General features: G+C 67.3%; 51 protein-coding genes and 1 tRNA gene (1 of these 52 only partly in view). 26 read left to right on the forward strand and 26 right to left on the reverse strand.

Annotated elements, in window-relative coordinates:
- Nucleotides 1–5: 5 nt before the first annotated feature.
- From V7672_RS05795 to V7672_RS05815, 5 genes are all read left to right on the forward strand, one after another.
- Entirely contained in the window at nt 6–1,328 is a 1,323-nt protein-coding gene (locus V7672_RS05795; RefSeq protein WP_335623645.1) for a PepSY-associated TM helix domain-containing protein, read from the forward strand.
- 117 nt (nt 1,329–1,445) lie between these two features.
- Nucleotides 1,446–2,096, forward strand: a complete 651-nt coding sequence (locus V7672_RS05800; RefSeq protein ID WP_335623646.1) for a DnaA ATPase domain-containing protein — start codon at nt 1,446–1,448, stop codon at nt 2,094–2,096.
- 44 nt (nt 2,097–2,140) lie between these two features.
- Nucleotides 2,141–4,375 carry an RNA degradosome polyphosphate kinase gene (locus V7672_RS05805; RefSeq protein WP_335623647.1) on the forward strand — a complete coding sequence of 745 codons (2,235 nt, stop codon included), beginning with the start codon at nt 2,141–2,143 and terminating at the stop codon, nt 4,373–4,375.
- Nucleotides 4,368–5,867 carry a Ppx/GppA phosphatase family protein gene (locus V7672_RS05810; protein ID WP_335623648.1) on the forward strand — a complete coding sequence of 500 codons (1,500 nt, stop codon included), beginning with the start codon at nt 4,368–4,370 and terminating at the stop codon, nt 5,865–5,867. Before V7672_RS05805 ends, V7672_RS05810 begins: the two co-directional genes overlap by 8 nt.
- A gap of 38 nt (nt 5,868–5,905) precedes the next feature.
- Nucleotides 5,906–6,259 (forward strand): VOC family protein, encoded by a 354-nt coding sequence (locus tag V7672_RS05815; RefSeq protein WP_335623649.1) that lies wholly within the window; start codon nt 5,906–5,908, stop codon nt 6,257–6,259.
- Here V7672_RS05815 and rnd read toward each other — a convergent pair.
- Entirely contained in the window at nt 6,256–7,407 is a 1,152-nt protein-coding gene (rnd, locus tag V7672_RS05820; RefSeq protein ID WP_335623650.1) for a ribonuclease D, read from the reverse strand. The genes V7672_RS05815 and rnd overlap by 4 nt on opposite strands.
- Nucleotides 7,408–7,487: 80 nt before the next feature.
- On the opposite strand from rnd, the gene purM reads away from it, so the two are divergent.
- From purM to purN, 3 genes are read left to right on the forward strand one after another with little or no spacing between them, the layout of a single operon-like run.
- Nucleotides 7,488–8,528: a phosphoribosylformylglycinamidine cyclo-ligase gene (gene purM / locus V7672_RS05825; protein ID WP_335623651.1), complete on the forward strand. Its 1,041-nt coding sequence runs from the start codon at nt 7,488–7,490 to the stop codon at nt 8,526–8,528.
- 58 nt (nt 8,529–8,586) lie between these two features.
- The gene (locus V7672_RS05830; protein ID WP_335623652.1) at nt 8,587–9,972 is read left to right on the forward strand and encodes a M28 family peptidase; all 1,386 of its coding nucleotides are present in this window, start codon (nt 8,587–8,589) and stop codon (nt 9,970–9,972) included.
- Nucleotides 9,973–9,981: 9 nt separating this feature from the next.
- Nucleotides 9,982–10,557 (forward strand): phosphoribosylglycinamide formyltransferase, encoded by a 576-nt coding sequence (purN, locus tag V7672_RS05835; protein ID WP_335623653.1) that lies wholly within the window; start codon nt 9,982–9,984, stop codon nt 10,555–10,557.
- 708 nt (nt 10,558–11,265) lie between these two features.
- On the opposite strand, the gene ndk is transcribed toward purN, so the two are convergent.
- Nucleotides 11,266–11,685, reverse strand: a complete 420-nt coding sequence (gene ndk, locus V7672_RS05840; RefSeq protein WP_335623654.1) for a nucleoside-diphosphate kinase — start codon at nt 11,683–11,685, stop codon at nt 11,266–11,268.
- A 138-nt stretch (nt 11,686–11,823) separates the two neighbouring features.
- Here ndk and V7672_RS05845 point away from each other — a divergent pair, with 138 nt between their 5' ends.
- The 3 genes from V7672_RS05845 (at nt 11,824) to V7672_RS05855 (ending at nt 14,107) form a co-directional block, all read left to right on the forward strand.
- Complete coding sequence (locus tag V7672_RS05845; RefSeq protein WP_335623655.1) at nt 11,824–13,713, forward strand: ABC-F family ATP-binding cassette domain-containing protein; 1,890 nt, start codon at nt 11,824–11,826, stop codon at nt 13,711–13,713.
- The gene (locus V7672_RS05850) at nt 13,710–13,964 is read left to right on the forward strand and encodes a DUF2164 domain-containing protein (protein ID WP_335623656.1); all 255 of its coding nucleotides are present in this window, start codon (nt 13,710–13,712) and stop codon (nt 13,962–13,964) included. Before V7672_RS05845 ends, V7672_RS05850 begins: the two co-directional genes overlap by 4 nt.
- 58 nt (nt 13,965–14,022) lie before the next feature.
- Nucleotides 14,023–14,107 (forward strand) — tRNA-Leu (locus V7672_RS05855).
- Nucleotides 14,108–14,122: 15 nt separating this feature from the next.
- Here the strand turns inward: V7672_RS05855 and V7672_RS05860 are convergent.
- The 3 genes from V7672_RS05860 to tpiA all read right to left on the reverse strand — a co-directional run bounded on the left by V7672_RS05860 (nt 14,123) and on the right by tpiA (nt 17,143).
- Complete coding sequence (locus tag V7672_RS05860) at nt 14,123–15,775, reverse strand: CTP synthase (protein WP_335623657.1); 1,653 nt, start codon at nt 15,773–15,775, stop codon at nt 14,123–14,125.
- Between the two features lie 119 nt (nt 15,776–15,894).
- A complete protein-coding gene (secG, locus tag V7672_RS05865) occupies nt 15,895–16,302 on the reverse strand; it encodes a preprotein translocase subunit SecG (protein WP_335623658.1) in 408 nt (135 codons plus the stop codon).
- A gap of 91 nt (nt 16,303–16,393) precedes the next feature.
- Nucleotides 16,394–17,143: a triose-phosphate isomerase gene (gene tpiA, locus V7672_RS05870; protein ID WP_335623659.1), complete on the reverse strand. Its 750-nt coding sequence runs from the start codon at nt 17,141–17,143 to the stop codon at nt 16,394–16,396.
- Between the two features lie 120 nt (nt 17,144–17,263).
- Between tpiA and V7672_RS05875 the strand changes: the two genes are divergently transcribed.
- Complete coding sequence (locus V7672_RS05875) at nt 17,264–19,165, forward strand: peptidylprolyl isomerase (protein WP_335623660.1); 1,902 nt, start codon at nt 17,264–17,266, stop codon at nt 19,163–19,165.
- Nucleotides 19,162–20,673: an anthranilate synthase component I gene (trpE, locus tag V7672_RS05880; RefSeq protein WP_335623661.1), complete on the forward strand. Its 1,512-nt coding sequence runs from the start codon at nt 19,162–19,164 to the stop codon at nt 20,671–20,673. The genes V7672_RS05875 and trpE overlap by 4 nt, the downstream gene beginning before the upstream one ends.
- Here trpE and V7672_RS05885 read toward each other — a convergent pair.
- Complete coding sequence (locus tag V7672_RS05885; RefSeq protein WP_322258002.1) at nt 20,659–20,859, reverse strand: hypothetical protein; 201 nt, start codon at nt 20,857–20,859, stop codon at nt 20,659–20,661. The genes trpE and V7672_RS05885 overlap by 15 nt on opposite strands.
- Nucleotides 20,860–20,961: 102 nt before the next feature.
- Between V7672_RS05885 and V7672_RS05890 the strand changes: the two genes are divergently transcribed.
- The 5 genes from V7672_RS05890 (at nt 20,962) to lexA (ending at nt 24,582) form a co-directional block, all read left to right on the forward strand.
- Nucleotides 20,962–21,552 carry an anthranilate synthase component II gene (locus V7672_RS05890; protein ID WP_335623662.1) on the forward strand — a complete coding sequence of 197 codons (591 nt, stop codon included), beginning with the start codon at nt 20,962–20,964 and terminating at the stop codon, nt 21,550–21,552.
- Between the two features lies 1 nt (nt 21,553).
- Entirely contained in the window at nt 21,554–22,585 is a 1,032-nt protein-coding gene (gene trpD, locus V7672_RS05895) for an anthranilate phosphoribosyltransferase (RefSeq protein ID WP_335623663.1), read from the forward strand.
- Complete coding sequence (gene trpC / locus V7672_RS05900) at nt 22,582–23,370, forward strand: indole-3-glycerol phosphate synthase TrpC (protein ID WP_335623664.1); 789 nt, start codon at nt 22,582–22,584, stop codon at nt 23,368–23,370. Before trpD ends, trpC begins: the two co-directional genes overlap by 4 nt.
- Nucleotides 23,367–23,771: a hypothetical protein gene (locus V7672_RS05905; RefSeq protein WP_335623665.1), complete on the forward strand. Its 405-nt coding sequence runs from the start codon at nt 23,367–23,369 to the stop codon at nt 23,769–23,771. Before trpC ends, V7672_RS05905 begins: the two co-directional genes overlap by 4 nt.
- Nucleotides 23,772–23,883: 112 nt before the next feature.
- A complete protein-coding gene (gene lexA, locus V7672_RS05910) occupies nt 23,884–24,582 on the forward strand; it encodes a transcriptional repressor LexA (RefSeq protein WP_335623666.1) in 699 nt (232 codons plus the stop codon).
- Here the strand turns inward: lexA and V7672_RS05915 are convergent.
- Entirely contained in the window at nt 24,573–26,693 is a 2,121-nt protein-coding gene (locus tag V7672_RS05915) for a ComEC/Rec2 family competence protein (protein ID WP_335623667.1), read from the reverse strand. The genes lexA and V7672_RS05915 overlap by 10 nt on opposite strands.
- A gap of 80 nt (nt 26,694–26,773) precedes the next feature.
- On the opposite strand from V7672_RS05915, the gene gltX reads away from it, so the two are divergent.
- From gltX to V7672_RS05930, 3 genes are all read left to right on the forward strand, one after another.
- The gene (gltX, locus tag V7672_RS05920; RefSeq protein WP_442888996.1) at nt 26,774–28,168 is read left to right on the forward strand and encodes a glutamate--tRNA ligase; all 1,395 of its coding nucleotides are present in this window, start codon (nt 26,774–26,776) and stop codon (nt 28,166–28,168) included.
- Nucleotides 28,169–28,254: 86 nt separating this feature from the next.
- Nucleotides 28,255–29,556 (forward strand): citrate synthase, encoded by a 1,302-nt coding sequence (gene gltA / locus V7672_RS05925; protein WP_335623669.1) that lies wholly within the window; start codon nt 28,255–28,257, stop codon nt 29,554–29,556.
- 150 nt (nt 29,557–29,706) lie between these two features.
- Nucleotides 29,707–32,115, forward strand: coding sequence for a DUF305 domain-containing protein (locus V7672_RS05930; protein WP_335623670.1), 2,409 nt, complete (start codon nt 29,707–29,709; stop codon nt 32,113–32,115).
- Here V7672_RS05930 and V7672_RS05935 read toward each other — a convergent pair.
- The gene (locus tag V7672_RS05935; RefSeq protein WP_335623671.1) at nt 32,105–32,383 is read right to left on the reverse strand and encodes a hypothetical protein; all 279 of its coding nucleotides are present in this window, start codon (nt 32,381–32,383) and stop codon (nt 32,105–32,107) included. The genes V7672_RS05930 and V7672_RS05935 overlap by 11 nt on opposite strands.
- Nucleotides 32,384–32,486: 103 nt before the next feature.
- Here V7672_RS05935 and V7672_RS05940 point away from each other — a divergent pair, with 103 nt between their 5' ends.
- Nucleotides 32,487–33,581, forward strand: a complete 1,095-nt coding sequence (locus V7672_RS05940; protein WP_335623672.1) for a winged helix-turn-helix domain-containing protein — start codon at nt 32,487–32,489, stop codon at nt 33,579–33,581.
- Here V7672_RS05940 and lpxB read toward each other — a convergent pair.
- From lpxB to rpsB, 15 genes are all read right to left on the reverse strand, one after another.
- On the reverse strand, nt 33,578–34,747 hold the full coding sequence (lpxB, locus tag V7672_RS05945) for a lipid-A-disaccharide synthase (protein ID WP_335623673.1): 1,170 nt from the start codon (nt 34,745–34,747) through the stop codon (nt 33,578–33,580). The two genes, V7672_RS05940 and lpxB, sit on opposite strands and share 4 nt — an antisense overlap.
- Nucleotides 34,744–35,583, reverse strand: a complete 840-nt coding sequence (gene lpxI / locus V7672_RS05950; protein ID WP_335623674.1) for a UDP-2,3-diacylglucosamine diphosphatase — start codon at nt 35,581–35,583, stop codon at nt 34,744–34,746. Before lpxI ends, lpxB begins: the two co-directional genes overlap by 4 nt.
- 1 nt (nt 35,584) lies before the next feature.
- The gene (gene lpxA / locus V7672_RS05955) at nt 35,585–36,373 is read right to left on the reverse strand and encodes an acyl-ACP--UDP-N-acetylglucosamine O-acyltransferase (RefSeq protein WP_335623675.1); all 789 of its coding nucleotides are present in this window, start codon (nt 36,371–36,373) and stop codon (nt 35,585–35,587) included.
- Nucleotides 36,373–36,834 (reverse strand): 3-hydroxyacyl-ACP dehydratase FabZ, encoded by a 462-nt coding sequence (gene fabZ / locus V7672_RS05960; RefSeq protein WP_335623676.1) that lies wholly within the window; start codon nt 36,832–36,834, stop codon nt 36,373–36,375. Before fabZ ends, lpxA begins: the two co-directional genes overlap by 1 nt.
- A 1-nt stretch (nt 36,835) precedes the next feature.
- Nucleotides 36,836–37,849, reverse strand: a complete 1,014-nt coding sequence (lpxD, locus tag V7672_RS05965; protein WP_335623677.1) for a UDP-3-O-(3-hydroxymyristoyl)glucosamine N-acyltransferase — start codon at nt 37,847–37,849, stop codon at nt 36,836–36,838.
- Between the two features lie 16 nt (nt 37,850–37,865).
- Entirely contained in the window at nt 37,866–38,453 is a 588-nt protein-coding gene (locus V7672_RS05970; RefSeq protein ID WP_335623678.1) for an OmpH family outer membrane protein, read from the reverse strand.
- Nucleotides 38,454–38,490: 37 nt separating this feature from the next.
- Nucleotides 38,491–40,896: an outer membrane protein assembly factor BamA gene (gene bamA / locus V7672_RS05975; protein ID WP_335623679.1), complete on the reverse strand. Its 2,406-nt coding sequence runs from the start codon at nt 40,894–40,896 to the stop codon at nt 38,491–38,493.
- Between the two features lie 32 nt (nt 40,897–40,928).
- Nucleotides 40,929–42,143 carry an RIP metalloprotease RseP gene (gene rseP, locus V7672_RS05980; RefSeq protein ID WP_335623680.1) on the reverse strand — a complete coding sequence of 405 codons (1,215 nt, stop codon included), beginning with the start codon at nt 42,141–42,143 and terminating at the stop codon, nt 40,929–40,931.
- 37 nt (nt 42,144–42,180) lie between these two features.
- On the reverse strand, nt 42,181–43,374 hold the full coding sequence (gene dxr, locus V7672_RS05985) for a 1-deoxy-D-xylulose-5-phosphate reductoisomerase (protein ID WP_335623820.1): 1,194 nt from the start codon (nt 43,372–43,374) through the stop codon (nt 42,181–42,183).
- The gene (locus V7672_RS05990) at nt 43,374–44,198 is read right to left on the reverse strand and encodes a phosphatidate cytidylyltransferase (RefSeq protein WP_335623681.1); all 825 of its coding nucleotides are present in this window, start codon (nt 44,196–44,198) and stop codon (nt 43,374–43,376) included. The genes dxr and V7672_RS05990 overlap by 1 nt, the downstream gene beginning before the upstream one ends.
- A complete protein-coding gene (gene uppS / locus V7672_RS05995) occupies nt 44,198–44,893 on the reverse strand; it encodes a polyprenyl diphosphate synthase (protein ID WP_442888999.1) in 696 nt (231 codons plus the stop codon). Before uppS ends, V7672_RS05990 begins: the two co-directional genes overlap by 1 nt.
- A gap of 83 nt (nt 44,894–44,976) precedes the next feature.
- Complete coding sequence (frr, locus tag V7672_RS06000) at nt 44,977–45,534, reverse strand: ribosome recycling factor (protein WP_335623683.1); 558 nt, start codon at nt 45,532–45,534, stop codon at nt 44,977–44,979.
- 27 nt (nt 45,535–45,561) lie between these two features.
- The gene (gene pyrH / locus V7672_RS06005) at nt 45,562–46,308 is read right to left on the reverse strand and encodes a UMP kinase (protein ID WP_335623684.1); all 747 of its coding nucleotides are present in this window, start codon (nt 46,306–46,308) and stop codon (nt 45,562–45,564) included.
- A 135-nt stretch (nt 46,309–46,443) separates the two neighbouring features.
- The gene (tsf, locus tag V7672_RS06010; protein ID WP_335623685.1) at nt 46,444–47,382 is read right to left on the reverse strand and encodes a translation elongation factor Ts; all 939 of its coding nucleotides are present in this window, start codon (nt 47,380–47,382) and stop codon (nt 46,444–46,446) included.
- A 92-nt stretch (nt 47,383–47,474) separates the two neighbouring features.
- A complete protein-coding gene (rpsB, locus tag V7672_RS06015; RefSeq protein WP_335623686.1) occupies nt 47,475–48,383 on the reverse strand; it encodes a 30S ribosomal protein S2 in 909 nt (302 codons plus the stop codon).
- Nucleotides 48,384–48,601: 218 nt separating this feature from the next.
- Between rpsB and V7672_RS06020 the strand changes: the two genes are divergently transcribed.
- Both V7672_RS06020 and V7672_RS06025 read left to right on the forward strand, forming a co-directional pair.
- On the forward strand, nt 48,602–49,285 hold the full coding sequence (locus tag V7672_RS06020) for a hypothetical protein (RefSeq protein ID WP_335623687.1): 684 nt from the start codon (nt 48,602–48,604) through the stop codon (nt 49,283–49,285).
- Nucleotides 49,282–50,133 carry a M23 family metallopeptidase gene (locus V7672_RS06025; protein ID WP_335623688.1) on the forward strand — a complete coding sequence of 284 codons (852 nt, stop codon included), beginning with the start codon at nt 49,282–49,284 and terminating at the stop codon, nt 50,131–50,133. The genes V7672_RS06020 and V7672_RS06025 overlap by 4 nt, the downstream gene beginning before the upstream one ends.
- Nucleotides 50,134–50,143: 10 nt before the next feature.
- On the opposite strand, the gene V7672_RS06030 is transcribed toward V7672_RS06025, so the two are convergent.
- Together V7672_RS06030 and dnaE are read right to left on the reverse strand one after the other, a co-directional pair.
- The gene (locus tag V7672_RS06030) at nt 50,144–50,506 is read right to left on the reverse strand and encodes a GFA family protein (protein WP_335623689.1); all 363 of its coding nucleotides are present in this window, start codon (nt 50,504–50,506) and stop codon (nt 50,144–50,146) included.
- On the reverse strand, nt 50,506–53,967 hold the full coding sequence (gene dnaE / locus V7672_RS06035; protein ID WP_335623690.1) for a DNA polymerase III subunit alpha: 3,462 nt from the start codon (nt 53,965–53,967) through the stop codon (nt 50,506–50,508). The genes V7672_RS06030 and dnaE overlap by 1 nt, the downstream gene beginning before the upstream one ends.
- Nucleotides 53,968–54,277: 310 nt before the next feature.
- Between dnaE and msrA the strand changes: the two genes are divergently transcribed.
- Entirely contained in the window at nt 54,278–54,886 is a 609-nt protein-coding gene (msrA, locus tag V7672_RS06040; RefSeq protein ID WP_335623691.1) for a peptide-methionine (S)-S-oxide reductase MsrA, read from the forward strand.
- A gap of 3 nt (nt 54,887–54,889) precedes the next feature.
- Here msrA and V7672_RS06045 read toward each other — a convergent pair whose 3' ends face one another.
- On the reverse strand, nt 54,890–55,747 hold the full coding sequence (locus V7672_RS06045) for an SDR family oxidoreductase (RefSeq protein ID WP_335623692.1): 858 nt from the start codon (nt 55,745–55,747) through the stop codon (nt 54,890–54,892).
- Between the two features lie 74 nt (nt 55,748–55,821).
- On the opposite strand from V7672_RS06045, the gene V7672_RS06050 reads away from it, so the two are divergent.
- On the forward strand, nt 55,822–56,332 hold the 5' portion of the coding sequence (locus V7672_RS06050) for an enoyl-CoA hydratase-related protein (protein ID WP_335623693.1). Its footprint extends 320 nt past the window's final position; only the first 511 of its 831 coding nucleotides appear in the window; the start codon lies at nt 55,822–55,824; its stop codon lies off the right edge, out of view.

Here is a 56,332-nt window from a genome sequence, read left to right on the forward strand (position 1 = left end):
TATTCATGACCTCATCGTCCCCGCCGCCCCTTTCGGATGCCTTCCGCACTGTCTGGCGCTGGCATTTCTATGCCGGGCTGTTTGTCCTGCCGGTCCTGATGCTGATGGCCCTGACCGGCGGCCTCTATCTCTACAAGGCCGAGATCGAGGACGTCGCATACCGATCGCTGGCCACCGTCGAGGTCCGCGAGACCCGCGTCTCTCCCGATCAATGGCGACAGGCCGCCGAGCAGGCCGTCGGCGGCACAGCTGCGGCCGTCGTCATCCCGGATCGCCCGGACCGGGCCGTGCAGGTCCGCGTCCGCACCGATCGGGGCGAGCGCACTGCCTTCGTCGATCCCTGGACCGGTCAGGTCACCGGCACGGTCGGCGGACAGGGGGTGATGGAAGTGGTCAAAAAGCTGCACAGCCTCGAACTGTTCGGAAAGCCCTTCAACATCCTGGTCGAGATCGTGGCCGGCTGGGCCATCATCCTCGTCGCCACCGGCCTGTTCCTGTGGTGGCCGCGCAAGGGCCACGACGTCGCCGTCGCCCTGCCCCGCCCCGGCGATCCCGCACGGCGGCCCTTCTGGCGGAATGCCCATGCGGTGACCGGTCTCTATGCCGGGGGAATCATTCTGTTCCTGGCCCTGACCGGCATGCCCTGGTCGGCGGTCTGGGGTGACAAGGTCCTGAATGTGATGCGCGAGAGCGGTCTGGGCCGACCCCCCGCCCCCGCCGCAGCCAGCGCCTGGAGCCATGGGAAGGGTCACAATGCCCCCTCCGGCACCGGCTGGACGATGGAACATGCGGTGCTGCACGCGCCCTCCGAGGGCCCCGGCATCCTGTCTCGCGTGATCACCGCGGCCGAGGCCGAGGGCATGGGCCTGCCCTATACGGTGTCGATCCCGGAGGACCCGTCGCTGGCCTTCACCGTCTCCCGCGTTACCCGAAAGGCCGAGGAGGCCCGAAGCCTCTACGTCGACGGCATGACCGGGCAGGTGGTCGGCGACCTGCGCTGGGACCAGTTCGGCGGTGGCGCCCGGGCCTTTGAATGGGGCATCGCCGTTCACCAGGGCCTGCAGTACGGCGAGCTCAACCGCCTGCTGATGCTGTTCGGCTGTATCGGTATCTGGGTGCTGGGGATCAGCGGCGGGCTGATGGCGTGGAAGCGACGTCCGAGAGGCGCAGGTCTGATCGCGCCGCCCCGGCCCACCGACCCCCGGGCCCGTGCGGCCGTGCTGGGCATTGTCGTGCCGCTGGGGATCATCTTCCCCCTGACCGGCCTGTCTCTACTGGCGGCGCTCGGACTCGAGGTGGCGTGGCGGCGGCTGAAGCCCCGGCGCTGACCCGTTCATCCACAGGCGGGCGCGCTTGTCCCCCCTGACCACAGGCGCCCTTGATGGCTTTGCGCCGGGTTCTGATATGTCAGCGGAATGACAGCCTCCCCGGACAGGCCCGGACAGATGCGACTGCCCCTCCGGCGTGGCCTGAGCGGGCATGAGGAGGCGTTTGTCGTCTCCGCGTCGAATGCGGCCGCGCATGCGGCGCTGCAGGGCTGGCCGACCGCCCTTGGGGGTGCTGCGGCCCTCCACGGCCCGCCCGGATCGGGCAAAAGCCATCTGGCGCGCCTCTGGGCCGAGCGCGTCGGCGCCCTGCCCTTCCATGGCATGGAGGTGGCCCAGGCCGACCCGCTCGAGCTGGAGGGCCGCCCCCTGCTGCTGGATGCGGCCGAGACGGTGGATGACGAGACCCTGTTCCACCTGCTGAACCTAGCCCAGGCCCCCGGCGGTGCGGTGCTGCTGGTGTCACGTGCCCCCCCCGGGTCGTGGCCCGTCGCCCTGCCCGACCTGAAGTCGCGCCTGAACGGCCTTCTGGTGCTCGGCATCCAGCCGCCCGACGACACCGTTCTGGCGGCCATGTTCCGCGCCCGCTTTGCCGAACGCAGCCTGCAGCCGGCCGACGATGTCATCGACTATCTGATCCGGCGGGTGGACCGGTCGGCCGACAGCGTCGAGCGGATCGTCGACCTGCTGGACCAGGCCCATGCCCCCGTCACACGGGTTCTGGCGCGCCGGGTTCTGGACGAAAGCGGCGACCTGTTCGCCCCGGAGTGAGATCGGAGGTTGCGACTGTCATTCGCACGGGTCAGAACCGCATCATGACGGATACGCCTTCCCCCGAACTGTCCTCCATCACCGATCAGGCCGTCGGCGAGGTCGTGCCCACCTCGCGCGCGCCGCAGCTGAAGCTGTCCGAGTCGCTGATGGCCTCGCCCGAGCGGTTCATCAACCGCGAACTGTCGTGGCTGGCCTTCAACGGGCGGGTCATGGAAGAGGCGTCAAACCCGGCTCATCCCCTTCTGGAACGCCTGCGCTTCCTGTCGATCTCGGCCAACAACCTGGATGAGTTCTTCATGACCCGCGTCGCCGGGCTGAAGGGTCAGGTGCGCGAGCGGGTGCGGGTGCTGTCCGCCGATGGCCTGACCCCCGGCCAGGCGCTGGAGCGGGTCAATGAAGCGGCCGGGGAACTGATGGCCCACCAACAAAAGCGCTGGCGCAAGCTGAAGGTCGAACTGGCCCACGCCGGCATTGAGGTGATCGACGCCAGCCGCGCCACCAAGACCGAGCGCGAGCGGCTGGAACCCGAGTTCCTGAACCAGCTGTTCGCCATCCTGACGCCGATGGCCATCGACCCGGCCCACCCCTTCCCCTTCCTGCCGAACCTCGGCTTTTCGCTGGCGCTCAAGCTGCGGCGGCGGCGGGACAACCGGATCCTGTATGCGCTGGTGCCGGTCCCGACCCAGGTGAAGCGCTTCTGGCCGCTGGCCACCGACGGCCGCTCGACCAAGGGCCGCACCCGTTATGTGACGCTGGAGAGCCTGCTGATGCTCTTCATCGACCACCTGTTTCCCGGCTGCGACGTGCTGGAGCGGGGCACCTTCCGTCTGATCCGCGACTCGGACATCGAGATCGAGGAAGAGGCCGAAGATCTGGTCATGGAGTTCGAGGAGGCGCTGAAGCAGCGGCGCATGGGATCGGTCGTGCGGATCAAGATCGAGGCGTCCATGCCCGACGATCTGCGCGACTTCATCACCCGCGAGCTGCACGCCCTGCCGCAGGATGTGGTGATGATCGACGGCATGCTGGGTCTGGCCCAGGTGTCGGAGCTGATCGGCGGCGGCCATCCCGACCTGAAATTCCCCGGCTATGAGCCACGCTATCCCGAGCGGGTGCGCGACCATGGCGGCGATGTCTTCGCGGCGATCCGCGAAAAGGACATGCTGATCCACCACCCGTTCGAGAGCTTCGACGTGGTGGTGCAGTTCCTTCGGCAGGCGGCGCGCGACCCGAACGTCATCGCCATCAAACAGACCCTTTACCGCACCTCGCGCGACAGCCCGGTCGTCGCCGCCCTGATCGAGGCCGCCGAGAACGGCAAGAACGTCACCGCCGTCGTCGAGATCAAGGCGCGCTTTGACGAAGAGGCCAATCTGCGCTGGGCCCGGGCCATGGAGCGGGCGGGCGTGCACGTCGTCTTCGGCTTCGTCGAGTACAAGACCCACTCAAAGCTGAGTGTCGTCGTCCGCCGCGAGGGCGACGCCCTGCGGTCCTACTGCCACGTGGGCACCGGCAACTATCACCCGGTGACGGCGCGCATCTATACCGACCTGTCGCTGTTCTCGTGCCAGCCGGCCCTGACGCGCGATGCCAACCGGGTATTCAACTACATCACCGGCTATGCCCAGCCTGACGATCTGGAAGAGATGATCGTCTCGCCGCTCAATATGAAGTCGTCGCTGATCAGCCTGATCGAGAAGGAGATGGCGGCCGCAGCCCGCGGCAAGCCCGCCGCCATCTGGGCCAAGATGAACTCGCTGGTCGATCCCGACATCATCGACGCCCTGTACCGGGCCAGCCAGTCGGGCGTGCGCATCGACCTGGTGATCCGGGGTATCTGCTGCCTGCGTCCCGGCGTGAAGGGCCTGTCCCAGAACATCCGGGTCAAGTCGATCGTCGGCCGGTTCCTGGAGCACAGCCGCATCGTCGCCTTTGCCAATGGCCGCGATCTCCCGAACGACCGCGCCCGGGTCTACATCTCCTCGGCCGACTGGATGAACCGCAATCTGGACCGCCGGGTCGAGGTCATGGCCCCGGTGCTGAACGCCACCGTGCACGATCAGGTTCTGGACCAGATCATGGTCGCCAACCTCAAGGATGATGCCCAGAGCTGGGAGCTGGATTCAGACGGCAAATACCACCGGCTGAAGCCCGCCGATCCCGAGCGGCCCTTCTCGGCCCACCGCTACTTCATGACCAATCCCAGCCTGTCGGGCCGGGGCAGCAAGGTGAAGACCCTGCCGGCGACGCTGCGCTACGATCGTCCGGATGCCTGAGTCCCTCCCGGCCACGGCCCTCGCGTCCGCCGATGCGGCGGTCATCGACATCGGCTCCAACTCGGTCCGTCTGGTGCTGTACCGGCTGGAAGGCCGGGCCATCTGGACCGTGTTCAACGAAAAGGTGCTGGCAGGCCTCGGCCGCGACCTGCCCCAGACCGGCCGCCTGTCGGAAGAGGGCGTGGCCATGGCCCTGCCGGCGCTCCGCCGGTTCGCCGCCGTGATCGAGGGCGTCCGCCCGCAGCATGTCTTCGTCGCGGCCACCGCCGCCGTCCGCGAGGCCGAGGACGGTGTGACCTTCTGCGAGCGCGTGGCGGCCGAGACCGGCTTTCACATCCAGGTCCTGTCGGGCGAGGACGAGGCTCGCTATGCGGCCCGGGGCGTACTGGCCGGGCATCCGACCGCTGAGGGGGTTGCGGCCGACATGGGCGGGGCCAGTCTGGAACTGGTCCGGCTGGGCAAGGGCGAGGTCGGGCAAGGCATCACCCTGCCGCTCGGCCCCTTTTCGCTGGCGGACGACAGTGATTTCGACGCCAAGAAGGTGCGCACCAAGATCGACAAGCGCCTGAAGGGCAAGACCGCAGACTTCGAGACCTCGACCCTGCACGCGGTCGGCGGGGCCTGGCGCAGCATCGCCCAGCTGCACATGGCCATGTCCGACTATCCGCTGCAGATCGTCCATCAGTATGCCATGACCGCCGACGATGCGCGCGACGTGGCCCGGTTCGTCTCGCGCCAGTCGCGCACCTCTCTGGACCGGACGCCGGGGGTGTCGCGCAGGCGGGCCGAGACCCTGCCCTATGCCGCCCTGGTGCTTGAGGCCCTGATCGAGAAGCTGGCGCTCAAGACCGTCGAGTTCTCGGCCTGGGGCCTGCGCGAGGGTCTGCTGCAGGAGGCGCTGACCGCCGAACACCTCGCCAGCGACCCGCTGATCGCCGGCTGCACCACCTGGGGCGCACGTCAGGGCATCTCGCCCCTGTTGCCGGGCGCGGTGCAGGCCTGGATCGATCCGGTCCTGCCGGCCCTGCCCGAGACCTTCGGCCGTGGGCGCGACCGCACCCTGACCACGGCGGCCTGTCACCTGTGCGATCTCGGGGCGCGCCTGCACCCGGACCACCGGGTCGAGCTGGTGTTCGAGCAGGTCCTGCGCGCCCCTGTGCCGGGCCAGACCCACGCCGAACGCGCCTTCCTGGCCTGCGCGCTGAATGCCCGCTACGGCGGGCCCTCGGCCACGCCCCAGCCGGATGTCATCAACCGCCTGCTGGACGAAGAGGGCCGCCGCCACGCCAAGGCGCTGGGTCAGGCGATCCGGCTGGCCTGCGACCTGTCCGGCCGGGCCCCGCAACTGCTGGCCGGCGCCCGGCTTGCCATTGACGACGACACGCTGACTCTCACCCCCTCCGACGGCTATGCCGACATGCTGCTGGGCGAACAGACGCGCAGACGTCTGAAATCCCTGGCCGATACGCTGGGCCTTGCCTGCGGCGACTGAGCGGCGCACCGTCCGGCCCGGCACAGGGAGGGACACCCATGGCAGTCACCGGTATCGGCGGCTTCTTCTTTCGCGCAGACGACCCGACGGCGCTGGCCGAATGGTATCTGAAGCATCTGGGCGTGGGCGCCCCGCCGGGGGTGTTCGTCTGGAACCAGCAGGCCGGACCGACGGTGTTTGCGCCGTTCAAGGCCGACAGCGACTATTTCGCCGCCGACAAGCGCTGGATGCTGAACCTGCGCGTCGATGATCTGGACGGCCTGATCGCGTCGCTGAAGGTCGCCGGCATCGAGGTGCTGACCAAGGCCGAGTGGGACGCGCCCGAGGTCGGTCGATTCGCCCGCATCCACGACCCGGAGGGCAACCCGATCGAGCTGTGGGAGCCGGCCTAGCCCTCGATCTCGACGACCTCGACGCGCGCGCCGTTCAGCACCAGCGCCAGCTCGCCGCGCTTCAGCTTCAGCGCATCCTCGCCGAACATCTCGCGCCGCCAGCCCTTGAGCGCATCGACGGGGGCGTCATCGTCCAGCGCGATCTTTTCCAGATCCGAGACATTGGCGATCATCTTGGTCGCCACGCCGGCGTTGTCGCTCTTGGCCTTCAGCAGAACCTTGAGCAGCTCGACCACCGACGGCGCCGCTGCCGGACGGTGCCCCGGGCGCTCGATATCCGGCGCATGGGCCTCCGGGTCGGCCAGCACGGTCTTCAGCTCGGCGATCAGGCTTTCGCCCAGCCGCGAAGCTCCGAAGCCCTTGGACACCGACCGCAGGCGGTTGAAGGCGTCCGGATCGGTCGGCGCCTGGGTCGCGATCTCGTCGATCGCCTCATCCTTGATGATTCGCCCGCGCGGCTGGTCGCGCTCCTGGGCCATGCGCTCGCGCCAGACGGCGGTGGCGACAAAGGCGGCCAGATATTTCGCCGAATATTTCTTGGGCTTCAGCCGCTTCCACGCGTTTTCGGGTGTGGTGTCATAAAGCTGGGGATCGGTCAGCGCCCCCATCTCCTGCAGCACCCAGTCCAGCCGCCCGGCCTTGGCCAGCTGCTCGCGCAGGCGCGGATACAGCGCCGCCAGATGGGTCACATCGCCCAGCGCATAGGTCAGCTGTGCATCCGACAGCGGACGCCGGGCCCAGTCGGTGAAGCGGCTGCCCTTGTCCAGTTCCTTCTTCAGCATCTGGCGAACCAGCGCCTCATAGGACACCTGATCGCCGAAGCCGGCCGCCATGGCCGCCACCTGGGTGTCGAACATCGGCAGCGGCATGGCCCCGAGGCGCACGAAGATTTCGATGTCCTGCCGCGCCGCGTGGAACACCTTGATGATCTTCGGATCCCGCAGCAGGTCGAGGAAGGGCTCCATGTCCAGCCCCTCGGCCATCGGGTCGATGATGCCGGACACCTCGGAGGACGCCGCCTGGATCAGGCACAGCCGGGGCCAATAGGTGGTTTCGCGCATGAACTCGGTGTCCACGGCGATGAACGGCGCCTTCGCCAGTTCCGCACAGAAGTCGACAAGGGCTGGATTGGTGGTGATCGGGGTCATTTGAATGCTATAGCCCCGGCGTGCGCCCTCATGGCAAGAGGGGCGCCGGAATTCCGTCCACTGATTCAGGTTCGTGTTCGATGAGCGACAGTTCTTCTCCCCCGCCCAACGGCCTGACCTATGCCCAGGCGGGGGTGGATATCGACGCCGGAGAGCGGCTGGTCGACGCCATCAAGCCGCTGGCCAAATCCACGGCCCGCAAGGGATCAGAGCCCTCGCTGGGCGGATTCGGTGCCCTGTTCGACCTCAAGGCGGCCGGGTTCAACGACCCGCTGATCGTCGCAACCACCGACGGCGTGGGCACCAAGCTGAAAATCGCCATCGACACCGGCCGCCACGACGGCGTGGGAATCGATCTGGTGGCCATGTGCGTCAATGACCTGCTGGCCCAGGGCGCCGAGCCCCTGCTGTTCCTCGACTACTATGCCACTGGCAAGCTGGACGTGGAGGCCGCCCGCCGCGTCGTGGCGGGCATCGCCGAGGGCTGCCGTCAGGCCGGCTGTGCCCTGGTCGGTGGCGAGACGGCCGAGATGCCCGGCCTCTATGAGGGCAGCGACTATGATCTGGCCGGCTTTTCGCTGGGCGCGGTCGAGCGCGGCCACACCCTGCCCCGCCATGATCTGCAGAACACCGGCGATGTCATCATCGGCCTGGCCTCCAGCGGCCCGCATTCGAACGGCTATTCGCTCATCCGCAAGGTGATCGAGACGCGCGGCCTGACCTGGGCCGACGATGCGCCCTTTGCCAACGACCGCACCCTGGCCCAGGCGCTGATGGAGCCGACCCGCATCTATGTGAAGCCGGTGCTGCCCCTGATGAAGCAGGGCTGGATCAAGGGCGCGGCCCACATCACCGGCGGCGGCCTGATCGAGAACCCGCCGCGCTGCATCGCGCCCGGGCTTGAAGCGGCCTTCGACTGGCAGGCCTGGCCGCGTCCGGCGGTGTTCGACTGGCTGGCCGAGACCGGCGGCATTTCGGATCATGAGATGCGCCGCACCTTCAACTGTGGCGTCGGCTTCATCCTGATCGTCGGCCCCGAGCACGTCGAGGATGTGCTGGAAGGTCTGCTGGAAGCCGGCGAGACCGCCTTTGTCTGCGGCCAGCTTCAGGCCAGCGCCTGAGCGCTTGACCCCCGGGGGGCGATGCCATCACGGTAGCCGCCCTGTTCAGGAGACTGCCATGCGTCTGATCGCGTCCCTCTGCCTCGTCGCCGGCGCCGCCCTGACCGTGGCCCTGGCTGCCCCGGCCGCCGCCCAGACCTCGGCCGCCGTCGACCAGCCGCAACTCCGGGCGCTCGGCCTGCTGGTTCAGCCCGAACGGATGCGCGCCGATATCGAGACCATGGTCGGCTTCGGCACCCGCCACACCCTGTCAGACACCGAGTCCGAGACGCGCGGCGTCGGCGCCGCCCGTCGCTGGGTCGCCCGCGAGTTCGAGAGCATCAGCCGGACCTGCGGCGGCTGTATCGAGGTCGTCACTCCGTCCGAGGTCGTCACCGGACGCCGCATCCCCAACCCGACCGAAGTGGTCAGCGTCGTCGCCATCCAGCGCGGCACCGGTGACCCCAACCGCGTCATCATCATCTCCGGCCATCTGGATTCGCGCGTCACCGATGTGATGGACTTCACCTCCGACGCCCCCGGCGCCAATGACGACGCCTCGGGCGTGGCGGCCCTGATCGAGACCGCGCGCATCCTGTCGGCCTATGAGTTCGAGGCCACCCTGGTCTATGCCGCCCTGACCGGCGAAGAGCAGGGCCTGGTCGGCGCGGGCATCGTTGCGGACTACGCCGTCGAACAGGGCTGGTTCGTCCAGGCCAATCTGAACAACGACATGGTCGGCAATATCGAGGGCCAGAGCGGCGTCATCGACAACACCCGCATCCGCGTCTTCTCCGAAGGCACCAAGACGGTCGAAACCGAGTCCCAGGCCGCGACGCGCCGCTACAATGGGGGTGAGGTCGACTCCGCCTCGCGCAATCTGGCCCGCTATATCGACAGCATCGCCGATCGCTATCTGACCAGTTTCGATGTCGAGATGGTCTATCGCACCGATCGCTACGGACGCGGCGGCGACCAGGTCGCCATGCTTCGCGTCGGCTTCCCGGCCGTGCGCATCACCGAGGGCTCCGAGAACTATGACCGCCAGCATCAGGACCTGCGGGTCGAGGACGGCGTCCGCTATGGCGACACCATCGATGGCGTCAATTTCGACTATCTGGCCCAGGCGACCCGCCTGAACGTCATCACCATGGCGGCGATGGCCTGGGCTCCGGCCCCGCCGACCGGCGTGGTCGTCGAGGGCGCCGTCCAGCCCGACACCACCCTGCGCTGGCAGGCTGTGCCCGGGGCGGCGGGCTACCGCGTCTGGTGGCGCTCGACCACGGCCCCGCAATGGACCCACAGCCGCTGGATCGCGGGCGGCGACGCCACCGAGGCCGTGCTGGAAGGCGTGGTCATCGACGACTGGTTCTTCGGCGTTTCGGCGGTTTCGGAGGATGGCTTCGAGAGCCCGGTGACCTTCCCCGGCCCGGCCGGCGACTATCGCGTCGCGCCTGCACAGTAACCGACGCGCGTGTCCTGTCCGCCTGTCCGTGTCGCTGTCCTGATCTCGGGAACGGGCAGCAATTTGCGAGCCTTGGTCGACGCTGCTGATACAACCTATGAAGTCGCCCTGGTTCTGTCGAACCGGGCCGAGGCCGCCGGTCTGGCCTGGGCCACGGAGCGCGGCATCGCCACGGTCGCCCTGCCCCACGCCCCGTTCGGCAAGGATCGACAGGCCCATGAGGCCGCCCTCGATGAGGCCCTGCACGCACACGACATCCAGGTCGTCGCCCTCGCCGGCTATATGCGCGTCCTGACCCCCTGGCTGGTCGGGCGCTGGTCCGGCCGGATGCTGAACATCCACCCCAGTCTGCTGCCGAAATACCCAGGCCTCGACACCCACCACCGCGCCCTCGAGGCCGGCGACACCGAGGCTGGCTGCACCGTCCACCTCGTCAGCGAAGGCGTGGACGAAGGCCCGATCCTCGACCAGGCCAGCGTGCCGGTTCTGGAGGGTGACACCCCGGAAACCCTGGCCGCCCGCGTGCTGGAGGCCGAGCACAGGCTGTATCCGCAGGCGCTGGCGGCGTACTGCGGGGAGATCTGAAGGGTTAACATCGAGGTCACGCTTGGAGCAGAGACTGAGATCGCTCCAACGCGGATATCTGAATTCATGACAGCCCGATCGGGCAAGGCCCCCATGTCAAAATCCAAACTACCAATAAACACCCCCACCTTTGCGATTTCCCTGGGATCAGGTTCGGCCCTCAGTTCGTATTTGTGGGGCGACCAACCCTTGGCTTGGGCCATTGGCCTCGGTGTCTGCACCGCCGTGCTCAGCTATTATCTCTATCCGCACATTTGGGACTCAAGCGGCCGGTAGCCTGCATCGCACATCTTTCTGCTGAATCCCTCGCTGGTTCAACGCCCTCCGCGCGCCTGACACCTTTCAGCCCGCCCTGCCTCAGGGAGCGCCTATACTGCCCGGTTCGCCGGAGCGGTGCGCAGGAGGGATTCAGACCATTCAGACGGTTCAGACGGTTCAGACGGTGTTTTGTCTCCTCCCTGCCGCGCAGCGGTGGGGAGGGGGACCACGAAGTGGTGGAGGGGTTCTTCAGGCCAGGCGATATCTCCTGCCAGGGATCCAGAACCCCTCCGTCACGGCGCAAGCGCGCCGCGCCACCTCCCCATTGCTTCGCAACAGGGAGGAGACCTGAGATGCAGTCCAGACCATTCAGACGGTTCAGACGGTGTTTCGCCCACGAAAAAGGCCCCGGCGTTTCCACCGGGGCCTCGTTCATCACGTCACTCAGCCTTAGCCGACGATCTGGTCGTCGGTGAAGAACTGGGCGATTTCGATGCCGGCGTTCTCGATCGAGTCCGAGCCGTGGACCGAGTTTTCACCGATCGACAGGGCGAACTGTTTGCGGATCGTGCCTTCGGCGGCCTGTTCCGGGTTGGTGGCGCCCATGACTTCGCGATAGCGGGCCACCGCGTCCTCGCCCTCCAACACCTGGACGACGACGGGCTCGGCGGTCATCTGGCCGACCAGCTCGCCATAGAAGGGGCGCTCGGCGTGGACTTCGTAGAATTTCTTCGCTTGCGCTTCGGTCAGCTTGACGCGGCGCTGGGCCACGATGCGCAGGCCAGCGCCCTCGATCACGGCGTTGATCGCACCGGTCAGGTTGCGGCGCGTCGCGTCGGGCTTGATGATCGAGAAGGTACGTTCGGTCATTGGGGTCAGTCTTCGTTTGGGGGTTTCGGGTCGCGGGCTTATAGCGGTGCGCCCGCGCCTTTCCAACCTTCTCCGTGATACCGGACACGCCCCCGTGTTTCCGGTGTCGCCCTGTCACATGCGATATTCCTCCTCCCCATGCTTCAAATCACCAATCTGACCTTCAACGCCTGGGGCCGCCGGTTCCTGGACGATGCCTCTGTCTCCCTGCCGCCCGGCTCCAAGGTCGGGCTGGTCGGCCGCAACGGCATCGGCAAATCGACCCTGTTCAAGCTGATCCTCGGCGAACTGGCCGCCGGCGGTGACGAGATCAGCCTGCCCAAGACCGCGCGCATCGGCTCGGTCGACCAGGAACACCCCGCCACCCCCGTCAGCGTACTTGAGACGATTCTTGAGGCTGACGAGGAGCGCCACGACCTGCTGACCCGGCTGGAAACCGCCGAGCCCGAGGAGATGGGCGAGATCTGGACCCGGCTGATCGAGATCGACGCCGACGCCGCACCGGCCCGGGCGGCCGAAATCCTCGTCGGCCTCGGCTTCGACCAGGAAGACCAGCAACGGCCGATGTCGCATTTCTCGGGCGGCTGGCGGATGCGCGTGGCCCTGGCTGCGGCCCTGTTCGCCGAGCCCGACATGCTGCTGCTGGACGAGCCGACCAACTACCTCGACCTGGAAGGCGCCCTGTGGCTGGAGGCCCGGCTCAAGAAATACCCGGCGACGGCCCTGATCATCTCCCACGACCGCGAGATGCTGAACGAGGTCTGCACCCACATCCTGCACCTCGCGAACCACACCCTGACGCTCTACACCGGCAACTACGACCAGTTCGAACAGGCCCGCGCCGAAAAGGCCCGGCTGCAGCTGTCGGCCAAGGCCAAGCAGGACGCCGAGCGCGCCCACCTGCAGGCCTTCGTCGATCGCTTCAAGGCCAAGGCCTCCAAGGCCGCCCAGGCCCAGTCGCGCATGAAGCGTCTGGCCAAGATGCAGCCCGTGGCCACCACCATCGAGGAACGGGTCGCCCCCTTTATCCTGCCCTCGCCGCCCCGCCCGCTGGCCCCGCCGCTGATCCGGCTGGAGCGCGCCAACGTGGGCTATGAGCCGGGCAAGCCGATCCTGCGCAATCTCAACCTGCGCATGGACCTCGACGACCGCATCGGCCTGCTGGGCGTCAACGGCGCCGGCAAGTCGACCTTTGCCAAGATGATCGCCGGGGCGCTCGACATCTTCGAGGGCGAACTGCACCGCGACAAGAAGATGCGCGTCGGCTGGTTCCACCAGCACCAGATCGAGGCCATGGACCCGACCGACACCCCGCTGGAGATCGTCCGCCGCGCCATGCCGGACGCCTCAGAGAGCAGCCGCCGGTCGAAGCTGGCCCAGTGGGGTCTCGGCTATGAGAAGCAGGAAACCACCGTCGCCAGCCTGTCAGGCGGCGAGCGCGCCCGCCTGCTGCTCAATCAGGTGGCGATGGACGCCCCCCACGTCCTGATCCTCGACGAACCGACCAACCACCTCGACATCGACAGCCGCCGCGCCCTGCTGGATGCCCTCAACGAGTACAACGGTGCCGTCATCCTGATCACCCACGACCGCTCGCTGATGGAGATGGTCGCCGACCGCCTGTGGCTGGCCGCCGACGGCACGGTGAAGCCCTGGGATGGCGACATGGACCACTACGCCAAATTCGTCCTCGACCGGGCCAGGGCCGCTGCGGTCAAGCCCAGTCAGATCAAGGACGAGGCCGCGGCCGTCGCCGCGCCTGCTTCGAACAACAAGGGCAAGAAGAACGAAAAGAAATCAGGCCCTTCCCCCTCGACCTTGCGTCATGCCGTGAAGAAGGCCGAGGAGCGGATGGCTCAGCTGACGGCGGAGATCGCCCGCATCGACGATGACATGGCCAATGCCTCGGTCAACAACCCCAAGGCGCTGGAAGGCCTGACCCGCGCCCGGGCGAAGACCCAGTCCGACCTCGACGCCGCAGAAGCCGCATGGGTGGCGGCCGAGGAAGCCCTGGCGGAGGTGGCATGACCCGACCCATCGAACTCTCGCGCGAGGCCCGACAGGCCGCCTCGACCGGCCTGCGTCAGGTTCTGGCAGACGAACTGGACGTCGAGGTCGGCGCCCTGCAGGCCGATCTGATCCTCGATCGGGTCATCCTCGACCTCGGTCCCATCCTCTACAATCGCGCCATCACCGACGCCCGCGCCGTGATCGCGGCCAAGGCCGAGGACATGGACGAGGCCCTGTACGGCCTGCAGCGACAGACCGACCTGCGCTGAGAACGGAGAGCCCTTCCCCGCCCGGCCCGAAATGGTCTAAGGCCTCGCCCAGAACCTGGCGGATGTGGCGGAACTGGTAGACGCACTGGATTTAGGTTCCAGCGCCGCGAGGCGTGGAGGTTCGAGTCCTCTCATCCGCACCACCCCACCGGGTGGCCCTAGACCAGCCGGCTTTGCACCACGGCCGCCTCGATGAAGCTGGCAAACAGGGGATGCGGCGCGAACGGCCGACTTTTCAGCTCCGGATGGTACTGGACGCCGATGAACCATGGGTGGTCCGTGCGCTCGACCGTCTCGGGCAGGACACCGTCCGGCGACAGGCCCGAGAAGATCAGCCCGGCCTTCTCCTCGATGGCCTCGCGGTAGTTGATGTTGACCTCATAGCGGTGGCGGTGCCGCTCGCTGATGTCGGTCGTGCCATAGATCTCCGCGATGCGGGAGCCGGCGTTCAGGGTCGAGTCATAGGCGCCCAGCCGCATGGTGCCGCCAAGGTCGCCGTCGGCCTGCCGCAGCACCCGCTGGTTGCCCACGGTCCATTCGGTCATCAGGCCGACGACCGGTTCCTCTGCGGGCCCGAACTCGGTCGACGAGGCCTCGGGATATCCGGCCAGATGCCGGGCCGCCTCGATCACCGCCATCTGCATGCCGAAACAGATGCCGAAATAGGGGATGTTGCGCTCGCGGGCGAAGCGCGCCGCCTGGATCTTGCCCTCGGCGCCGCGTGCGCCGAAGCCGCCGGGGACCAGGATGGCATGCGCCCCCTGCAGTCGCGCATCGCAGGCCTCGCGGTCGCCCTCGAAGGTCTGGGACTCGACCCAGTCGATGTTGACCTTGACGTTGTTGGCCACCCCGCCGTGGTGCAGGGCCTCGATCAGCGACTTGTAGGCGTCCTTGAGCACCGTGTACTTGCCGACGATGGCCACGGTGACCTCGCCGTCGGGGTGCAGGCGGCGGCGGACGATCTCCTGCCAGCCCGACAGATCGGGGGCCGGGGCATCGTCCAGTCCGAAGTGGGCCAGCACCTCGGCGTCCAGTCCCTCGTGGTGATAATCCAGCGGCACCGCATATATGTCGGCGGAGTCCATTGCCTGGATGACGCCCGACGGGCGGACATTGCAGAACTGGCCGATCTTGCGCTTCTCGTCGGCCGGGATCGGATATTCGCTGCGGCACAGCAGGATGTCGGGCTGGATGCCGATCGAGCGCAACTCCTTGACCGAGTGCTGGGTCGGCTTGGTCTTCATCTCACCGGCGGTCTTGATGAACGGCAGCAGCGTCAGATGCACGAAGCACGACTGTCCGCGCGGCAGGTCCTGACCCAGCTGGCGGATGGCCTCGAAGAACGGCAGGCCCTCGATATCGCCGACCGTGCCGCCGATCTCGACCAGGACGAAGTCGACCTCCTTGCCGTCATCGGTCAGGGCCGGGGTCAGGCAGAACTGCTTGATCTGGTCGGTGACGTGCGGAATGACCTGCACCGTCGCGCCCAGATAGTCGCCGCGGCGTTCCTTCTCGAGGATGGTCGAATAGATGCGGCCGGTAGTGATGTTGTCGGACTTCGCCGCCGACACCCCGGTAAACCGCTCATAGTGGCCGAGGTCGAGGTCGGTTTCGGCACCGTCATCGGTGACGAAGACCTCGCCGTGCTGATAGGGGCTCATCGTGCCCGGATCGACGTTCAGATAGGGGTCCAGCTTGCGCAGGCGCACGCTGTAGCCACGCGCCTGCAACAGCGCACCAAGGGCGGCGGAGGCGAGGCCTTTTCCCAATGAGGAAACCACGCCGCCAGTGATGAACACATAACGGGCCATGGGAGATCACCTTAGCGTCGATTCGCGGCGCGCACAGGGGCGATCCTCATCAAGGGACCAAACGCCTGTTGAAAGCCGCAGGAAAGTTGGCCGAGCCGATGGGCTGCGGGGTCGAAAACCTACTGAGCGGGCTCCGACCCGGCCAGATCATTCAGGTCATCCAGAGTCGGTGCCGCCGGGGCCGCGTCAGGCGCGGTGACCGGAGGCGGTGCGACGCCCGGCTCGGTACCTTCAGTCGGAGGGGCGGTTGGCTGGACCAGCGCGCCGACGGCATCGGCATCGATGCCCGAGCTGGATCCGCGAGAGATATTGCCCGCAACCGTCAGGCTGATCGCCAGTATGAAGAACAGGGCCGCCAGAATCCAGGTCGACTTGGTCAGCAGATTGCCGGCTCCGCGCGCCGTCATGAAGCCCGACGGACCGCCGCCCATACCGAGCGCGCCCCCTTCGGAGCGCTGCAGCAGCACCAGCGCCGTCATGGCGAGCGAGACGAGGATGATGGCGACGAGGAGAACGGTCTGGAGCATGGCTGCTTATATGTGTGGCGCGGGGCTGCGCCGATCAAGCGGCGGGCTCTATCATTGTTGTCGATGGGGCGCAAACCCCAGCAGGGCGGGATCAGGCCGCGCGGATGATGCGGATGAAATCCTCGGCCTTCAGCGAGGCCCCGCCCACGAGTCCGCCGCCGACCTCGGGCACCGCCAGGATATCGGCGGCGTTGTCCGGCTTCATCGACCCGCCGTACAGAATGGGCGCCTGACGGGCGCCCTGCCCCAACCGCTCGACCAGAGCCGTGCGGATCGCGGCATGGACCTCGGCGATCTGGTCCAGCGTCGGCGTCAGGCCGGTGCCGATCGCCCAGATAGGCTCATAGGCCAGAGCGAACGACCGGTCCTTCAGCGCATCAGGCAGCGAGGCCCGCACCTGGGTGGTGACGAAAGCGACGGCCTGACCGGCTTCCCGCGTCTCCAGCGACTCGCCGACGCAGATGATCGGCTCCAGCCCGGCTCTCAGGGCCGCCTCGACCTTGGCGGCGACATCGGCGTCGGTCTCGCCGAACCCCTCGCGACGTTCGGAATGCCCCAGAATCACCAGCCGCGCCCCCGCGTCCGCCAGCATCGGGGCCGAGATCGAGCCCGTGAAGGCCCCGGAATCCTTGGGATGGCAATCCTGTCCGCCCAATTCGACGGGGCCGGCGCCCAGCTTCCAGGCCATCTGCGCGATCAGGGTCGCGGGCGGGCACAGGCCGACGCGGGCGTTGACGGGATCGGCTTCCAACGCCTGACGGAGGGCACCGGCTTCATCCAGCGCCGGGGTCAGGCCATTCATCTTCCAGTTGCCGACAATCAGTTTCACAAGCGTTTCCATGGACACGGTTTAGGAGCAGATCACGGATGCGCCAAGCCTGTGTCTTGCCGCAAGGGGGGTGCTGCCCCTATACGCCGATAAAGCCCCGCGTGGGCACCTGCGCACTGCTCAAGGTTTGTCATGATCAGCAACTTCCGCAACTTCGCCAAGTCGCCCTGGGCGATTGCCATTATCGGGCTGATCGCGGTCAGCTTTTTGATCGTCGGCAACGAAGCGGACATCTTCGCCTCGCTGGGGCCGCGCGATGTGGTCAAGGCCGGCGACCGCAGCGTCACTCAGCAGGAGTTCCTGGCGGATTTCGAACAGGAGCGGGCCAACTATCAGGAACAGACCGGCGCCTCGGTCACCATCGAGGACATGGTCGGCCAGAACGTCCATATCCGCTACCTTGAGGGCAAGACGCAGGAACTGTCATTCCTGAACTGGGCCCATCGCGTGGGAATCCGGCCGGGCAAGGAACTGGTCCTCAAGCAGATTCGCCAGATCCCGAACTTCTTCAATCAGATCACCGGTCAATTTGACGAAGAGGCCTACCGCTCCGTCCTGCAGAGCCTAAACATGACCCCGGCCGACCTGGAGCGGGACCTGACCGACCAGTATGCCCAGAACCACTTCGGCGCGTCGCTGTATGCGGCCGCCCGGGTGCCCCGGATCTATGGTGCCGTGATCGCCAACGGCGCGCTGGAGCGCCGCGATGGCCGCTGGTTCACCGTCACCCAGGCGATGGCCGGCACCGCGCCCGCCCCGACCGACGCACAGCTGACCGCCTTCATGACCGAGAACGAGGCCCAGCTGCGTCGTCCGGAAACCCGGGTCGCCTCGATCGTACTGTTCGACAACCCTCCGGGACAGGCGCCCGAGATCAGCGAAGAGGCCATCGTGGAGCGGTTCGAGTTCCGCAAGGACTCCCTGTCCATTCCCGAACGTCGGACCTTTGCCGTCTATCCGGCCGCGAGCAACGAGGCCGCCCAGCGGATTTCGACGGCCCTGAAGGCGGGCGAGAACCCCGGCGTCGAGCCCACCCCCTACTCCGAAACCCCGCAGAGCGCCGTGCCCGATCCCGCCGTGGGGGCCGCCGTGTTCGGTCTTGCCGGACCGGGTGTGTCTGATCCGGTCCGGACGCGCGTCGGCTTTGCCGTCGTCCAGGTGACCGCCATTCAACCCGGCGAGGCCGCGACTCTGGAAGGCGTGCGCGAGGCCATCGTTCAGGAGCTTCAGGCCGAGGCTGCCACGGGCGCGGAGTTCGAACGGGTCGAACGCTACGAGGCGGCTCGCAACAGCGGCATGTCGCTGGAACAGGCCGTCGAGGAGGTCGGCGCCCGGATCATCACCCTGCCCGCCTTCACGCAACAGGGCTTCCGCGCGGACGGCAGCCAGATCAACGCCCCGCCCCAGATTTTCGAGACCGCATGGCGTCTGCCCGAAGGGGGCGTCAGTGACGTCATCGATGCGGGTCAGGGTCAGTATTTCGTGCTGCGCCTCGACGACATCCGGCCGGCCTCCATGCCCGCGCTGGACGATGTCCGCGAAATTCTGGTGCGGGAATGGACGGCCCGCGAGAACAACCGCCTGCTCAGCGCCAAGGCCGAGGAGCTGGCCGCGCGCGTCCGGGCCGGGGAAGACATCGCCGAGGTCGCCCGCTCGGTCGGGGCCACCCTGATCACGCGTGAGAACACGCTTCAGGATGAGGAAACCCAGCAAGCCATCGGTGGGGGTGTGCTGCAGGGCCTGTTCGGTCAGGCCAAGGGGCAGGTCTTTGTCCAGCCGGCCAGCCAGACCGCCTTTGCCGTGGGCGTCGTCGATGACATCCGCGCCTCGGATGCTGCCACGGTTGCGCCGATCGCCGAGCGGATCCGTCCGCGGATCACACAGGACCTGGTGTCGGGTCTGGGCGACAGCGCCATCGGCTGGACCCAGGTGAACTCCAAGGCCAGCTATGACGTCGGTGCCGCCCGTCAGGCGCTCGGCCTGCCCGAAGAGGCCCCCGCCGCCCCGGCGGGAGCCGCTGCCGGGGCTCAATGATCGACGAGCGTTCGCCGGTCGATCCGGAGGCCTTCGCCCGGGCCTGGAATGCGGGCACCCCCCAGGTCGTCGTCCGTCGCCGGATCGACGATCTGGAGACGCCGGTCTCGGCCTATCTCAAGGTCGGCAAGGGTCGGCCCTATGCCTTCCTGCTCGAGTCGGTCGAGGGCGGGGCGGTCAAGGGCCGCTATTCGATCCTGACGCTGGATCCCGACGTCGTCTGGCGCTGTCGGGATGGCAAGGCCGCGCTGGCCCGCGGGCCGGACGTCGCGACCGACCGGTTCGTCGATGAAGCGGATGACGCCCTGACGTCGCTGCGCCGTCTGATGGCCGCCAGCCGCTTTGACCTGCCCGAGGACCTGCCGCCCATGGCGGCGGGCCTGTTCGGGGCGTTTGGCTATGACATGGTGCGCCTGCTGGAGCCGCTGGGCGAGGCCAATCCCGACCCGCTGAACCTGCCGGATGCCGTGCTGGCCCGACCCTCGCTGGTCGCCATCTTCGACTCGGTCAGCCACGAGATCGTGCTGGTCGCCGCAGCCTATCCCGATGGCGAGACCCCGGCGGATCAGGCCCTGTCGCAGGCCATTGCCCGGCTGGACGATTTCGAGGCCCGGCTGGATCAGGGCCTGTCGCGTCCACGCGCTGCGCCCCTGCCCACGCCGGTCTTCGACACCCGCGTCGACGGCCCGGCCTATGGCGCCATGGTCGATCGGGCCAAGCGCTATATCGAGGCGGGCGACATCTTTCAGGTGGTGCTCAGCCACCGGCTGTCGGCCGAGTGGACGCGCGACCCGTTCGCCTTCTACCGCTCGCTGCGGCGTCAGAACCCTTCGCCCTATCTGTTCTATCTGAACTTTGGCGACTTCCAGATGGCGGGCTCCAGCCCCGAGATTCTGGTGCGGCTGAAGGACGGCGGCGTCACCATCCGGCCGCTGGCGGGCACCCGGGCCCGCGGCGCGAGCGAAGCCGAGGACCAGCGCCTTGAGGCCGAGCTGCTGGCCGATCCAAAGGAACGGGCCGAGCATCTGATGCTGCTGGATCTGGGCCGCAACGACGTCGGCCGGGTCAGCCGTCCGGGCAGCGTCACCGTGACCGAAAGCTTCGTTGTCGAGCGCTACAGCCAGGTCATGCACATCGTCTCGAACGTGACGGGCAAGGCCGATCCGAAGCTGGACGCCGTCGACACCCTGCTGGCTGCCCTGCCCGCCGGCACCCTGTCAGGGGCGCCCAAGGTCCGGGCGATGGAGATCATCGACGAGCTGGAGACCGAAAAGCGCGGGATCGGTTATGGCGGCGGCGTCGGCTATATCTCCAGCGACGGTCAGGCGGACATCTGTATCGTGCTGAGGACCGCCCTCTTCACGCCCGGCCGGATTCATGTCCAGGCCGGCGCGGGCGTCGTCGCCGACAGTGACGCGGCCGCCGAATATGCCGAGACCCTCGCCAAGGCGCGGGCTCCGATCCGGGCGGCAGAGGATGCGTGGCGTTTCGTCTCAGGAAACGACTGAGGCCGCGGGCGCGGGGTCTTCGAACTGCACGCCCGGGCCCAGCACAACGGCCCCCGCCATCAGCATCGCCGCCGCCGCCAGAAGGCCCATGGCCGCCAGCGCCCCGATCGCCTGTCGCGCCGCCGGTTTGGGGGCGTCCGCATCCAGCAGACGGCGGGCTTCAGCAAGCTTGGGTGTAATGTCCATGGTGGGGCCTCCCTCTCAGGCCCCAGACCAGTCTGATTGGGTTAACGCGCGGTTTACGCTCCGCCGCTTGGCGCAGGCGCAACGGCGCTCTAGAAGCCGCTCATGATCCTCGTCATCGACAACTACGACAGCTTCACCTGGAACCTCGTCCACTATCTGGCCGAGCTGGGCGTGGAGACCCGCGTGGTCCGCAATGACGAGCTGACCGTCGATCAGGCCCTGTCCGCCGGGGCCGAGGCGGTGCTGCTGTCGCCCGGCCCCTGTTCGCCGAACGAGGCCGGCATCTGTCTGTCGCTGATCGAGCGCGCCCCCGCGACCCTGCCGGTCCTCGGCGTCTGTCTGGGCCATCAGGCTATCGGCCAGATCTTTGGCGGCGAGGTCATCCGGGCGAAGGCGCTGATGCATGGCAAGACCTCGCCCATCCATCACGAAGGCCAGACCCTGTTCGCCGGCCTGCCCTCGCCCTTCACGGCGACGCGCTATCATTCGCTGGCCGTGCGCCGCGAGAGCCTGCCCGATGTGCTGACCGTTACGGCCTGGACCGAGGACGGCGAGATCATGGGCCTCAGCCACGTGTCGCGGCCCATCCACGGCGTGCAGTTCCACCCCGAGTCGATCGCCACCGAGCACGGCCACGCCATGCTGGCCAACTTCCTCGACCTCGCGGGCGTGCGCCGCAAACAGGCGGCCTGAGATGTCCGACGGGTTCAAGGGGCTGCTGGCCCAGCTGATCGAGGGGCGGCCGCTGGCCGGGCCGGACGCCCAGGCCTTCTTCGCCGCCTGCCTTCGGGGTGAGCCGACCCCCGCCCAGGTCGCCGCCGCCGTCACCGCCCTGCGGATGCGCGGCGAGACGGTCGAGGAAATCGCGGCCTTCGCCACCGCCATGCGCGAGGCGGCCACGCCCTTCCCCGTGCCCTATACCGTGATCGACACCTGTGGCACCGGCGGGGACGGACGCCACACCTGGAATGTCTCGACCGCCGCCGCCCTGGTGCTGGCCGGCGCCGGGCTGAAGGTCGCCAAGCACGGCAATCGGGCGCTGAGCTCAAAGTCCGGCTCGTCGGATGTGCTGGCCGCGCTGGGCGTCGATCTGATGGCCCCACCGGAGATTCAGCGGCGCGCGCTGGATCAGGCCGGCATCTGCTTCCTGTTCGCGCCCGCCTATCACGGCGCCATGCGCCACGTGGGCCCGATCCGCGCCGAGATCGGCTTCAGAACCGTCTTCAACCTGTTGGGCCCCCTGTCGAATCCGGCAGGCGCGAAGCGTCAGGTGATGGGCGTCTATGACCCCGCCCTGCTGGAGCCGCTGGCGGAAGTGCTGGGGCGTCTGGGGGCCGAGCGCGCCTGGACCGTCCACGGCGAGGGGCTGGACGAGCTGACCACCACCGGTCCGACCGAGGTGGCGGAATGGCACGAGGGCAAGGTCCGCCGGTTCACTGTCACGCCCGAAGACGCCGGCCTGTCGCGCGCCGATCCCGAGGCGCTGGTCGGCGGCGATGCCGAGGCCAATGCCAAGGCTTTGTCCGAGCTGCTGGACGGCGCGACCGGGGCTTACCGCGACATCGTGCTGCTGAATGCGGCGGCGGCGCTGGTGGTCGCAGACCGGGCCGAAACCCTGGCCGAGGGCGTGACATTGTCCGCCCGGGCCATCGACGAGGGCGCGGCCCGTACCGCCCTGACCCGCCTGTCCGCCATCAGTCACACCCGGCCGGAGCCGGAAGCATGAGCGACGTGCTGGACCGGATCGCCGCCTACAAGCGCGAGGACGTCATCGCGCGAAAGGCCGCCCTGTCGCGGGCCGAGGTCGAGGGCCGAGCGGCCGAGGCGCCTGCCCCGCGCGGGTTCAAGGCCGCCCTGCTGGCCCGCCGGGCCACCGGCCGCCCCGGCCTGATCGCCGAGATCAAGAAGGCCAGCCCGTCCAAGGGGCTGATCCGCGAGGACTTCGATCCGCCCCAACTGGCCCGCGCCTATGAACGCGGCGGGGCCGACTGTCTGTCCGTGTTGACCGACGGGCCCAGCTTTCAGGGCGACGACGCCTTTCTGGTCGCGGCCCGGGATGCCGTGCACCTGCCGTGCCTGAGGAAGGATTTCCTCGTCGACCCCTGGCAGGTGGCCGAGAGCCGGGCGCTGGGCGCCGACTGCATCCTGATCATCATGGACATGGTCGACGACGCCCTCGCCGCCGACCTGCTGGCCGAGGCCCGCCGGTTCGGCATGGACGCCCTGGTCGAGACCCATGACGAAGCCGAGATGGCCCGCGGCTTGGCCCTGGGCGCGGACTTCATCGGCGTGAACAACCGGTCGCTGCGGACCTTCGAGGTCGACATCACCACCTTCGCCCGCCTCGCCCCGCTGGCTCCCGAGGGTGCCACCCTGGTCGCCGAGAGCGGCCTGTTCACGCTGGAGGATGTGGCCATCGTCGTGAAAGCGGGTGCCGACGCCCTGCTGGTCGGGGAGAGTTTGATGCGTCAGGCGGATGTGGAGGCGGCGACGAGGGCGTTGATGAAATGACGGTTCGGCAGGCAGTGATTTTGGCCGCAGCTACAGCAGTTGCGACGGTCGGCTGCTCTATCCAGACACCCCCGCGCGACGACGGACGAGCGGAGGTCGAATGCGAGGCAAACGCCTCATGTCGGATGGTCTTTTTCGCCTTTACTGGCTTTCGTGGCGAGCGCGCGGAGCTCTACATCGACGAGGAGTTGGCCTACGCGGGCGTTCTGACCACGGCCGACTGGAGCACTGGGTCGTCCTACACAGCGCGCCTTCAGGTGTCGGACGGTGCCAGGCTGAGACTGATTGTCGATGGGGTGACGATCTACGACCAGCCCCTGACGGGAGACGGTGTGAAGACGATATACCTCTCCCCGTCCTCGGTTCAGCAAACGGACCACCCGGGCCCCCTCCTGGACTGAGCCTCCACCGCTAACCGCTCCTTAACCAGAACACCTCACGAACACAGCATGGACGTTCGCGGTGTGTTCCGCTATTGTCCACAGGCGGAACAGATTCGGGTCAGAGGTCTCCATGCTCACGCGCAAACAGCACGAACTGCTCATGTTCATTCATGAGCGTATCCGCGAGACCGGGGTTTCGCCCTCCTTTGATGAGATGAAGGCGGCGCTGGACCTGGCGTCCAAGTCGGGCATCCACCGGCTGATCACGGCGCTGGAAGAGCGCGGCTTCATCCGCCGTCTGGCGCACCGGGCCCGGGCGCTGGAAGTGCTGAAGCTGCCGGATCAGGCGGCGGTCACCCCGGCGCGCACGCGCGGCCCCTTCGTGCCCGACGTCATCGAGGGTGGCGGGCGTCCTGCGGCCAATGCCAATCACGAGAGCTCCGGCACGCGCGAGCTGCCCCTGCTGGGCAAGATCGCGGCGGGGACGCCCATTTCCGCCATCCAGCACGAGCGCGACCGCATGGCGGTGCCCGAGGCCCTGCTGGGCGCCGGCGAACACTATCTGCTCGAGATCGAGGGCGATTCCATGATCGAGGCAGGTATTCTGGACGGCGACTTTGCCATCATCCGTCAGGTCGATACGGCCAGCAGCGGCGAGATCGTCGTGGCCCTGGTCGAGGAAGAGGAAGCCACGCTGAAGCGTCTGCGCAAGCGCGGCGCCTCCATCGCGCTGGAGCCCGCCAACCGCGCCTATGAGACCCGCATCTTCGGCCCGGATCAGGTCAAGGTGCAGGGCCGTCTGGTCGGGCTGATCCGCCGCTATTCCTGATAGTCCGGGTCGCCCAGCCGGTTCCACGGACGCGCGCCCCGCTCGGTCGTTGACCACAGGGCGCGCCAGCCGCCCTCTGTGCGCCACAGCTCGACGCTGCCGCCGGTGGCATAGTCACGCCCGTCCAGCACCAGACGCCCGGCGCAGGCCTCTGGCAGGGCCTGCAGTTCGACCCGCACACTGACCACCTCGGCCGACTGGCACAGGGCCGCCAGTTGATCCTCATCGGGCGCTGCGCGTCCCCACCACAGCGCCAGCGGACCCGGTGTCTCGGGCGCACAATGAACCCGGCCACAGGTCCAGCCCTCCGCCGGGCGCTCGACAAGCGTCAGCCCCCGCCGCCCCGACCAGACGTCGCGAGAAAAGGCGCCGACCGTGCGGATCACCAGCGCCTCGTTCCGGGTGACGATGGCGGCATTGGTCCCGCCATCGGCGATCCACAGATCCGGCGTCGGGTGCCGGGGCCAGACCAGCACCGCGCAGGCCAGCGGCAGGCCCAGCCACCGCAGCCGTCCCCGCCACAGGCACAGCACCAGAATGCCGATGAAGGCGACCGGCAGGGCGATGACCGGTGCGCTCGCCGTACGGATCACCGCCCCCGGCAGGGTCGAGATCCAGGCCCCGACGGCCATGATGGCTTCGATGCCCCATCCCGCGACCGTCAGGAACGGTCCGCCGAGGCCGAGGGGCTGCAGCACCACCCCCAGCGCCAGCATCGGCATCATGATGAAGTCGGCGATCGGCGAACTGATCATATTGGCCAGCAGGCCATAGACCGCCGTCCGGTTGAAATGCTGCATGGCGAACGGGCCGGTGGCCATGCCGGCGACGAAGCTGGCCAGGATCGCCAGGCCGACCCAGGTCCCGGCCCTCTGCACGATCAGGATGGGCAAGGGCACCTTGATCTCGCGCGGGCGACGCGGCCAGGACTCGGCCAGCGCCACGAGGGCCGCGGTCGCCGCAAACGACATCTGGAAGCCCGGCGTGACGATGGCCTCGGGCTGCAGCAGCAGGACGGCAAAGGCGGCCACGGCCAGCGCATTCATGCTGATGGCGGGCCGGTCGAGGATGATGGCCAGGAAGGCAACCGAAGCCGTGATCGCCGCCCGCTCGGCCGGCGGGGGAGCGCCCGAGATGATCAGATAGGCGACGACCGCGATCCAACCGGCCCAGGCCGCCACCTTCTTGCCCGGAACGCGCAGCACCAGCCAGGGCACCGCCGCGATGCCAAAGCGGACGGCGAAGAAGATAAAGCCGCCGACGATGGCCATGTGCAGGCCCGAGATCGACAGGATGTGGATCAGGCCTGAGTCCCGCATGGTGTCGTAGGTCTCCTGCGCGATCCAGCTTTCGTGGCCGGTGGTCATGGCGGCGGCGACCCCGCCGACGCGGGGGCCCAGCCGTTCGACCAGCCGCTCGGCCAGTCCAAAGCGGAACTGGTTGACCGCCATGGCGATGCGCAACTGGCGCGGCGGCGGGGGCAGATCGATCCAGCGGCTCTGGCCCAACTCGAATCCCACACCGCCCATGCTTTGAAACCATGCCGTCCGGCCAAAGTCATAGGCGCCGGGCGCGGCCGGCCCCGGCGGCGGGTTGAGGATGGCAAAGACGCTGACGGCGTCACCCGGCCGGGGGGCCTCGCCGCGAACGGTGACGCGCAGCCGGACGGGCGTCTGATCCGGGGGCAGCCCCTGCACCCGGACGGGCGCCATGATGATGCGGGCGCCCCGGGCCCCGGGGCTGTCAACGTCCAGCACCCAGCCTTCGACGACCACAGGGTCGCCGGTCACCGGGGCGATGGGGGCCGCGACATTGTCCGAGCGCAGCTTGGCCACCGCCAGACCGGCACAGAAGCAGGTCAGCAGCATCAGCGGCACGGTGACGGTACGCCCAAAGCCCTGTCGCCGCGCCCCGGCCCACAGCCCCGCGCTGACCGCCGCCGCCAGCAGCAGCGGCCACAGCGGCGGCTCGGTCTTCAGAACGAAATAGAGACCGCACCCGCCGCCGAACGCCACCGGGGCCCACAGCCGCCAGCGATCCGTCTGGGCCCAAAGCGCCATACGCGCGCCCTCGATCACCCGCCCGGCAAATCGCTTTGCCAGGCTGGGCATGGGCGTTTCAGGGGCTATAAGGGCGGCCTCCTCCTGAACCGTGGCCAGACCCTCACCCTGTGACTGACTCCCCCGCATCATTGACCCCCCGGGCCCCTGCGGGCCCTGTTGTCACGCGCTTTGCTCCCTCTCCCACGGGATACCTGCATATTGGGGGTGCAAGAACGGCGCTTTTCAACTGGCTTTTTGCCCGGCGGCATGGTGGGCAGTTCCTGATCCGGGTCGAGGACACCGACCGCGAGCGCTCGACCGAGGCCGCCGTCAAGGCGATTTTCGACGGGCTGGACTGGCTGGGCCTGACCGCCGACGCCCCGCCCGTCTTCCAGCACGCGCGCGCCGACCGCCACCGCGAGGTTGTCGATGCCCTGATAGAGACCGGCCATGCCTATCGCGACTGGACCTCTACCGAAGAGACCGGTCGTCTGCGCGATGAGGCGCGGGCCGAAAAGCGCACCTTTGTCTCGCCCTGGCGCGACCGCGATCCGGCCGACGGCGACCTGACCCAGCCGCATGTGGTCCGGTTCCGGCGTCCCCTGGACACCCGCGTGACCCTGGACGACGCCGTTCAGGGCCCGGTCAACTGGCGCGCCGAAGACCTGGACGATCTGGTGCTGCTGCGCTCAGACGGAAATCCGACGTATAATCTGGCCGTTGTGGCCGATGACCACGACATGGGGGTCACCCACATCATTCGCGGCGACGACCATCTGAACAATGGCGCGCGGCAGGCCCTGATCTATGACGCCCTGGGCTGGACCCGCCCGGTGTTCGCCCACATCCCGCTGATTCACGGCCCGGACGGGGCCAAACTGTCCAAGCGCCACGGCGCACAGGCGGTGCACGAATATGCCGACATGGGCTACCTGCCCGAGGCCATGCGCAACTATCTGGCCCGGCTGGGCTGGGCCCACGGCGACGACGAACTGTTCGACGATGCCCAGGCGATTGAATGGTTTGATCTTCCCGGCATCAACAAGGCCCCGGCCCGGCTGGACTTTGCCAAGCTGGCGCACGTCAATGCCCACTGGATCCGGCAGGCGGATGTCGCCCGGCTGGTCGATCTGGTGGCGCAGTCTGATGAGGAGAAGGATGCCCTCGCCCGGGTCATTCCGCACATCCAGGACCGGGCCACGACCCTGATCGAACTGCGGGAGCAGGCGGCATTCGCCCTCGTCAGCCGCCCGATCACGCTCTCGGACAAGGCTGCCGGACAACTGACGGCGGAAGCGACCGAACGTCTCGGGCGGCTGATCCCTGTGCTGCGCGATCAGACCGACTGGACGGCCGAGGCCCTTGATTCCACGCTGAAAACCTTTGCCGAGAGCGAGGGTGTCGGCTTCGGCAAGATCGGCCCCCCGCTTCGCGCAGCCTTGACGGGGGGGGCTGCCTCTCCCGATATCGCCAGCACGCTGGCCTCTTTATCGCGCGAAGACGCCCTCGGTCGCTTGGATGATGCGCTGCAACATACTAAGTGAACGGCCATAACTCATTTGCGGATCGCGGCTCCTAAGCGGTTCGCCCCGGTCGGGGGCACCCGGTCGGCATGCACACAGGGACGCAGATGACCAACACCACCTCCCCGACCGGCACCGCCACCCTCACCTATGGCGACAAGAGCGTAGACCTGCCGGTACTGTCCGGCTCGACCGGTCCGGACGTCATCGACATCCGCAAGCTGTACGGCGCGACCGACGCCTTCACCTACGACCCCGGCTTTACCTCGACGGCCTCCTGCGAAAGCGCCCTGACCTTCATCGACGGCGACAAGGGCGTGCTGCTACACCGCGGCTATCCGATCGACCAGCTGGCCTCGCAGTCGAACTTCGTCGAGGTCTGCCATCTGCTGCTGCGCGGTGAGCTGCCGACGGCCGAACAATATGCGGCCTTCGAGAACAGCGTGACCATGCACACCATGCTGCACTCGCAGTTCGACCGCTTCTTCGAGGGCTTCCGCCGCGACGCTCACCCGATGGCCATCATGGTCGGCACGGTCGGGGCCCTGTCGGCCTTCTACCACGACAGCCTGGACATCCATGACCCGGTCCAGCGCAACATCTCGGCCATCCGCCTCATCGCCAAGATGCCGACCATCGCGGCCCGGGCCTACAAGTACCACGTCGGTCAGCCCTTCGTGTCGCCGCGCAACGACCTCAGCTATTCCGAGAACTTCCTGCGGATGTGCTTCGCCGTTCCGGCCGAGGACTATGAGGTCAATCCGGTGCTGGCCAAGGCCATGGACCGTATCTTCATCCTGCATGCCGACCACGAGCAGAACGCCTCGACCTCGACCGTCCGCCTGGCGGGCTCGTCGGGCGCCAACCCCTTCGCCTGTATCGCTGCCGGCATCGCCTGCCTGTGGGGACCGTCGCACGGCGGCGCCAACGAAGAGGCGCTGAACATGCTCAAGGAAATCGGCACTCCGGACAAGATTCCGGAGTTCATCCAGGGCGTGAAGGACAAGAAGTACAAGCTGATGGGCTTCGGCCACCGCGTGTACAAAAACTACGATCCGCGCGCCAAGGTGATGCAGGAAAGCGCCCATGAGGTGCTGAAGGCCGTCGGCGACCCCAACGACCCCCTGCTGCAGGTGGCCATGGAGCTGGAGAAGGTCGCGCTGAACGACGAATACTTCATCGAGCGCAAGCTGTTCCCGAACGTCGACTTCTATTCGGGCATCACCCTGTCGGCCATGGGCTTCCCGACCACCATGTTCACCGTGCTGTTCTCGCTGGCCCGTACGGTCGGCTGGATCGCCCAGTGGCAGGAGATGATGGAAGATCCGTCGCAGAAGATCGGTCGTCCGCGTCAGCTGTACACGGGCCCCACCGCCCGCGACTACACTCCGATCGAAAAGCGGGGCTGATCAGGCGCGACAGCGTCTTTCACCGATTAATTCTTGCAGAGGGCGCGGCGCAGGTCGCGCCCTTTTCATTTGCGACACCCCCGCCCGGGCTTTGGCCCCGGAAAGGCCCGTGCTAGCCATAAGGCACCACTGTCCTGGGGAGTAATATCGTTGAAGAATTCCGGTCCGTCGATCCGCAAGCTGCTCGGGGGCTCTGCGGCCCTGGGCGCCCTCCTGTTCGCCAGCAGCGCCTTTGCCCAGGACGCGCCGCTGATCCAGCCTGGCGCGCCCGGAGAGGCCAGCCGGACGCTGGAGGGCCGCGAAGCCGCACGGATCGCCGACAACCGCTATTCGGCCGACGACGTCGCCTTCATGCAGGGCATGATCCTGCACCATGGCCAGGCGGTCGAAATGGCCATGCTGGCCCCTGAGCGGACCAATACGCCGGCCATTCGCGATCTGGCGGCCCGCGTGCTGGCCTCTCAGGAAGACGAGATGGACTTCATGCGCGGCTGGCTGACCGAACGCGGCGAGACGGCCCCGATGACCGGGGCGATGGACCATTCTGCGCACGAAGGCATGGATCATTCTGCGCACGCCAGCCACGCCGGCATGCCGGGCATGGCCTCTCCCGAGCAGATGGCGCGCCTGGCCGCCGCCACCGGGCCCGAATTCGACCGCCTGTTCCTCGAGCTGATGATCCCGCACCACGAGGGTGCCCTGACCATGGTGTCGACGCTGCTGTCGCGCCCGGGCTCGGCCTATGACCCCATCCTGTTCCGCTTCATCAACGACCTGACCAATGAGCAGCAGGCCGAGATCAACCGGATGACGGCCCTGATCCGCGCGGCCTCGCCGGACCCCCGGACCAATCTGCGGGCCGGCTTCCGCGATGCCGAACAGGCGGCCCTCAACATGGAGCTGATCGCCAGCCTGCCCAAGCCCACCGGCTTCTTCGATCCGAGCAACCCGGCGGGCCTGCCGCCGCAGGTCGGCGACGAGACCGGTCGTCGTTCGCCCTTCCTCAGCTTCTCGAACACCGACATGGCCTTCCAGGGCGATCTGCTGGCCGTCGGCAACTACCACGGGATCAATCTGTATCGCCTGACCGACGCACCCGAGCCGCAGCTGATCAGCTCGATCGTCTGCCCCGGCGGCCAAGGCGACGTGTCGATCTATGGCAATCTGATGCTGATGTCGGTTGAATCGACCAATGGCCGCATCGACTGCGGTCGCGAGGGCGTGGGACCGGGCGCCAGCCCGGATCGCTTCCGCGGCCTGCGCATCTTCGACATCACCGATCCCGTGCGTCCGGTTCAGGTGGGTCAGGTCCAGACCTGCCGCGGCTCGCATACCCATACCGTCGTGGACGCCGATGAGCGCCGCCTGATCGTCTATAACTCGGGCACCGCCAGCGTCCGTGACGAGCGCGAGCTGGCCGGCTGCGTCGTCGGCACGCCGGGCGATGAGGGCACTGCCCTGTTCCGCGTCGATGTCATCGAGATCCCGCTGGCCGATCCGTCGCAGTCGCGCATCATCGACAGCCCCGCCGTCTTCGCCGATGAGGAAACCGGCGAGATTGCCGGCCTGTGGCGCGGTGGAGACCATGGTCAGGGCACCCAGACCACGCGCCAGACCGATCACTGCCACGACATCACCATCTTCCCGACGCGCAACATCGCCGCTGGCGCCTGCGCGGGTAACGGCATCCTGTTCGATGTCTCCGATCCGCGCGCGCCGAAGCGGATCGACGCCGTGGTCGATGAGGGCTTTGCCTACTGGCACTCGGCGACCTTCAACAATGACGCGACCAAGGTGCTGTTCACCGACGAATGGGGTGGCGGCGGGCGTCCGCGCTGCCGTGTTCAGGACCCGATGACCTGGGGCGCCAATGCCATCTATGACATCGTCGACGGCGAGCTGGTGTTCCAGGGCTACTACAAACTGCCGGCGGCCCAGACCGAGCTCGAGAACTGCGTCGCCCACAACGGCTCGCTGATCCCGGTGCCCGGTCGCGACCTGTTCGTTCAGGCCTGGTACCAGGGCGGGCTGTCGATCAGCGACTTCACCGATTCGTCGCAGGCCTTTGAGATCGCTTATTTCGACCGGGGCCCCGTGAACGCCGAGCGTCAGGGATCCGGCGGCTACTGGTCGGTCTACTGGTACAACGGCCGGATCTATGGCTCGGAAATCGGCCGGGGCCTGGACGTCTTTACCCTGACGCCCAGCGAGACCCTGACGGCGAACGAGATCGCAGCCGCCGCCATGGCGGACGAAGGCGGCACGGTGAACCCGCAGCAGCAGTACCCCGTCACCTGGCCGGCCCACCCGGTCGTGGGCCGCGCCTATCTGGACCAGTTCGCCCGCGACGGTGGACTGGATGCCGGATTGGCCGGACGGGTGTCGGCGGCGCTTGACCGGGCCGAACCGCTCGTCGAGGGCAATGGCAAGGATCCGGCCCTGGCCCGTGACCTGCTGGCGCTGGCGGGCGAGATCGACCCCTCGGGCAGCGATCAGGCGGCCAAGCGTCGGGCCGGTCTTCGCGAGACCCTGACCGGTATCGCGGCCCTCATCGGCTGAGGCCGCGATACAGAAGAGCCCCCGTGTCCGGGTCCTCGGCCGTGACCACCTCGGCCGAGGACAGGGCGGACACGGGCGCGGCCGGCACGCGGGGCGACAGGTTGAGGGTCAGGTGTTCCCACTCGGCGGCGTAGTCCATGCCCCAGGCGCAGTTGAAGGCCAGCACGTCGCGGCCGCCCCTGAGGCGCAGCCGGGTCGCGCGACCCCGCCGTTGCCCCAACAGCCGGACCAGCCCGGCCCCCTGCCCCGGCAGGATCAGATCGACCATGATGTCATTCCTCGCATTGCCTTTGCCGCCGCCTTGGTGGACGCTTGCACTGTGAGGCCGCCGCGTCTGAGCGGCATGAGCGACGGCTGAGGATTTTCTGAAATTGACGCCAGACGGCCTTCGCTTCGGTGCCTTCACCCTGGATCCCGCAAACCGGCGCCTGACGCGGGACGGCGACGTCATCGAGATCAATGGCCGCTATCTTGACGCCCTGATCCTGATGGCCCGGCGACCGGGCCGGCTGGTGACCAAGGATCAGTTCCTCGACGAGGTCTGGCGGGGGGTGCCGGTCACCGAGGAGGCTTTGACCCAGTGCATCCGCACCCTGCGGAAGCAGCTGGGCGACACGGCCGGGCGGCCCCGGTTCATCGAGACAGTCCCCAAGCACGGCTATCGCTTCATCGCCGCCGTGACGCCGGTCGAGGCCGACAGCGAGGAAGCCGATTCGCCGCTCGTCGTCACCGAACCGGCCGTCCCGGACAGTCCCTATGATGTGAAGCGCACCCTGCTGCTGGGCGGGGCCGGCGTATTGGGAGGCGGACTGGCGGGGGTGATCGGCGGGCTGATCTACGGGCTGATTGCCGTGTCCCATCCGCTGCAGCCCGGCATGGGGTCAGGATCGATCCTGCTGGTGCTGATCTGGCTGACGACGCTGGTGGCCCTGATGGGCGGGGCAGCGGTCGGTATCGGCATGGCGGCCACCGGCCTCGGACGGCGCGAGCCGAGCCCCTGGATTATCCTCGGCGGCGCGCTGGGCGGCATGACGGTCGGCGGCGCGGTCAAGCTGTTGGGGCTGGACGCTTTCAACCTGCTGGTCGGGCGTTCACCGGGGGACATCACCGGCGGGCTTGAGGGCTTTATTCTGGGCGGAGCGATTGGTCTGGGCCTGTGGCTGGGGGCACGCGGTCGCGATCCCCTGCCCCTGCGGCGCTGCATGATCACGGCGGGGGTCGCAGCGGCGCTGGCCGGCATGGCCATTCCCCTTTTCGGTGGCCGGTTGATGGGCGGCAGTCTGGACCTGCTGGCGCAGACCTTTCCGGAATCGCAGCTGCAGCTGGGCATGGTCGGCGGCTGGTTCGGCGAGACCGGTTTTGGACCGATCGCCCAGAGCGTGACCGGCGGTCTCGAAGGCCTGCTGTTCGCCCCCTGTCTGGTCGGCGCCATGATCCTGGCCCGGCGGGGGATGCGCGGCGACTAGGCGGCGGATCGGTCGGCAATCACCCCCAGCACCGCCTCGGCCGCGATCTCGGACGGGTCGCGGCCCTCCCGGCCCATGAGGTCGAGGGCGGCGGTCTGGCGGCGGGACTGGTCGGCGCGGGCGGCGGGGTTGGCCATGAGACGCGTCACGGCCGGGACCAGTTTTTCCGGCGTGGCGTCCTTCTGGATGTACTCCGGCGCGATTTCCTCGTCGGCGGCGTGGTTGAACAGGGTCGCGTATTTGCCGGTGAAGAAGGGCCGCATGATCGCATAGCTGAGCGGCTGGAAGCGGTAGGCGATGATCATGGGGGCGCCGGCCAGCGCCAGCTCGGTCGAGACGGTGCCGCTGGTGGCGAGGGCTACGGTGGCGGCCTTCATCGCGGCGTATTTGTCGTCTTCCTCGACCAGATGGGCCCTGACCGGCCAGTCAGCGACCTGGGCGCGAACGCTGGCCGCCACGGTTCCGGCAACGACGACGGCGACCTGGAGATCGGGCATGGACGCCTTTAGTCGCGCCACCGTCTCGGCATAGACGGGCGTCATCAGGCGAATCTCGGACGGACGGCTGCCGGGCAGGACCAGCAGCAGAGGCGCATCGGCGGCGATCCCGCGCGCGGCCCGGAACGCGGCCGGATCGGCACCAGACATGTCGACATGCAGCGCCTGTGACCCCACGACGGTGGTCGGCAGGCCCTCGCGCTCGAACCACGGCGCGTCGAAGGCGTAGAGGGCCAGCAGGTGATCGACAGCAGCGGCCAAGGTCTTTGCCCGGCCGGGACGCGAGGCCCAGACCTGGGGTCCGACATATTTGATCAGCGGCACATCGGGCATCAGCGGCCGCAGCGCCTCGGCCACCCGGATGGTGAAGCCCCAGCTGTCGATCAGGACCACGGCATCGGGCCGTTCGCGCGAGGCCAGTTCGGTGGTGTCCTTCACGCGCTGCTTGACCAGACCGTAGGCCTTCAGCCCCTCCAGCCAGCCGTGAATGGACAGATCGGCGATGTCGAAGGGGCTGACGATGCCCTCGGCGGCCATGCGCGGCCCGCCGATGCCGACAAGCGTCAGGTCGCCGCCCAGACGCGTCTTCAGCGCTTTGGCGAGACCCGCCCCCAGTGCATCGCCCGAGGCCTCGGCGGCCACCAGCATGATCTTCAGCGGGCGGCTCATCGAGCCTCGCCCCAGATGAACAGGCCCAGCCGGTCAGCGGTTTCGATCATGGCGGGACGGTCGATCAGGATCAGGCGTCCGGCCTGTCCGCCGACGCCGGCGAGCCCCGCCTCGGCGGCCAGTTCCAGGGTGCGGGCGCCCATGACCGGCATGTCAACGCGCAGATCCTGAATGGGCTTGGGCGCCTTGCCGAGCGCCCCCTTCCGCATGCCGGGTGCGCCGCGCAGATCGGCGGGCAGGCCGGCGACCCGCCGCAGCATGGCATCGGTGCCCTCCTGTGCTTCCACTGCCAGCACCAGACCGTCGCAGACGACGGCCCCCTGACCGATGTCCAGTTCTCCCGATTTTTCCGCGACGTGGAGCGCTTTTCTAAGGTCTGAAAGCTGTTCGTCTGTCGGTTGCACCCGCCCGAGGGCCCCGACCGGCAGGCTGTCGCCGCCGAGAATGTCGTCGGCGCCTTCCACGGCGAAACCTTCACCCTCGAAGATCGACAGGATCGTGCGCAGCAGGGCGTCGTCACCCCTGGTCGCCGCTGCAATGATGCCCGGCAGCAAGGTCGCCCCCTTGAGGTCGGGGCGCAGGGTCTTGAAGTCCGGGCGGCTGACCGTCCCTGCGAGGCAGACAACCTGACAGCCCGCCGACTTCATCTCGGACAGGATACGCCCGATCTCGGCCATGCCGGCCTCAATGCCGGGATAGCGGACCAGATGCGGGTCGGCGAAGCCGGACAGACGGATCACGTGCAGGTCGCGGCCCTCGACCTCGCAGCGGGCGGCGACGGCCAGCGGCAGAGCCCCGCCCCCGGCGATCAGGCCCAGCTTGCCCCGCGCGGCCACCTCAGCCCTCGGGCAGGCAGAGCGGACGGCGCGTGTCCCGGCGGATGAAGTCCACGATCTCAACGATCTCGGGCAGGTCGGCATAGGTGGTCGCGACCGCCTCCAGCCGCTGGGCGAAGGGCTGATCCTTGCTCTCGAACAGGTCGCGATAGGCGGCCAGCAGGCGCCGGATGGCAGTCTTGTCATAGCCCTTGCGCTTCAGGCCGATCAGGTTGAGGCCTCGCAGCTGGGCATGGTTTCCCCAGGCCGAACCATAGGGGATGACATCGCGGGTCACGGCGGCGAGGCCCCCGACGATGGCGCCCTGCCCCACGCGTCCGAACTGGTGCACAGCGCACAGCCCGCCGAGGAACACGCGGTCCCCGATCTCGGCGTGTCCGCCCAGAGTGGCATTATTGGCAAAGGTGATGCTGTTGCCGACCACGGCGTCGTGGCCGACGTGGGCACCGGTCATGAACAGATTGTCCGAGCCGATCACCGTCTCGCCGCTGCCCTGGGGCGTGCCGCGGTTAAAGGTGCAGTGTTCGCGGATGGTGTTGCGCGCACCGATGGAGAGGGTCACGCGCTCGCCTTTGTAACCCGTATGCTGGGGATCCCCCCCGATCACGGCAAAGGGATGGATGACGGTGCCCGTGCCCACGGTTGTGTCGCGCGGAATGACGACATGGCTGACCAGCCGGACGCCGGCCTCGAGCCGCACCCCTGGCCCGACGGTGCACCAGGGTCCGATCTCGACATCCCCGGCCAGCTCGGCCCCGGAATCGACCATCGACGTGGGATGAATGGCCATCAGCGGATCGGCTGTTCGACGGTGGACGCCATGGCCGCGAAATCCGCTTCGGCGGCAAGCTTGCCGTCGATGAAGGTCTCGCCCCGGAACTTGAAGATGTCACCGCGCTGTCGGGTGACGACCACCTTCATCCGCAACTGGTCGCCCGGACGGGCAGGCTTGCGGAAGCGCACGCCGTCGATCGACATGAACAGGATGACCTTGCCCTCGACCGAGACGTCCAGCGACTTGGACATCAGCAGAGCCCCGGTCTGGGCCATCGCCTCCACGATCATGACACCGGGCATGACCGGGTCGATCGGGAAGTGGCCGGGGAAATAGGGCTCGTTGTGGGTGACGTTCTTGATGCCGGTGATCGACGTGCCCGCGACGAAGTCCTCGGCCCGGTCGATCAGCAGGAAGGGGTAACGATGCGGAAGCCGTCGCATCACCTCGGCATAGTCAATCCGGTCTTCTGTCATCTCAGCTCTTGGGCTCGCCTCTGCTCTTGCCTGCCTGTTTGGCCAACCAGATGGCTTCGCGCAAGGATTGACGCAGCGGTTTCGCCGGATAGCCGGACCAGATTTCGCCCGGCGGGATGTCGGCCAGCACGCCGGCACCGGCCGCCACACGGGCCCCCTCGCCGATCGTGATGTGGTCGCCGATCCCGGCCCGGCCGCCGAACATGACATTGTCCCCGACCGTCACCGAGCCCGAAATGCCGGTATGCGCAGCCAGAAGACCGTTGCGCCCGATCACCACGTTGTGGCCGATCTGGACCTGATTATCGATCTTGGAATTCTCGCCGATGACGGTGTCATCATAGGCCCCGCGGTCGATGCAGGTGTTGGCACCGACCGTCACACCGTCCTGGAGGATGACCCGCCCCAGCTGGGGAATATCGACCGGGCCGGTCTTTGAGGGTGCCGCGCCAAAGCCGGCCTCGCCGATTCGAGCACCGGCGAGAATACGAACCCGATCCCCGATCAGGGCATGGGACAGGCTGACCAGAGAGCCGATCTGGCAGTTGCGGCCGATCTGGACACCGGGTCCGATCACGGTGTTGGCGCCGATGCGCGTTCCCCGGCCGATGCTGACACCCTGGCCCAGCACCACACCCGGTTCGACGACCACGCTGTCGTCCTCGAGCCAGGCACCGGGAGAAGCGGACAGGTCTATGGAGTGCGGCTTGTGCAACAGGTCCGCAGCGCGGGCCCAGGCCGCCTGAACCTCGGTCGACACGATTACCGCAGCCCCGTTCGGGGCCTGATCGACCAGGGCTTCGGACACAAGAACGGCCCCGGCGCGGGTCTGCGCCAGGGCCGCCTTTAGGCGACGATCGGACAGGAAGGTCAGATCCGCGGGTTCGGCGCGAGCCAAGGGGGCAACCCCCGAGATGACCCGGTCGCCGCCGCGAATGACCCGACCACCGATGGCGGCGGCCAGGTCATCGACCGTCCGTTCGGGGAGGGTCAGAAAGAAGCGGTTGTCCGGCATCCCTCCCCCGATACGCTTACTGCGCCGGCTGCTGGACCGGCACCGGCATGCGGTTGAACGACAGCGACGGCAGCTGCACGTTCAGGCGCTGGATCACCATGTCCGTGATGTCCATCTGCGGATTGGCTTCATAGACGGCCTCGCCGCTGAGCAGGATGCCGCAACCACGTTCCTGATAGACAGCGACCAGGATGGGATCCACGGCACGGGCCATGGCCGTACGCTGCTGGCTCAGGGTGTATTCCAGCTCCTGCGTCCGGACCTGCTCCAGTTGCTCGGCTTCGGCTATGCGCTGTTGCACGGCCTGGCTACGCTGGGCGAACTCCTGCTCCGGAATGGTACCCCGGCCCTGCTGCAGCGCCTGGATCTCGGCGCTGATGGACTGGCCATAGGGCTGCAGTTCGTTGACGACTTCCTCGGTCAGACGACGCATGCCCTGCTGGATGGACTGGCCGGCCGTCGACTGCACCATCAGGCGCGAGTTGTTATAGACGCACAGACCCGGAATCACCGGGCCGGGGTTTTGCGGGCCGGCAGCCTGGGCCAGGACGGGCGTCGCCGTCAGGGTGGCCAGGGCGACGGCAGCGATTGCAAACAACTTCATGGTTTTACTCACATGGCGGCGTCGGGGGTGACGCCTCTTAGAACTGGGTGGAGGTCGAGAAGCGGAAGCTCTCAGTCTTGTCGTAATCTTCGCTGGAGAAGATCTTGGAGATATCAAAGCGAATCGGTCCCACCGGCGCGCGCCAGTGGATGCTGATGCCAGCGGAGCCGCGGATCGACAGATCATCGACGATGCGCGTGTTGCGCAGGCCTGTCGTGCTGTCGAACAGATAGCGGTCGTCCAGAACGCCGACGGTGCCGACATCGGTGAACAGCGAGGTCCGGATGCCGTACTCTTCCGGCAGGCCGTTGGGCAGCGTCAGTTCCAGCGTGCCGATGACATAGAAATTGCCGCCGAGGGCATCGGTCGTCAGGGTGTCACGCGGACCGATACCCGCGGTCTCAAAGCCCCGGAAGCTGTTGCCGCCCTTGAAGAAACGGTCGTTGATCCGGACAGGATCGCCGCCCCAACCCGACACATAGCCGGTCTGGAACTGGGCCGTGACCACCCACTCGGGACGGATGCCCCAATAGGCGGAGGTTTCGGCCTCTGTACGAATGTAATTCACGTCACCGCCGAGACCGGCAATGTCCTGACGGATCGTGCCGACCCAGCCGCGGGTCGGCCGCACCGGGTCGTTTCTGCGGTCGACCAGGATGGTGTAGCCGGCCGAGGAGTTCACGAAGGAGCCGACCTGGTCGCACAGGGCCGAGGTGCCCTGACCCGAGACACAGAAGCTGTCCGGGACGATGACTTCATCCGCCTTGAGGAAATAGCGGGTGCTGAGCAGCGTATAGCCATTCAGCGGGTAGGACAGGCGCAGGCCCGCCCCCGTTGACCGATAGTCGTAGGACGAGAACTCGCTGAGGTCGTAGCGCGAGTGGAAGACGTCGAAGCCCGCGCGCAGGTCGCGGCCCATGAATTTGGGCTCGGTGAAGCGGAAGTCGATGTTCTGGCGCAGCGAGCCCCACTCGACGCGCGCCACAACGGCCTGGCCACGACCGCGGAAATTGCTCTCCGATACACCCAGATTGACGACGAAGGAGTCAACCGAGCTGAAGCCCGCGCCAACGGACAGTTCACCGGTGGGCTGTTCCTCGACGGTGACGTTGACCACTGAGCGGTCGGGGGCCGATCCCCGCACTTCCTCGATCGTCACATCCTTGAAGAAGCCCAGGCCGCGCAGGTTGTTGCGCGAGCGCTCGACCAGGGTGCGGTTGAAGGCGTCGCCCTCGGTCAGCGCCAGTTCACGGCGGATGACGGGGTCGATGGTGCGGGTGTTGCCGACCACGTTGATGCGCTCGACGTAAACGCGCTGGCCCTCGCGGACGTTGAAGGTCACGTCGACCGTGTCGGTCTCGGGGTTCGGGCGATAGCTGGGCGTGATTTCGACGAAGGCATAGCCCGCCGAGCCGGCGGCATAGGTGAGGGTATCGACCGCCTGTTCGATCTTGCCGCTTTCGTACAGATCACCCTCGCGGATCGGCAGGATCAGCTTGAGGAAGTCGGCGTTCAGGCGGTCGTTCTCGGTGACCACATCGACTTCGCCGAAATTATACCGGTCGCCTTCGTCCACCGTCAGGGTGATCGAAAAGGCGCTGTCATCCGGCAGCAGCTCTGCCACCGCCGACAGGACGCGGAAGTCATAATAGCCGCGGTTCGTATAGAACTCGCGCAGCTGCTCGCGGTCGTAATCGAGGCGGTTCGGGTCGTAGTTGTCGTTGCTGGTGAACAGACGCCACCAGCGCGACTGTTTCGACACCATGACCTCGCGCAGATCACCGTCCGAGAAGGCCTGGTTGCCGATGAAGGTAATGGCCTGCAGGCCCGTCTCGGGGCCCTCATCGATCTCGAAGATGACATCGACGCGATTCTGTTCCAGTTGCACGATCTTGGGCGTGACGCTGGCCGAGATGCGGCCGGACAGGCGGTACAGCTCGACAATCTTGCCGACGTCTTCCTGGATGCGGGCCCGCGTGTAGATGCCGCGCGGCCGGATGGTGACTTCCTCGCCCAGCTTGTCGTCACCGATGGCGTTGTTTCCCTCGAAAACCACCTGGTTGATGATCGGGTTCTCGACCACCTCGACGATCAGGACGCCGTTCTGAACGCCCATCTGGACGTCGGCGAACAGGCCGGTGCGCGACAGGGTGCGGACGGCGACGTCCAGCACGACCGGATCGACCGTGTCACCGGGGCGGATCGGCAGATAGGACAGGACGGTGGCGTCCTCGATGCGCAGGTTGCTGCCGCGCACCTCGATAGCCGTCACCAGCACGCGCTGGTCCTGGGTCGGATCCTGGACTGCGGGCTGTGCCTGAACCGGCGGCGGCGCCGTTTCCTGGGCCAGCACCGGCCCGGCCAGACCCGCGCCGATTACAAGCGCTACGGCGCTGGCGCGGCCGGCGAAGTTGTAAGGGGCGGAAAAGGAAGACTTATGCATCACGGGTCCCATCGGGGGCTGGCGCCGGCTCATCAAGCGAGCCCGCCGAGGAATTTGAACAGGTTCAGCTTTTGTAGATCGTTCCAGGTGGCGAACAACATCAAACCTGCCAGCAAAGCAAGACCGACCCTGAACCCGGCCTCCTGAAAGCGGGCTGCGACAGGCTTCTTGGCAACAGCTTCATAGCCATAAAAAACCAGGTGTCCGCCATCCAGGATCGGGATCGGCAAGAGGTTTAGAAAGCCAATTCCGATCGAAAGTATGGCAGCGAAGCTTGTCATGGTGACAATCAGATTGAAAACGGTCGCTCCCGGGTCCGGATTGGCCTCGACGGCCGCGCTGGTCAGTGCGCCGGAAGCCTTGGCGATCCCGATCGGTCCGCTCAGCTGATCGCCGCTCTCGCGGCCCATGAAGATGCGGCCGATGTAGCGAATGCTGGTGGCCAGAACGTCGCCGGTCTGGGAGACCGCCTTCCCCGTGGCCGCGATGGGCCCGTAGCGGACATGTCGTATCTCATCCAAGGCCGGAAGCAGGCCCAGGCCGATACGCCCCACGGTTATCCGGCCCGCGACAGGGTCGGTCACGGTCTCGCGTTCCGGGACGGCCGTGAGCGTCAGCTCCTCCCCGCCCCGCTCGACCATGAAGCGCAGGCGGTCGCCGCTGCTCAACGACACGATGCGCGTCACGTCGCGCGAATCCTCGATGCGGCGCCCGTTGATGCCGATGATCAGGTCACCGGACTGAAAGCCTGCGGCTGCTGCGGGACCGTCGGCAGCGACTTCAGAGACCCGCGCGGGCAGGATTTGAACGCCGATCAGCGAGAACAGCAAGGTGAAGACGAAAATGGCCAGGACGAAATTGGCCATGGGCCCCGCCAGCACGATCAGGGCGCGCTGCCAGACCGGCTTGAAATGGAAATAGTCGCGGATCGCCTCGGGGCCCTGCTCGGCGATAATCCGGCCCTTCAGCTCGGCCAGACCCGCCTGATCCGGCACGCTGGACGGATCGAGGTCGCCTGAGAACTTCACATAGCCGCCCAGCGGGATCCACCCCAGCCGCCACTCGGTGCCGTGGCGGTCGGTGCGCGACAACAGGCCCCGGCCAAAGCCGATGGCAAAACGGTCGATCTTGACGCCAAAGGCCCGCGCCACAAGGAAGTGGCCCAGTTCGTGGATCGTCACCACAAGCGTCAGAACAAGCAGAAAGGGCAGCACATAGAGCGGCGCCTGGGCCAGAAAGTCCATCATGCGGTCGCTCTACTCCCCCTCGTCGATCCGGACCGGATCATGCAGCCTGTTCGCGACGGTCCAGACAAATCCGGGCCAGGCGGCGGGCTTCCTGATCCACGGCCAAGGCCACTTCACAGGCGTCTCCGGACCCTCCGACAAGGCCCGATGCCGACGCCATCTCAAGCGTGTCGGCTATGACTGCGGCAATATTGAGAAACCCCAGACGCCGGTCAAGGAAAGCGAGGGCGGCGACCTCATTGGCGGCATTGAAGATCGCGGGCGCGGCGCCCCCCGTCCTCAGGGCCTGACGGGCCAGGTCCAGCGCGGGAAACCGATCCGTGTCGGGAGCCTCAAACGTCAACTGCCCCAGTGAGATCAGATCAAGGGGCGGGGCCTGCCAGCCGATGCGGTCGGGCCAGGCCAGGGCATAGGCGATCGGCGTGCGCATGTCGGGCGGGCCCATCTGCGCCAGTGTCGATCCATCCACGCATTCCACAAGGCTGTGGATAATCGACTCGGGGTGGACCACGACGTCGATCTTCGCCTCGGGCATGGCGAACAGCCAGGCGGCCTCGATCATCTCCAGGCCCTTGTTGGCCAGGGTCGCGCTGTCGACCGAGATCTTGGCGCCCATACTCCAGTTCGGATGGGCGACGGCGCGTTCGGGCGTGACCCGCGCCAGCTCTGACGCAGGAGTCTGCCGGAAGGGCCCGCCCGAGGCAGTCAGCACCAGCCGGCGCACGCCCTCGGGTCGATCATGGGGAAACACCTGATAGATGGCCGAATGCTCGGAATCGACCGGCAGGATTCGCCCGCCGGCCGTGGTCGCGCGCCTCATCAGGGCGGGACCGCAGCAGACCAGGCTTTCCTTGTTGGCCAGCCCGACGACGGCCCCGGTGCCCGCCGCAGCCCAGGTCGACTTGAGCCCTGCCACGCCGACGATGGCGGCCATGATCCAGTCGGCGGGCTGCAGGGCGGCCTCGATCAGGGCCGCCTCCCCCGCCGCGACCGGGATCCCCGTGCCCGCCAGCGCATCCTCCAGATCGGATTTCAGCTCGGGCCACGCCGTGACCACCAGGTCCGGACGCCAACGACGCGCCGCCTCGGCCAGGCGCTCGACGTTTCGACCGCCGGTCAGGGCGGCAACCGTGAACCGGGCCGTCCCCGCGCGCTCGGCCTCGTCCATGAGGGCGAGGGTCGAACTGCCGACGGAGCCGGTCGCCCCCAGAACACTGACGCGGCGATGCATCACGCGGTCGCATCCGTGAGAATGAACAGCAGGCGGGCGCCCGCGAGGACGACAGCTGCGAACATCAGGCCGTCGACGCGGTCCAGCAGCCCCCCATGACCGGGGATGAGGCCCCCGGCGTCCTTGACGCCGAAGCGGCGTTTGAGGGCGGACTCCCACAGATCACCCGCCATGGTGGCCAGCGCTGCGGCAAAGCCCAGCAGCAGGCCCCAGGCCCAGGTCGGGTTCGGGAGGTCAAGCGGAAGCACCGACGCGATCAAGGCCCCTGCCCCCGCGCCGGCCATGAGCCCCCCCGCAAATCCCGACCAGGTCTTGTTAGGCGAATACCGGGGCCAGAGCTTGGGGCCCTTGAACACGCTGCCGACAATGAAGGCGGCGACATCGGACGACCAGGCCACGACAAACACGAGAATCGTCCAGCTGAGGCCGACCCCGGACTGCCCATCGCGCAGCCAGATCAGCAGGATCGCGGGCCAGCCGAGGTAAAGCACCCCATAGGCGGCATCGAGGCCCTCCTGCCGGACCTGTTTGGCAAACAGACCGGCGGCGGCGGCGGCCAGCACCAGGGTGACCAGCGCCGGCGACATAGCCCCCGTGTGAGCGATGGCGGTCACTGCAATCAGCGACACGGCCACGGCCCAGAAGATCGGCCCCGGACGTTCGCGCGCGCTCATCTCGGCCCACTCGCGGGCGAGGACCACACAGGCCGCCAGCATAATGGCCAGGAACCACAGGCTGCCGGCCCAGATCGCCAGCACCGCCAGCGGCGCCAGGACCAGCGCCGAAATCACCCGCATGCCCAGGTTTCCGAACGGGATCGCCATCAGGACACGGCCATCTGTGGCGTCGGTGCCCGACCCCCGAACCGCCGGTCGCGCCGGTGATACTCCTGAACGGCTTCGGTGAGGGCTGCGGGCCCGTAGTCGGGCCACAGAATGTCCTGAAACACCATTTCGGCATAGGCCGCTTCCCACAGCAGGAAGTTCGACAGCCTCTGCTCGCCCGAGGTGCGGATGATCAGATCCACCGGCGGTCCCCGGTGGGTCGACAGGGCCGACCCGATGTCTTCCTCGGTGATTTCGGGGGCGCCTTCGCCGCGTTCGAGCGCCCGATGGACCAGCCTGTTTACCGCATCGGTGATGTCGGCCCGGCCGCCATAGTTGAAGGCTACCTGAAGCAGGAAACGATCGTTGTGGGCTGTCTGCTGCTCGGCCCGATCGACAATGGCGGCAATGTCGTCCGGCAGCCCCTCCCGGCGCCCCAGAATATGGATGCGTACGCCTTCACGCTTCAGCCGATCCAGATCACTGCCGACATAGGCCCGTACGAGCCCCATCAGGTCGGAGACCTCCTCGGCGGAGCGCTTCCAGTTCTCGGTCGAGAAACCGAATACGGTCAGGCACTGGATGCCCAGATCGGCGGCGCCCCGGACCGTGCGTTTCAGCGCCTGGACTCCCTCGCGATGACCGACGGCCCGCGGCAGGCCCCGCGCCTCAGCCCAGCGGCCGTTGCCGTCCATGATCAGGGCGACGTGGGCCGGTCCCGTGACCGCATCGGTCCGGGGAAGCGAAGGCTCTGACGCGTTGGGGGGCCCGGACGTCGTCACACCTGCATGATCTCGACTTCCTTGGTCTTCATCATCTCGTCGATGCGCTTGATGGCGGCATCCGTGTCCTTCTGGACCTCGGCCTCCATCTTCTTCTGCTCATCCTGGCTGATGTCGCTGGCCTTTTCCGCCTTCTTCAGGTCGTCGTTGGCGTCCCGACGGACGTTGCGGACGGCGATCTTCTGTTGTTCGGCATATTTGCCGGCCAGCTTGACCAGGTCCTTGCGACGCTCTTCCGTCAGCGGCGGCACCGGGATACGCAGCATCTGGCCATCGACGATGGGATTGAGGCCAAGGCCCGCCGCCCGGATCGCCTTTTCGACCGACACCACCATGCCGCGGTCCCAGACATTGACCGTGATCATGCGCGGCTCGGGCACGCTGATGGCGGCCACCGCATTCAGGGGCGAGGTCGAGCCATAGGCCTCGACCTGAACCGGATCCAGCAGGCCGGAGTTGGCCCGGCCGGTCCTCAGACCCGCGAACTCGTCCTTGAGCGCGCTGACCGCCTTGTCCATGCGGTCGCGATAGGTTTTCAGATCGGGCTTTGCCATGTCGGTCTCGCTCTCGTGGCTGTTCGTTCAGGCGTCGCTTCTAGCGCCGGACTGGATGACGGTGAAGGCACCTTCCCCACGCAGCACCTTCTCGAGCGAGTCGTCCTCGCGGATCGAGAAGACCACAATCGGAATGCCGCTGTCGCGCATCAGGGCGACGGCCGAGGCATCCATGACGCGCAGATCCTTGGCCAGCACATCGTGATAGGTCAGGGTCTCATAGCGGGTGGCCGAAGGGTCTTTCTTGGGATCGGCACTGTAGACGCCGTCAACACTCGTGCCCTTCAGCAGGGCGTCGCAGCCCATTTCGGCAGCGCGGAGTGCGGCGCCCGAATCGGTCGTGAAGAACGGGGCGCCGACGCCGGCCGCAAAAATCACGACCCGGCCCTTCTCAAGGTGCCGCAGCGCGCGGCGGCGAATATAGGGCTCGGCCACCGCATTCATGGTCAGGGCGCTCTGGACGCGCGTCTGCACGCCCATCTTTTCGAGCGCGCCCTGCATGGCCAGCGCGTTCATCACGGTCGCCAGCATGCCCATATAGTCGGCCGTGGTGCGCTCCATGCCGGCCGCTGCCTTGGACACACCCCGGAAGATGTTCCCGCCGCCGATGACCAGGCAGATTTCGACGCCCTGACGCGCCACACGGGCAACCGCCTCGGCCACCGATTCGACGGTCCCGATATCGATGCCGAACCCCTGATCGCCCATCAGGACCTCGCCCGACACCTTCAGCAGGACGCGCTTGTATCGATATCCGGACGAGGGGTTGGGCATGTCATTTCCGTCAGTGGAGGACCGCCCGTCGAACGAGCGGACATAAAGTAGGGGCGCGTGGGCCTTCAAAGCCCAACGCGCCCCCGTATGCAACGCTCCGATCACAGATCGGAACGGTATTTGGTGGAAGCAGCCTTAGCCGGCCGTCATCGAGGCGACTTCAGCAGCGAAGTCCGGTCCTTCGACCTTTTCGACGCCTTCACCCAGGGCCAGGCGGACGAAACCGGCCAGCTTCAGGTTGGACGAGCCGAGTTCCTTGGCCGTGTCGGCGACCAGCTGCTCGACCGTCACGTCGGGGTTCATGACGAAGGGCTGCTTGGACAGCACGACGTCCTTCTGGAACTTGGCGATCTGGCCGGACACGATCTTGTCGATCATGTTCTCCGGGCGACCTTCTTCCTTGGCCTTCTCGGTCAGGACAGCGCGTTCCTTCTCGATAGCGGCGGGATCCAGATCATCGGTGTTCAGCGACAGCGGCGCCGTGGCGGCGACGTGCATGGCGATCTTGCGGCCCAGCTCGCGCAGGGTCGTCTTGTCGCCCGCGCCTTCCAGAGCCACCAGCACACCGATGCGGCCGACGCCCGGAGACACGGCATTGTGGACGTAGGAGGCGACGACGCCTTCGTCGACCGACAGGCGGGCGGCGCGGCGCAGCTGCATGTTCTCGCCGATCGTGGCGATCAGGCGGGTCACTTCGTCCTGAACGGTCGAACCGTTCTCGAGCGTGGCGCCGTGGATGGCTTCCACGGTGTGGTGCTCGAGGCCCAGCTGGGCGAACGACTTGGCCGCCTCCTGGAACAGGTCGTTGCGGGCGACGAAGTCGGTCTCGGCATTGAATTCGATGGCGGCACCGATGTCACCCTTGCCGTCTTCACGGGTGGCGACGGCCACGAGGCCTTCAGCGGCGACGCGGTCGGCCTTCTTGGCGGCCTTGGACAGGCCCTTGGCGCGCAGCCAGTCGATGGCGGCGGTGATGTCACCGTCGGTTTCCTGCAGGGCCTTTTTGCAGTCCATCATGCCCACGCCCGAACGCTCGCGCAGTTCCTTCACGAGGGCAGCGGTGATCTCGGCCATGTTCAATCTCCTGATATTCGTAATGCGGGAACGGCCGGGCTGGTTTAGCCCGGCCGCGTAACAGTTTGGCGGTCGCGGTGAACCGCCGGGTTTCAGGCCTCGGCCTTGTCCGTCTCGGCAGCTTCCGGCGCAGCCTCGGCGGCGGGCGCTTCGGCTTCGGCGGCGGGGGCCTCTTCGGCGGCGATCATTTCCTCGGCGATCGCGTCGGCGTCGGCCGGCGCGGCCTCGGCTTCAGCCTTGGGGGCCTTGGCCTTCAGGGCCGGCTCGACCGGGGGGGCTTCCGAAGCACCGATGTCGATACCCGAGGCCGACTGGCCGGCGGCCAGACCGTCCAGAACCGCGTCGGCGATCAGGTCGCAATAGGTCTGGATGGCGCGGGCGGCGTCGTCATTGCCCGGGATCGGATAGGTGATGCCGTCGGGATCGCAGTTGGTGTCCAGGATGGCGATGACCGGAATGTTCAGCTTGCGCGCTTCCAGGATGGCGATCGCTTCCTTGTTGGTGTCGATCACGAACATGATGTCCGGCAGGCCGCCCATGTCCTTGATGCCGCCCAGCGACAGCTCCAGCTTGTCGCGTTCGCGCGTCAGGGTCAGCAGTTCCTTCTTCTGACGGCCTTCGCCGCCGGTTTCCAGAAGGGAATCCAGTTCACGCAGGCGCTGGATCGAACCGGACACGGTCTTCCAGTTGGTCAGGGTGCCACCCAGCCAGCGGTTGTTCATATAGTACTGGGCGCAGCGCTTGGCGGCCTCGGCCACCGGGTCCGACGCCTGACGCTTGGTGCCGACGAACAGCACGCGGCCGCCCTTGGCCGCCACGTCGCGCACGGCGACCAGCGCCTGATGCAGCAGCGGGATCGACTGCGACAGGTCGATGATGTGGATGTTGGAGCGCGAGCCGAAGATGTAGCGCTCCATCTTCGGGTTCCAGCGGTGGGTCTGGTGGCCGAAGTGGGCGCCCGCTTCCAGCAGGGTACGCATCGAGAATTCAGGCAGAGCCATGATCGTGTAGTCCTTTTTCCGATTCAATCCGCCGCAGACGGTGAAAAGGACCGACGGGTCCCTCGGAACGGCTCGACCGGGATGTCTCCCCGGAACGCGCCACGCCTGCGTGTGAAGTGCGCGGGCATATAGGCGAGATCACGGGAAAGGGCAAGCGCGGCATGTCTCGTAACGCCGTTCGCTCTATGCTAGGATAGCCGCTCGATCGGGAGGCGGCGATGAAACGACCCATGCTGATCGCGGTCCTGGCGACCGGGACGGCCCTGACACTGGGTATGGTGGCGTGGACCCAGGTGCGTAACGACGCCGGAACAGCGACGGGCCCCGTCCCCACAGCCGTGTTGCTGACCCCCACCCGCGAACAGGCTGCCGCGCGCGATGCGGCCCTGAAGGATCCGGTAACCGACCGGCTGCGCCGTGGCATGACGCAGGATCCTCGCACCCGGACGATGCTGGCCCAGATCAACGCCTCGACCGTACCGGTCCTAGGCCCCATTGATCCAGCCCTTATGACCACAGCCTTTTTTGTCTCGGGGGATCGGCATTACATGCTGGTCGTCGAGCGGGATGGCCAGGTCATTGAGATTTACGGCACAACGCGCGCCTTTCAGTCTTCCGCTCCCGCGACGACGAGGCCCGCTCCCCCGGCGACGTCGGCGCCCACGTCGGCGCGACGCCGAAGCGTCGTTCCGACGGCCGCCCTCCGTCAGGCCCAGGCAGCGGGGATGAGCGATATGCAGATCGAACCGACCGAATACGGGACGGACGTCGCCTTCAGCCGGTTCGGCGCGGCCTATAACGTCAGCTTCATATGCGAGGGGCCCGGATCTCCCGGATGCACGCCGGCCGAAGCCTTGGCCTTCGCCGCAGAGCTGCGGTTGATCGGCGGAGGTGGGCAGTGAGCCGCGCAAGTCCGAGCCGTCTGGCTCTGATCGCCTTGCTGCTCTCCCTCACCGCCTGCTCACCCAAGGGGTGCAGTGCGCCCTCTGCGGGCTCGCCCGACGCGGCCGAGGAGTCGGAGGTCCCGGCCGACGCGGACGCGCCTGACCCCGTCCCCGAGCCCGAACCGGAGCCGGAGCCCCCCGCCCCGGAACCCGTCAGCTGGCCGCACGAGCCGCCGGGTGCACTGGCGCCGGGGTCGGGGTCGGGCGCGACCGATCCGACCGTGTGGGCGCCCGGCATGCGTTTTCCGATGGAGGCGGCTCCGGCCTTCGCCAACTCCCAGGTCTATGGCTACGGCGGCTATCTGGCGCCCGGCCCGGGTGGCCAGTGTGACGATCGCAACTACAGCTATCCCTGGCGCGACAATTTCTGTGAGACCCGATCGTGGGACAATGGCCTTTGCCCGGCGGGACGCGGCCATCAGGGTCAGGACATTCGCCCCGCCACCTGCGTGAAAAAGGTCCATTGGGTCGTCGCCCCCGAGGCCGGCACCATCACATCCATCGGCAGCTATACGGTGACGCTGCTGGGGCATTCAGGGCGCATCTATCGATTCCTCCATATGGACATGGCCGGGGTTCACGCCCTCTTTCCTGATCTGGCCTCGCGGACAGTGACGCGGGGCCAGCGACTGGGGCAGGTGTCCAACGACTTTGGCGGCAACGCGACCACCATCCATCTGCATTTCGAGATCAAGGCACCGGTCACGAATGGTGGGGGAACCGCTGTGGTCATGTTTGTACCCACCTACCCAAGCCTGACCGACTCCTATGGCCGGTTGCTGTCGGTGACTCCGCCGACCCCGTGAGCCTGGGCCCTCAGACCTTGTTCAGCCCGTCAAAGCGGATCGTCTCGATGGCCCACGGCTCGACGTCATCGAGGGTGCGGACATTGACCGCGATCATGTCGCGGCCATCGGGCGCCTTGCCGGCCCCGAAGGGCTCGACGCCGCAGACCCGGCAGAACCGGTGGCTGATGACATGGCGGTTGAACAGATATTCGCTCAACCGGTCCTCGCCCCGGATCAGGCGAAACGCATCGGGCGCGACGAAGCCCAGCATCAGCCCCTTGCGATAACAGTGGGTGCAGTTGCACTCGATCACGCCCGACAGGTCCATGTCGGCTTCAAAGGCCACCGCGCCGCAGTGGCAGGACCCCTTGTGGGTCGTCGTCTCGGTCATCAGGCCTCCTCCAGCAGCACCACACCCGGCACCGTTTTCAGCGCCCCGCGCAGGGCCGCATCCAGCCGGTAGCGTCCGGGCAGTTTCACCTCGACCTCGCGGCGGCCCTCCAGGGTGGCGATCAGGCTGACCTCGCCGCCGCGTCCGCCGCCTTTCAGCGCCGACCGATCCAGCCGGGCCTTGAGCGCGGCAGGGTCCGACCCCCGGCCGGAGACATGGACCCGCAGATTCACATCCGATTGCTCGATGGCCGTATCCATGCGGCTGGCCTCGTCGCCGAAGAAGCGCACCTCGCCATCGCTGGCCTTGGCCCGCACCTTGACCATCAGGGCAGCCCCCACCTCCAGGACATCGCGATAGCGACGCAGCGCATCCGGCGTGAACAGGCATTCGAACTCGCCCGTCGGGTCCGAGAAATTGACGAAGGCGAATTTCTCGCCGCTCCTGGCGCTGGTCCGCTCCTGACGACGACGGACCACCCCGGCCATCAGGAAGGCCTCGTGCCCGCCCTCGGCCAGCGACAGGGCCTCGGCGGCGAAGGTCACCCGCTTGCGGCGCAGGGCGGCCTCCATATCCTCCAGCGGATGGCCCGACAGATAGAAGCCGACGGCCGCCAGTTCCTGGTCCAGCCGCTCCGGCCCAACCCAGGGTTCCACAGACCTCAGCCGCGGCCGCGCGGCGTGGGCCTGATCGGCACCGAACAGACTGACCTGCGACGAGGCCCGCTCGGCGGCCACGCTCTGGCAATAGGCCATCAGGGTATCGGCCTGGTCGATGATCTGGCGCCGGTTCGGGTGCAGGCTGTCCAGCGCCCCGGCCTTGGCCAGCCCCTCCAACGCCCTCTTGTTGACGGCCCGGGGGTCAACCCGCTCGAGGAAGTCGAACAGGTCGGCAAAGCGCCCCCCCTCCTCGCGCACCTGAACCACATGGCGCATGGCCTCGAGCCCGACGTTGCGGATGGCGCCGAGGGCATACAGGACCGCGCCCTTGCCCTGATCGTCGTACGCCACGTCAAAATCAGCTGACGAGCGGTTGATGTCGGGCGCCATCAGGGTCACCCCGGCCTTGCGGGCGTCCTGATAGAAGATAGCCAGCTTGTCGGTGTTGGAGATGTCCAGCGACATGGAGGCGGCGAAGAACTCGACCGGGTGGTTCGCCTTCAACCAGCCCGTCTGGTAGCTGATCATCGCATAGGCGGCGGCGTGCGACTTGTTGAAGCCATAGCCGGCGAATTTGGCCACCAGATCGAAGATGCCGCCCGACTGCTCCTCCGGCACGCCGCGTTCCGAGGCGCCCGCAATGAAGCGCGCCCGCTGGAAATCCATCTCCTCCTTCTTCTTCTTGCCCATGGCGCGGCGAAGAAGGTCGGCTTCCCCCAGACTGTAGCCCGCCAGGATCTGGGCGATCTTCATCACCTGTTCCTGGTAGATGATGACGCCGTAGGTTTCCTTCAGCACCTCGGCGAGGGAGGGGTGCAGGGTATCGACCTCGGCCCGGCCGAATTTGCGGTCGATATAGACGTCGATGTTCTCCATCGGCCCCGGCCGGTAGAGCGAGATCAGGGCGGTGACCTCCTCAATCGACTCGCAGCGCATCTTGCGCAGGGTGTCGCGCATGCCCTGGGATTCCAGCTGGAACACGCCGACCGTCTGGCCCGACGCCATCAGCTCATAGGTGGCCTTGTCGTCGAGCGGCAGCAGCGAGAAATCGACCGCCGCGCCGCGCCGCTCCAGATAGCCGTGCGCCCGGTCCAGAACGGTCAGCGTCTTCAGGCCGAGGAAGTCGAACTTCACCAGACCGGCGGGCTCGACCCATTTCATGTTGAACTGGGTGGCCGGGATGTCGGACCGGGGATCCTTGTAGAGCGGGGTCAGCTCGACCAGAGGCCGGTCGCCGATGACGATGCCCGCCGCGTGGGTCGAGGCGTTGCGGTACAGGCCTTCCAGCTCCAGCGCCGTGGCCAGCAGGGTCGCGACCGCCGGTTCGTCGTCCCGCGCCTGCTTCAGCCGCGGTTCCAGCTCGATGGCCTGGGCCAGGGTGACGGGGTTGGCGGGGTTGGCCGGCACCATCTTGGCCAGCCGGTCGACCTGGCCCAGCGGCATCTGCAGCACCCGGCCGACGTCGCGCAGCACGGCGCGGGCCTGAAGCGTACCGAAGGTGATGATCTGGGCGACGCGATCCTCGCCATAGTGCTTCTGCACATAGGCGATCACCTCTTCCCGCCGCTCCTGACAGAAGTCGATATCGAAGTCGGGCATGGAGACCCGCTCCGGATTCAGGAACCGCTCGAACAGCAGGCCGAACCGCAAGGGGTCCAGGTCGGTGATCGTCAGGGCCCAGGCGACCAGGGAGCCGGCACCGGAGCCCCGGCCCGGGCCGACGGGAATGCCCTGCAGCTTGGCCCATTTGATGAAGTCCGACACGATCAGGAAGTAGCCGGGGAACCCCATCTGCTGGATGACGCCGACCTCGAACTCCAGCCGGTCCCAATAGGCCTGTTCCGGGGCGGCGGCCTCGACGGCGGCCAGCCGCGCCTTGAGCCCCTCTCGCGCCTGAAACGCCAGCTCGTCGGCTTCGTCGCGCCCCGCACCGGTATCGAACCGGGGCAGGATCGGCGCGCGGGTGGGCACCAGGAAGGCGCAGCGTTTTGCGATTTCCAGCGTGTTGTCACAGGCCTCGGGCAGGTCCGCGAACAGCGTCCGCATGTCGGACGCCGACTTGAACCAGTGGTGCGATGTCACCCGCCGCCGATCATCCTGACCGGTGAAGGCGCCGTCGGCGATGCACAACAGGGCGTCGTGTGACTTGGCCCGGTCGGCCCGGACGAAATAGACGTCATTGGTGGCCACCAGCGGGATGTCGGACTTGTAGGCCCAGGCCACCAGCCCGGCCTCTGCCTGGCGTTCCTCCGCCAGATCGTGGCGCTGCAGCTCGATATAGAAGCGGTCGCCGAACATCCGGGCCATCTCGGCCAGGGCCTCATGCGCCTCGGCATCCCGGCCCTGGACAAAAAGCGGATCGACCGGCCCGTCCGGTCCCCCCGACAGCAGGATCAGACCCTCCGCATGGTCGCAGACGCGTTCCCACGCCACGCCGGGCTCGGCCAGATCACCGGCTTCCAGGTAAGCGAGCGACGACAGGGCGGACAGGTTGCGCCAACCGACCTCGCTCTGCACCAGCAGGACCACGGTCGGCAGACGGGCCCAGCGCTCGGACCGCTGCCCGCCGATGCCGGTAGTCGGCAGGGCGCACCCGATAATGGGCTGCACGCCCGTGGCCTTGGTCGCCTGGCTGAACTCGAGGGCGCCGAACAGATTGGTACGATCGGCGATGGCCACCGCCGGCATCCGGGCCTCGGCGGCCAGCTTGCCAAGGGCCGAGGCCTTGATCGCCCCTTCCAGCAAGGAATAGGCGGAGCGGGCCCTCAGATGGACGAAACTGTCGCCGAACGCCTCTGTCACCGACTGTCTCCCTGCCCTGCGGCCCACATACACGCGCATGACTATGGAAGGATTCTGGCCTCAGACACCCCGGCCGTTCCAATCCATCCCCAGCCGCGCAACAGCTCGGTGGATCAATAGGCCAGCAGGGCCGCCTGCCAGGCCATCCAGACAAAGCCGCCGCACGATGCCAGCGACAACATTTCCCGAACCCAACGCGCCATGATCAGCCTCCGTGATGATGTTCTGCTTCTGTTCTATGTTCTGTTTCCGTTCTCTGTCAACAGGCGGGGCTTGAAACCTTTCGGCTTCGGGCCTCGTATCCAGAGTCATGACCCGTTTCCTGATTGCGCTCGCCGCCCTGATCGCCGCCTGCAGCCCCGCCCCGCCCGCACCCGCCGAGGCCCCGCCTCCGGGCAGCCAGGTCGCCGTCTTTGCCGGTGGCTGTTTCTGGTCGGCGGAAAAGGCGTTCGAGAACGTCCGGGGGGTATCGTCCGTGGTCTCCGGTTTCGCGGGGGGCACCGTCGCCAATCCGACCTATGCCCAGGTCGTCCGGGGCGGCACAGGCCACCGGGAGGCGATCCAGGTCACCTTTGACCCGACCGTCGTCAGCTACCGGGCTCTGGTCGACCGGTTCTGGCGGACCATCGACCCCACCGATCCCGGCGGCGCCTTCTGCGATCGCGGCCCCAGCTATGAGACCGCCGTCTTTGCCACAGCGGCACAGCGGCCGGCGGCCAATGCCTCGCGCGCAGCGGCCGAGCGCGCCCTGGGCCAGAGCTTCACCACGCCGGTCATTGCCGCCGCCCGCTTCTGGCCCGCAGGCCGGGAGCACCAGGACTACGCCCAGCGCAATCCCGCCCGCTACGAAGCTTACCGGATCGGCTGTCGCCGCAGCCCGGCCCTGCGCCGGGTCTGGGGCGATGCCGCGGTCGAATGAGCCTCAGCCGATCTTGACGCCGGGCGGCGGGACGCTGTCGGCCGGGACGAAGAAGTCCGGCATCAGCGGCTTGGTCGGATCGACGCGATAGACGTCGAAATCCCGCACCCCCTGCTCGTAAAGGAAGCTGTCGTCGATCAGGAACCGGCCCGTATTCTCGCGCGCGGGGAGGCAGAAGAGGGCGTGGGCCGCATCGGCCAGAATGTCCGGCGTGCGACAGTGGGCCAGCCCCTCCTTGCCCGTCAGGGCAAACTCGATGGCCGCAGTCGCGACGGCCGTGCGGGGCCACAGGGCGTTGAAGGCGATACCGTCACCCTTGAACTCCTCGGCCATGCCCAGCATCGCCAGGCTCATATTGTACTTGGCCATCGAATAGGCGACGTGCGAGCCGAACCAGTGGGGCGACAGGTCCAGCGGCGGTGACAGGGCCAGAACATGCGGATTGGCCGCCTGCTTCAGATGCGGGATGCAGGCCTTGGAGACCAGAAACGTCCCCCGCCCGTTGACCTGATGCATCAGGTCATAGCGCTTCATGTCGGTGGCCAGGGTGCCGGTCAGCTGGATGGCCGAGGCATTGTTGACGCAGATGTCGATGCCGCCGAACCGTTCGACCGTGGCCTCGACCGCCGCCATGACCGATTCCTCGCTGCGGACGTCCACGACCAGCGGCAGGGCCTTACCCCCCGCGGCCTCGATCTCTTCGGCGGCGGAATAGATGGTGCCGGGCAGGTGTTTGTGCGCCTCGGCGGTCTTGGCGGCGATCACGATATTGGCGCCGTCCCTGGCCGCGCGCAGGCCGATCGCCAGCCCGATCCCCCGGCTGGCCCCCGTGATGAAGAGCGTTTTCCCGTTGAGCGACATCGGCGCGGTCCTCCAGTGCATTTCGATGGAAAACCGATAGCATGGGATGACCTGAAATAACGATGGCCCGCGACATGACCGACTCCCTTCCCTTCCGGATCACCCGCGACGGCGCCGTGGCCCATCTGCGACTGTCACGCCCGGAAGCGTCCAATGCGCTCGACATGCGCTTCTGGAGGGGGCTCGGTCCGGCGCTGAAGGATCTGGACGCCGGTGGCGATGTGCGGGCGCTGGTCCTGTCGGGCGAGGGACGGAATTTCTGCGCCGGGATGGACATCTCGGTCTTCTCGGACGGCGCCATCCTCGGCACCGATACCGCCGCCGAGCGTCAGGCCTTCCATCAGGCGGCGCGCGACCTGCAGGACGCCCTGTCGGTGCTGGAGCGGGTGCGCTTTCCGGTGATCGCCGCGGTTCAGGGGGCCTGCGTCGGCGCGGGGCTGGATATGATCGCCGCCTGCGACCTGCGGCTGGCCGCCGAGGGGGCGTATTTCCGCATCGAGGAGATCAACATCGGCATGATGGCCGATGTCGGCAGCCTGCAACGCCTGCCGCGTCTGCTACCCGAAGGCGTGGTCCGCGAACTGG

Origin of the sequence: Brevundimonas sp., from assembly GCF_036963785.1 — a bacterium.
Taxonomy (GTDB): Bacteria; Pseudomonadota; Alphaproteobacteria; order Caulobacterales; family Caulobacteraceae; genus Brevundimonas.

What these genes read in the sequence shown, in the direction of transcription:
- V7672_RS05795 (WP_335623645.1), top strand. Translation starts at nt 6, where the DNA reads ATGACCTCATCGTCCCCGCCGCCCCTTTCGGATGCCTTCCGCACTGTC.
- V7672_RS05800 (WP_335623646.1), top strand. Translation starts at nt 1,446, where the DNA reads ATGCGACTGCCCCTCCGGCGTGGCCTGAGCGGGCATGAGGAGGCGTTT.
- V7672_RS05805 (WP_335623647.1), top strand. Translation starts at nt 2,141, where the DNA reads ATGACGGATACGCCTTCCCCCGAACTGTCCTCCATCACCGATCAGGCC.
- V7672_RS05810 (WP_335623648.1), top strand. Translation starts at nt 4,368, where the DNA reads ATGCCTGAGTCCCTCCCGGCCACGGCCCTCGCGTCCGCCGATGCGGCG.
- V7672_RS05815 (WP_335623649.1), top strand. Translation starts at nt 5,906, where the DNA reads ATGGCAGTCACCGGTATCGGCGGCTTCTTCTTTCGCGCAGACGACCCG.
- rnd (WP_335623650.1), bottom strand. Translation starts at nt 7,407, where the DNA reads ATGACCCCGATCACCACCAATCCAGCCCTTGTCGACTTCTGTGCGGAA.
- purM (WP_335623651.1), top strand. Translation starts at nt 7,488, where the DNA reads ATGAGCGACAGTTCTTCTCCCCCGCCCAACGGCCTGACCTATGCCCAG.
- V7672_RS05830 (WP_335623652.1), top strand. Translation starts at nt 8,587, where the DNA reads ATGCGTCTGATCGCGTCCCTCTGCCTCGTCGCCGGCGCCGCCCTGACC.
- ndk (WP_335623654.1), bottom strand. Translation starts at nt 11,685, where the DNA reads ATGACCGAACGTACCTTCTCGATCATCAAGCCCGACGCGACGCGCCGC.
- V7672_RS05845 (WP_335623655.1), top strand. Translation starts at nt 11,824, where the DNA reads ATGCTTCAAATCACCAATCTGACCTTCAACGCCTGGGGCCGCCGGTTC.
- V7672_RS05850 (WP_335623656.1), top strand. Translation starts at nt 13,710, where the DNA reads ATGACCCGACCCATCGAACTCTCGCGCGAGGCCCGACAGGCCGCCTCG.
- V7672_RS05860 (WP_335623657.1), bottom strand. Translation starts at nt 15,775, where the DNA reads ATGGCCCGTTATGTGTTCATCACTGGCGGCGTGGTTTCCTCATTGGGA.
- secG (WP_335623658.1), bottom strand. Translation starts at nt 16,302, where the DNA reads ATGCTCCAGACCGTTCTCCTCGTCGCCATCATCCTCGTCTCGCTCGCC.
- tpiA (WP_335623659.1), bottom strand. Translation starts at nt 17,143, where the DNA reads ATGGAAACGCTTGTGAAACTGATTGTCGGCAACTGGAAGATGAATGGC.
- V7672_RS05875 (WP_335623660.1), top strand. Translation starts at nt 17,264, where the DNA reads ATGATCAGCAACTTCCGCAACTTCGCCAAGTCGCCCTGGGCGATTGCC.
- trpE (WP_335623661.1), top strand. Translation starts at nt 19,162, where the DNA reads ATGATCGACGAGCGTTCGCCGGTCGATCCGGAGGCCTTCGCCCGGGCC.
- V7672_RS05885 (WP_322258002.1), bottom strand. Translation starts at nt 20,859, where the DNA reads ATGGACATTACACCCAAGCTTGCTGAAGCCCGCCGTCTGCTGGATGCG.
- V7672_RS05890 (WP_335623662.1), top strand. Translation starts at nt 20,962, where the DNA reads ATGATCCTCGTCATCGACAACTACGACAGCTTCACCTGGAACCTCGTC.
- trpD (WP_335623663.1), top strand. Translation starts at nt 21,554, where the DNA reads ATGTCCGACGGGTTCAAGGGGCTGCTGGCCCAGCTGATCGAGGGGCGG.
- trpC (WP_335623664.1), top strand. Translation starts at nt 22,582, where the DNA reads ATGAGCGACGTGCTGGACCGGATCGCCGCCTACAAGCGCGAGGACGTC.
- V7672_RS05905 (WP_335623665.1), top strand. Translation starts at nt 23,367, where the DNA reads ATGACGGTTCGGCAGGCAGTGATTTTGGCCGCAGCTACAGCAGTTGCG.
- lexA (WP_335623666.1), top strand. Translation starts at nt 23,884, where the DNA reads ATGCTCACGCGCAAACAGCACGAACTGCTCATGTTCATTCATGAGCGT.
- V7672_RS05915 (WP_335623667.1), bottom strand. Translation starts at nt 26,693, where the DNA reads ATGCCCAGCCTGGCAAAGCGATTTGCCGGGCGGGTGATCGAGGGCGCG.
- gltA (WP_335623669.1), top strand. Translation starts at nt 28,255, where the DNA reads ATGACCAACACCACCTCCCCGACCGGCACCGCCACCCTCACCTATGGC.
- V7672_RS05935 (WP_335623671.1), bottom strand. Translation starts at nt 32,383, where the DNA reads ATGGTCGATCTGATCCTGCCGGGGCAGGGGGCCGGGCTGGTCCGGCTG.
- lpxB (WP_335623673.1), bottom strand. Translation starts at nt 34,747, where the DNA reads ATGAGCCGCCCGCTGAAGATCATGCTGGTGGCCGCCGAGGCCTCGGGC.
- lpxA (WP_335623675.1), bottom strand. Translation starts at nt 36,373, where the DNA reads ATGGCCATTCATCCCACGTCGATGGTCGATTCCGGGGCCGAGCTGGCC.
- fabZ (WP_335623676.1), bottom strand. Translation starts at nt 36,834, where the DNA reads ATGACAGAAGACCGGATTGACTATGCCGAGGTGATGCGACGGCTTCCG.
- lpxD (WP_335623677.1), bottom strand. Translation starts at nt 37,849, where the DNA reads ATGCCGGACAACCGCTTCTTTCTGACCCTCCCCGAACGGACGGTCGAT.
- V7672_RS05970 (WP_335623678.1), bottom strand. Translation starts at nt 38,453, where the DNA reads ATGAAGTTGTTTGCAATCGCTGCCGTCGCCCTGGCCACCCTGACGGCG.
- bamA (WP_335623679.1), bottom strand. Translation starts at nt 40,896, where the DNA reads ATGCATAAGTCTTCCTTTTCCGCCCCTTACAACTTCGCCGGCCGCGCC.
- rseP (WP_335623680.1), bottom strand. Translation starts at nt 42,143, where the DNA reads ATGATGGACTTTCTGGCCCAGGCGCCGCTCTATGTGCTGCCCTTTCTG.
- dxr (WP_335623820.1), bottom strand. Translation starts at nt 43,374, where the DNA reads ATGCATCGCCGCGTCAGTGTTCTGGGGGCGACCGGCTCCGTCGGCAGT.
- V7672_RS05990 (WP_335623681.1), bottom strand. Translation starts at nt 44,198, where the DNA reads ATGGCGATCCCGTTCGGAAACCTGGGCATGCGGGTGATTTCGGCGCTG.
- uppS (WP_442888999.1), bottom strand. Translation starts at nt 44,893, where the DNA reads ATGGACGGCAACGGCCGCTGGGCTGAGGCGCGGGGCCTGCCGCGGGCC.
- frr (WP_335623683.1), bottom strand. Translation starts at nt 45,534, where the DNA reads ATGGCAAAGCCCGATCTGAAAACCTATCGCGACCGCATGGACAAGGCG.
- pyrH (WP_335623684.1), bottom strand. Translation starts at nt 46,308, where the DNA reads ATGCCCAACCCCTCGTCCGGATATCGATACAAGCGCGTCCTGCTGAAG.
- tsf (WP_335623685.1), bottom strand. Translation starts at nt 47,382, where the DNA reads ATGGCCGAGATCACCGCTGCCCTCGTGAAGGAACTGCGCGAGCGTTCG.
- rpsB (WP_335623686.1), bottom strand. Translation starts at nt 48,383, where the DNA reads ATGGCTCTGCCTGAATTCTCGATGCGTACCCTGCTGGAAGCGGGCGCC.
- V7672_RS06020 (WP_335623687.1), top strand. Translation starts at nt 48,602, where the DNA reads ATGAAACGACCCATGCTGATCGCGGTCCTGGCGACCGGGACGGCCCTG.
- V7672_RS06030 (WP_335623689.1), bottom strand. Translation starts at nt 50,506, where the DNA reads ATGACCGAGACGACGACCCACAAGGGGTCCTGCCACTGCGGCGCGGTG.
- msrA (WP_335623691.1), top strand. Translation starts at nt 54,278, where the DNA reads ATGACCCGTTTCCTGATTGCGCTCGCCGCCCTGATCGCCGCCTGCAGC.
- V7672_RS06045 (WP_335623692.1), bottom strand. Translation starts at nt 55,747, where the DNA reads ATGTCGCTCAACGGGAAAACGCTCTTCATCACGGGGGCCAGCCGGGGG.